Annotated in this window: 30 protein-coding genes (1 of these 30 cut by a window edge); 17 read left to right on the top strand and 13 right to left on the bottom strand. The window is 42.4% G+C overall.

The features are described from left to right. Window positions 1-954: 954 nt before the first annotated feature. Window positions 955-1752, top strand: a complete 798-nt coding sequence (locus V7K35_RS21710; RefSeq protein WP_335081497.1) for a sulfite exporter TauE/SafE family protein — start codon at window positions 955-957, stop codon at window positions 1750-1752. Between the two features lie 43 nt (window positions 1753-1795). Here the strand turns inward: V7K35_RS21710 and V7K35_RS21705 are convergent, their stop codons facing one another. Then, window positions 1796-2458, bottom strand: a complete 663-nt coding sequence (locus V7K35_RS21705; RefSeq protein WP_335081494.1) for a cadmium resistance transporter — start codon at window positions 2456-2458, stop codon at window positions 1796-1798. A gap of 741 nt (window positions 2459-3199) precedes the next feature. Here V7K35_RS21705 and V7K35_RS21700 point away from each other — a divergent pair. From V7K35_RS21700 to V7K35_RS21675, 6 genes are all read left to right on the top strand, one after another. After that, window positions 3200-4513 carry an ABC transporter substrate-binding protein gene (locus tag V7K35_RS21700; protein WP_335081490.1) on the top strand — a complete coding sequence of 438 codons (1314 nt, stop codon included), beginning with the start codon at window positions 3200-3202 and terminating at the stop codon, window positions 4511-4513. 82 nt (window positions 4514-4595) lie between these two features. Then, entirely contained in the window at window positions 4596-5507 is a 912-nt protein-coding gene (locus V7K35_RS21695) for a carbohydrate ABC transporter permease (protein ID WP_335081488.1), read from the top strand. A gap of 3 nt (window positions 5508-5510) precedes the next feature. After that, window positions 5511-6374: a carbohydrate ABC transporter permease gene (locus V7K35_RS21690; RefSeq protein WP_335081486.1), complete on the top strand. Its 864-nt coding sequence runs from the start codon at window positions 5511-5513 to the stop codon at window positions 6372-6374. 8 nt (window positions 6375-6382) lie between these two features. Next, entirely contained in the window at window positions 6383-7462 is a 1080-nt protein-coding gene (locus V7K35_RS21685) for an ABC transporter ATP-binding protein (protein ID WP_335081484.1), read from the top strand. 102 nt (window positions 7463-7564) lie between these two features. Then, window positions 7565-8275: a cadmium resistance transporter gene (locus tag V7K35_RS21680; RefSeq protein WP_335081482.1), complete on the top strand. Its 711-nt coding sequence runs from the start codon at window positions 7565-7567 to the stop codon at window positions 8273-8275. A gap of 66 nt (window positions 8276-8341) precedes the next feature. Next, the gene (locus V7K35_RS21675; protein ID WP_335081479.1) at window positions 8342-8752 is read left to right on the top strand and encodes a hypothetical protein; all 411 of its coding nucleotides are present in this window, start codon (window positions 8342-8344) and stop codon (window positions 8750-8752) included. Here the strand turns inward: V7K35_RS21675 and cysK are convergent. Both cysK and V7K35_RS21665 read right to left on the bottom strand, forming a co-directional pair. Further along, window positions 8705-9667 (bottom strand): cysteine synthase A, encoded by a 963-nt coding sequence (cysK, locus tag V7K35_RS21670; protein WP_335081477.1) that lies wholly within the window; start codon window positions 9665-9667, stop codon window positions 8705-8707. The two genes, V7K35_RS21675 and cysK, sit on opposite strands and share 48 nt — an antisense overlap. Before the next feature lie 18 nt (window positions 9668-9685). Beyond that, complete coding sequence (locus V7K35_RS21665) at window positions 9686-10141, bottom strand: RrF2 family transcriptional regulator (protein ID WP_334796789.1); 456 nt, start codon at window positions 10139-10141, stop codon at window positions 9686-9688. Between the two features lie 241 nt (window positions 10142-10382). Between V7K35_RS21665 and cysE the strand changes: the two genes are divergently transcribed. After that, a complete protein-coding gene (cysE, locus tag V7K35_RS21660; RefSeq protein ID WP_442939751.1) occupies window positions 10383-11111 on the top strand; it encodes a serine O-acetyltransferase in 729 nt (242 codons plus the stop codon). A gap of 146 nt (window positions 11112-11257) precedes the next feature. Further along, on the top strand, window positions 11258-11848 hold the full coding sequence (locus V7K35_RS21655; protein ID WP_334796790.1) for a Crp/Fnr family transcriptional regulator: 591 nt from the start codon (window positions 11258-11260) through the stop codon (window positions 11846-11848). Between the two features lie 355 nt (window positions 11849-12203). Here the strand turns inward: V7K35_RS21655 and V7K35_RS21650 are convergent, their stop codons facing one another. The 10 genes from V7K35_RS21650 to V7K35_RS21605 form a co-directional block, all read right to left on the bottom strand. Then, a complete protein-coding gene (locus V7K35_RS21650; protein WP_335081475.1) occupies window positions 12204-12851 on the bottom strand; it encodes an NIL domain-containing protein in 648 nt (215 codons plus the stop codon). Between the two features lie 407 nt (window positions 12852-13258). Further along, window positions 13259-13486 (bottom strand): MbtH family protein, encoded by a 228-nt coding sequence (locus V7K35_RS21645; RefSeq protein WP_334796793.1) that lies wholly within the window; start codon window positions 13484-13486, stop codon window positions 13259-13261. A gap of 316 nt (window positions 13487-13802) precedes the next feature. After that, entirely contained in the window at window positions 13803-14129 is a 327-nt protein-coding gene (locus tag V7K35_RS21640) for a hypothetical protein (RefSeq protein ID WP_335081473.1), read from the bottom strand. A gap of 51 nt (window positions 14130-14180) precedes the next feature. Next, window positions 14181-14546, bottom strand: coding sequence for a hypothetical protein (locus V7K35_RS21635; protein WP_335081470.1), 366 nt, complete (start codon window positions 14544-14546; stop codon window positions 14181-14183). A gap of 118 nt (window positions 14547-14664) precedes the next feature. Further along, the gene (locus V7K35_RS21630) at window positions 14665-15672 is read right to left on the bottom strand and encodes a sucrase ferredoxin (protein WP_335081467.1); all 1008 of its coding nucleotides are present in this window, start codon (window positions 15670-15672) and stop codon (window positions 14665-14667) included. Window positions 15673-15694: 22 nt separating this feature from the next. Further along, window positions 15695-15934 carry a hypothetical protein gene (locus V7K35_RS21625; protein ID WP_335081465.1) on the bottom strand — a complete coding sequence of 80 codons (240 nt, stop codon included), beginning with the start codon at window positions 15932-15934 and terminating at the stop codon, window positions 15695-15697. An 88-nt stretch (window positions 15935-16022) separates the two neighbouring features. Further along, window positions 16023-18032: a carbamoyltransferase family protein gene (locus V7K35_RS21620; protein WP_335081463.1), complete on the bottom strand. Its 2010-nt coding sequence runs from the start codon at window positions 18030-18032 to the stop codon at window positions 16023-16025. A 182-nt stretch (window positions 18033-18214) separates the two neighbouring features. Continuing rightward, the gene (locus V7K35_RS21615) at window positions 18215-19513 is read right to left on the bottom strand and encodes an MFS transporter (RefSeq protein WP_335081461.1); all 1299 of its coding nucleotides are present in this window, start codon (window positions 19511-19513) and stop codon (window positions 18215-18217) included. Between the two features lie 50 nt (window positions 19514-19563). Further along, window positions 19564-20703 (bottom strand): PepSY-associated TM helix domain-containing protein, encoded by a 1140-nt coding sequence (locus tag V7K35_RS21610; RefSeq protein ID WP_335081458.1) that lies wholly within the window; start codon window positions 20701-20703, stop codon window positions 19564-19566. Between the two features lie 424 nt (window positions 20704-21127). Beyond that, complete coding sequence (locus V7K35_RS21605; protein WP_335081456.1) at window positions 21128-23833, bottom strand: TonB-dependent siderophore receptor; 2706 nt, start codon at window positions 23831-23833, stop codon at window positions 21128-21130. Between the two features lie 1114 nt (window positions 23834-24947). Between V7K35_RS21605 and V7K35_RS21600 the strand changes: the two genes are divergently transcribed. The 8 genes from V7K35_RS21600 to V7K35_RS21565 form a co-directional block, all read left to right on the top strand. Further along, a complete protein-coding gene (locus V7K35_RS21600; RefSeq protein ID WP_335081453.1) occupies window positions 24948-28445 on the top strand; it encodes a condensation domain-containing protein in 3498 nt (1165 codons plus the stop codon). A gap of 61 nt (window positions 28446-28506) precedes the next feature. Further along, window positions 28507-29427, top strand: coding sequence for a hypothetical protein (locus V7K35_RS21595; protein ID WP_335081452.1), 921 nt, complete (start codon window positions 28507-28509; stop codon window positions 29425-29427). Window positions 29428-29500: 73 nt separating this feature from the next. Beyond that, window positions 29501-30550 (top strand): TauD/TfdA family dioxygenase, encoded by a 1050-nt coding sequence (locus V7K35_RS21590; protein ID WP_335081451.1) that lies wholly within the window; start codon window positions 29501-29503, stop codon window positions 30548-30550. Window positions 30551-30571: 21 nt separating this feature from the next. Continuing rightward, entirely contained in the window at window positions 30572-39532 is an 8961-nt protein-coding gene (locus V7K35_RS21585; protein WP_335081450.1) for a non-ribosomal peptide synthetase, read from the top strand. Further along, the gene (locus V7K35_RS21580; protein WP_335081449.1) at window positions 39529-42768 is read left to right on the top strand and encodes a non-ribosomal peptide synthetase; all 3240 of its coding nucleotides are present in this window, start codon (window positions 39529-39531) and stop codon (window positions 42766-42768) included. The genes V7K35_RS21585 and V7K35_RS21580 overlap by 4 nt, the downstream gene beginning before the upstream one ends. Window positions 42769-42791: 23 nt before the next feature. After that, window positions 42792-47528, top strand: coding sequence for an amino acid adenylation domain-containing protein (locus tag V7K35_RS21575; RefSeq protein ID WP_335081447.1), 4737 nt, complete (start codon window positions 42792-42794; stop codon window positions 47526-47528). Further along, window positions 47497-54057, top strand: coding sequence for an amino acid adenylation domain-containing protein (locus V7K35_RS21570; RefSeq protein WP_442939753.1), 6561 nt, complete (start codon window positions 47497-47499; stop codon window positions 54055-54057). The genes V7K35_RS21575 and V7K35_RS21570 overlap by 32 nt, the downstream gene beginning before the upstream one ends. Next, a protein-coding gene (locus V7K35_RS21565; protein WP_335081445.1) for a beta-ketoacyl synthase N-terminal-like domain-containing protein crosses the window boundary here: on the top strand, window positions 54054-57671 show its 5' portion. Its footprint extends 2226 nt past the window's final position; only the first 3618 of its 5844 coding nucleotides appear in the window; its start codon is at window positions 54054-54056; its stop codon lies beyond the right edge, outside the window. Before V7K35_RS21570 ends, V7K35_RS21565 begins: the two co-directional genes overlap by 4 nt.

Raw genomic sequence — 57671 nt, 5'->3', positions numbered from 1 at the left:
TTCACAAATCAAAATCCATCATAACTTACCATCCTTTGTGTTTATCGTGGTCTTTGCTGTCAACACGGTAGACTGTCCAGTTCTATTCATTATGAGTGAATTTAGCGATCGCATATCCATTAACCTGTGAATCGAATAAATATAACTATGTCATTGCGAGTGCAACAAACGTGAGTACGTCTCGTACAGTTCTAATTCACTTGTGGTTCGGAGATTGAAACTCTACAAGACGCTACCGCGAACACTTCGTACCCTTCTCCTGGCAAAGACCAAGGCGAACGGGTTATCCTTTGGAGTATGCAATAACAACTAATCAGTCGGACATCATATAAGTCGTCTTATCCCTATCTTTATTAACTTGTAGGTATTTTTTTTAACAACCAGTCCTCAGAAGTTTAATCAGCTGCTGTGTATAATCCAGAGAATCTAGCGATATACAACGCGAATACGCTGGACGTTTGATCATGTTTACAAGTAAAATACGGTAAGTGCATCGTCTTACGGGCTTTTACATGTAAAACCGCAAAAAATCAATTAGAAGTTGAGTTTAGCAGAGCAACTGACCCCTAAGCAGTTATCAAAGTCTGTTTCGGTTAAATGCCAGTTGTCATGCTTCCATAAACTTTCAGACAGGTTTTAAGTTGTCCAGGAATCCTCTCTCTGTCCTAACTTTTAGTTGGATAACCTTTGTGTCACTCATCCTTTGAGAAACAGAATAGCTTGCCATCACTAGCTCTATCTACCACTGGGCTTTAGTTTGGCACAGTTGCTGCTCTCTAGCAGTGAAGCTTTAGCTGACTTTCAGTTCTAGCTGCTTGTAGTTAAGTCAGTGAACAGTTATCAAGGCTTCGTTTGGGGATTTAAACCCATAACCTACGCTGCTCACTTTATAGAAGTAGGAGACTCAACAGGACTCTGATAACTGATAACTGATTGTTGAAACCTCAGAAGAGTATGCACTATTTATTACTACCGTTCTTAAGCTTTTTTGTTGGCATCATCGTTGGTTTGACGGGAATTGGCGGAGCCTCTCTCATCACCCCAATGTTGATTTTTGTTTTTCAGGTTCCGCCTTCCATCGCTGTGAGTTCTGATGTTGTGGCTGCTACATTGATGAAGATTGTTGGTAGCGTCAAACATTGGGAACAGAAAACCCTTGACACAGAAGTTGTCAAATGGCTGGCATTTGGGAGTGTTCCAGGCTCACTGTTCGGGGTGGGGATTTTGCACTTCATTAAACGTACAGGTGAGTATAACCTAGATAACATCTTGTTCCGTTTGCTTGGCGCGATGATTTTGCTAGTCACAGTATTAGCACTAATGCAATTGTTGTTATTGACTTTTTTCCCCAAATTTAATTTACCCGAACTGCCAAAGTTAGACTTAGAAACTAATTTGGGTCGTATCCTGACAATCAGTTTAGGAGCCATTTTAGGCTGTTTGGTTGGTCTTACTAGTGTCTCCTCAGGTTCAATGTTTGCCCTAGTGCTGATTGGGTTTTTCCGCCTCGATGCACGGAAGTTAGTGGGTACAGATATTTCACACGCAGCAATTTTACTGCTGTTTACAGCCCTCGGTCATCTCAGTCTGGGAACAGTTGATTGGAGTTTGGTACTGCCTATATGGTTAGGCTCTGTGCCAGGAGTGTTACTAGGTGCTAAAATTTGCCAGGTAGCTCCACAACGCCCACTACGGTTTATTATTTATGCCATTTTGATGATGGTGAGTTGGAAATTAGTTCATCAGGTGTGACCAATTTGAGATTTTCAATTCCAAATCCAGCATTCAACATTGATTAACTTCTCACCCAAGGTAGTAGAGTAAATGTACCTCGTTCATACATAATGAACAGACCTAAGCCAATCAACACAAAAGGTACAACAGCTTTACCATAGCGACTTAAAATATAAGCAATGGTAGGTTGACGGCTTAAAAAATAAGTGATCGCACACCAAACCCCTACCATGACAAAAAATATACTTAGAATTACTCCCAAGCTGGCAAGATCATGACCAGCGAATAGAGGTATATATATACTAATATTGTCACCACCATTAGCAACAGTTACTCCTGCCACTTTATAGGTTTGGGGATGCAAAACACTCAAAATAAAAGACAATACCGGGTTAGTAGGTGTGGACTGCCTAAAATCACTGCTGACTGTCTGAACTGTTATAGTTTCTTCTTTTCTATATACTAATTGTTGAATCCCAATTGCTATTGGTAGCAGTCCTAGCAATCCTATCCATTCTCGCTGTACGACCAAGCCACCAAAAAATCCTGGTAAGCTAGCGATGATAATGGCTGTAAAACCCAGATATTGACCGAGTAAGATATGCCGTCGTCGAAAATTAACATCTACCTGTGAAAAAAATATTAACAATATAATGATGTCATCTATGTTAGTGGCTATAAAGGCAATTATCGCTTCACTGAAGGTTGTCCCTAGCTTACTCATGCTGGATTTTTAGAACCTACGATTTATCACCATACCAAATTAACTAATTCGTAATTATTAGATTTAAGTCCCCACAAAATTATATTTCTTGGTGGTCTAGAAAAGAGTTAAGGTCTAAATTACTAACTAATTCAATTACGAATTATTTTAACCTTCTGGTATAACTAAACTTTAAAATGACAAAGTAATTATCCTCACAAGTAAGTCGGCAGGGAAATTTACAAGTATGTAACGAAAAGTTAATCATAACTATTGCAGTTAAATTTTACACGGTTATTGATCTAAGCAGGGCAAACGCATCTAAAATTGCTCTTGATTGCAACCAACCTTAAGAACCAACGAAAAAATCAGCATTTATCGTTTGATTTAGTTTAAGAGACTCAAAGCGATGCCTGCGGCGGACTACGCCTACGCCTAAATATCTGTCAATAAGCAGCGATTAATGCGACTATTTTTCAGCTTATTGAGAACTTAGGGGTCTTGCTACCTTATCCCTTTTTGCTACTACCAGGAGAGTATAATCTAAGAAGAAAAGCAGAAACAAGAAGTAGTAGGAATAGTTGCGCCTCGCAAACAGGCTATACAGTTGCCTTAAAAGATAACTATAGCAGTCCTAAATGATTTATGAAATTCTCTGTTTCTTCTCTTGGCGCTCTTGGCGGCTTGGCGGTTCGATAGTTTTCACAACTGATTTAGGATTGCTATATAGAATTATTGTCACTAGCGATCGCTATATTGATCATGTTATATCAAAACCCAAAAAACAAGTTGCAAAAATTTATCCAAAAACAAAGTTTTTTACGTATAGGAATTTTTTTGGCAATTCTGTTGGGGATCATATTGTTCAATTGGGTAGCACTCTCGCAACGAGCAGTTACCCTTAATATGTTAATTACTGCCCCTGATGCCCAACCTTGGAAGCAGGGTTTGATTAGAGACTTTGAGGCTGAGAACCCAGGCATTCGCATTAACTTAGTTGAGGGGCCAAATGCCACAAATTTGCTCGAAGACCTGTACACCTCATCTTTTATCTTAGGTGAATCCCCTTATGATTTGGTAAATATGGACGTGATCTGGACGCCCAAGTTTGCTGCTGCTGGATGGTTGCTACCCCTAGACGATCGCATTTCCAAGCAGGAATTGGCAGCATTTTCACCCAAGGATGTAGAAGGCGGACGTTACCAGAACAAGTTGTACCGCATTCCTGTACGTTCCGACGTGGGAATGCTCTACTACCGCGAAGATTTAATCAAAGAAGCAGGATTGAAACCGCCAGAAACCTTTGAGGATTTGATCCGAATATCCCAAACCTTGCAGAAGAAAGACCAAGTGAATTGGGGCTATGTTTGGCAGGGACGGCAATATGAAGGACTCGTGGCAATGTTTGTGGAAGTCCTTAATGGCTTTGGTGGCTTCTGGGTTAATCCCGAAACCTTCGAGGTAGGACTCGATCGACCAGAAACATTACAGGCTGTTGAGTTTTTGCGTAGTACCGTCAAGCAGGGCGTTTCTCCTCCTGGAGTCACAACCTACCAGGAAGAAGACACCCGGCGCTTGTTCCAAAGTGGTCAAGTAGCGTTTTTACGTAGCTGGCCCTATGTATGGCCTTTAGCCCAAGCAAAGAATTCGCCGATTCAAGGCAAAATTGCAATTAAACCGATGGTTCATGCTTCTGGTAAGACTGGTGCAGCTTGTTTAGGAGGCTGGGGTATAGGGATTGCTAAATCTTCTAAACATCCCGAAGAAGCTTGGAAAGCAATTCAGTACTTTACCAGTCGGGAGGCACAGCGCCGATTCATATTGAGTGCAGGCTATGTGCCAAGTCGCCGGGATTTATTTACAGACCCAGAGATTGTTGCCAAATACCCTTACTATCCGCAGTTACTAGAGGTTGTGGACAATGCAGTTTTACGTTCGCCGATCGCGCAATATGACCAAACATCGGATATATTGCAGCGTTATCTCAGCGCTGCGTTATCCGGTCGGATAAATCCAGAACGAGCAATGCAAGCTGCTGCTAATGAAACACGCCGATTGCTAGGGACTAGGGACTAGGGACTGGGGACTGGGGACTGGGAACTGGGAACTGGGGACTAGGGACTGGGAACATGGAAGAATTATTAATGACTATTGACAAATGACTAATCTGCATCCACTCCGAAGCCGGGAACAACGGACTGCTTGGATCTTATTAACACCAGCATTATTGCTGTTGTTGTTTGTATTTGCCTACCCGATTATCCGAGCATTCTGGTTAAGTGTATTTACTAGGAATTTGGGAACGGAACTACAACCCGTATTCTCTGGTTTGGACAATTATATGCGGATGGCTGGGGATGGTCGTTTCTGGCAGAGTTTGTGGGCGACGACCGTGTTCACAACAGCATCCGTGCTTTCAGAATTACTGCTAGGATTGGGGATTGCTCTAGTTCTCAATCAGACGTTTTTTGGCCGGGGCGTAGTGCGGACAACTGCCATTCTACCTTGGGCTTTGCCTACCGCTCTGATTGGTCTGGCATGGGCTTGGATTTTTAACGACCAGTTTGGGATTGTAAACGACATTCTGCGGCGGTTAGGGCTGATTAAAACTGGAATTAACTGGTTAGGAGATCCAACTCTGGCGATGAGCGCAGCGATCTTTGCTGATGTTTGGAAAACTACACCCTTTATTAGTATTCTACTGTTGGCTGGCTTGCAGTCGATACCAAAAGACCTTTACGAAGCCTACTCTGTCGATGGGGCAAATGCTTGGCAAAGCTTCCGCAATATTACCCTGCCACTGCTGCTGCCACAAATCTTAATTGCAGTTTTATTTCGATTTGCTCAAGCTTTCGGGATTTTCGACTTGATTGCTGTGATGACCGGGGGTGGTCCTGGTGGTGCAACTGAAGTGGTGTCGCTATACATCTATTCCACAGTGATGCGCTACTTAGATTTTGGTTATGGAGCAGCCCTGGTAGTAGTAACATTTCTAATATTAATTGCTGCGGTAGCGATCGCTAGTTTCTTGCTTAATAAATACCGTGCCAAAACATCAGGAGTTATTTAACTTATGAGTTCAACTCCACAACCAACAGCAAAAACCAGATTTTCTCTGAAAAAAATCTTGCTGCTAATAGCAGTTGCATTCGTAATGTTATTTAGCCTCGCGCCAGCCCTATGGCAATTACTAACCTCGTTTAAAGTTAACGAAGATATTGCCGCCGTTCCCACTGTTTATTTCCCCACGCGATTCACTTTTAGTCATTACATTGAGTTATTCACTCGCCGTCCATTTTGGCGCTATATCTTCAACAGTGCCTTTGTATCGATTATTTCTACAGCTTTAGCTTTAGCGATCGGCGCACCTGCGGCTTATGCCCTAGCACGGTTACGCCCTTGGGGTGAAAAAGCTATTCTCGCCAGCGTTCTGATGGTGACTTTATTTCCTGGAATTCTGTTGTTTCTGGGACTGTTAGAAATTATTCAAGCGCTCAGACTGGGCAACAACTATTTAGCGTTGATTATACCATACACTGCGATCAATTTGCCCCTGACAATTTTAGTACTCAGAAGCTTTTTCCAACAATTACCTAAAGATTTAGAAGATTCTGCTAGGGTCGATGGCTACAACACCTTTCAACTACTGTCGCAAATCGTGCTGCCTATGACCCTTCCCGCCTTAGTGACTACTGGAATTCTCACCTTTATTTTTGCCTGGAACGAGTTTATTTTCGCTCTAACGTTTATGACTCGTGAAGAGATGAAGACGATTCCGGTTGCTGCTGCTCAGTTGGGTGGTGCGACAGTATTTGAAATTCCCTACGGTGCGATCGCTGCTGCTACTGTAGTAGGGACGTTGCCTTTGGTTTTACTAGTTTTGTTTTTCCAGCGCCGGATTGTCCAAGGTCTGACTGCTGGTGCTGTCAAAGGATAAAAATAAAAATGGCTAAACTCGAACTCAAAAACTTGAATAAAACTTATACGTCCAAAGTCGTCCCTGTCAAAGACGTTAGCTTAATAGTAGATAACGATGAGTTTCTCACTTTACTTGGGCCTTCTGGCTGTGGCAAATCCACTGTTCTACGCATGATTGCAGGTCTTGAAGAACCTACTCGTGGTCAGATTAAAATCAACGAGGTGGATGTCACCTATAAGTCAGCAGGCGATCGCAACATCGCAATGGTATTTCAAAGCTATGCACTCTATCCGCACATGACAGTGTACCAAAACCTCGCTTCTGGACTCAAGCTAAAAAAAGTACCACCTGTAGAAATTAAACAGCGAGTAGCAGAAGTGGTAAAAATTTTAGGACTAGAAGAGTTAATGAACCGCAAGCCTGGTCAAATGTCTGGAGGTCAGCGACAGCGTGTCGCGGTTGGTCGGGCCTTAGTGCGTAATGCCGATGTGTATCTGCTAGATGAACCGTTAAGTAATTTGGATGCACTGTTGCGGGAACGAGTCCGAGCCGACCTCAAGCAAATTTTTGCAGTTCAGAAAGTCCCTGTGGTCTATGTTACCCATGACCAAACAGAAGCGATGACACTCTCCACGAAAGTAGCTTTACTCAACGATGGCTATGTTCAGCAACTTGACCCACCCGAACTCATCTATAACCATCCAGCTAATTTATTTGTGGCTGGATTTGTTGGTAGTCCTCAGATGAATTTGCTGACTCTATCTTGTAAGGAACGATACGCCATGTTAGGGAACTTCCAAGTACCTCTGCCAGATATACCAACTGTACCACCCCAAATTGTGCTAGGTATCCGCCCAGAAAACGTTCGCATTGCCCAACTAGGTGATACTCAAACTATCCAAGGACAAGTGTATCTAGTAGAAAACTTAGGTATGCACTATTTAGTGAGTGTCAGGGTTGAAGGTTCACAAACTGAAGCCATTACAGTCCGTGCTTTGGTGCCAACAGACCAAAATTGGAGTAACGAGGATATTACACTGACATTACCCCCTGAAGATATTCACTGGTTTGATATTCAATCTGGCCACGCTCTTGTCAGGAGGTAAATGTTAAGTGTGAGGGGCTAAGTAGGTGGTTACAATTAAATATAAGATCAAAGGTGAGATGCTCCTTGCAAGATAAAAGCATGTCTATGTTTCTCTTAAAATATGAACGAGTTAGTTACTGCAATTACTACAGGGGCAATTGCATTCATTGCCACTAATATTGATGATATTGTCATTCTATTGTTGTTTTTTTCTCAAATAAATGCTAACTTTGGCCCCCGGCATATAGTTGCTGGTCAATTTCTAGGTTTTACAGTTCTATTAATCCTTAGTCTTCCTGGTTTATTTGGTGGGTTAGTTTTATCAAAAAGCTGGATTGGATTACTTGGTTTACTACCAATATCCATAGGTATCAGTAGCTTAGTGAATCGGGAAGAAGATTCATCAAAAGAAGTTGTAGCTGCAACAGAAGAAACGGAAGCATCAACAATTACTAGTTTTTTTTCTCCCCAAGCTTATAGTGTGGCAGCCGTTACGATTGCCAATGGTAGCGATAATATTAGTGTTTACGTGCCTTTATTTGCTAGTAGTAACTTAGAGAGTTTTGTGGTAATTCTCGGATTATTTTTTCTATTGTTAGGAGTTTGGTGCTACGCTGCATACAAATTGACTAACAACAGAGTCATAGCTGATGTATTGACTCGCTACGTTAATAATCTTGTGCCTTTTGTTCTTATAGGGTTAGGCACTTTTATTGTATTAAAAAGTGGAGCTTTGAGCTTAATAAAGCTAGCTGCTAGTTGTTTCTGTTTGATAATTTTAGTGAAAAATAATGAAAGTACCGATGAAATTGGCAAAAATTCTAGTATATAACTAACCCTATTTGAGAAGTTTACCCTTGGTGTTTGAAACTAGTTCGCTGCAAAAAAGAGGTAATATATGACTGAAAACAATGAAGAAGTGCGCGGGCTATTTAATGGAAAATTTGGTGATAGCTTGTTCAGGAAACCTTTTTATGATCTCTTGCGTAAGAACGAACTATCTGAACTATTTAAGAAGATAGAAGGTATGAACGATCACCGCCTTCTTGCGATTATCACAGCGTTGCTAATTGAAACTCCAGTAGATAACCTACTTGGTCTTTTCTTACCTCGCTATTCTAAGCTGTTGAAGGCAAGTAATTTTACCTTTTCAATGAAAATAAATTTACTGGAAGCATTAAATTTTGTTCCACCGTCCATCACTACGTCTGCTCATTTTTGTCAGTCCCTAAAATCTGAAATCTCAAATTGGTATATGGAATCAAACTTTACTCAACCACTCATTCTCCTCTGGATCTTTGAACAGTGAGGTACTGAGGTAGCGTTCGCCAAAGCTAGGCTGGATCATGACAATTAGGCGACCTGCATTTTCTGGTCGCTGTGCCACTTTAATAGCCGCGTATAAAGCAGCGCCAGTAGAAATCCCTGATAGCAATCCTTCTTCTTTTGCTAGACGACGGCTGTAAGCGATCGCCTCCTCATCCGCTACCTGAATCACTTCATCCACCACTTCTGAACGGTAAATTGCTGGGACAAATCCCGCGCCGATCCCCTGAATTTTGTGAGGCCCCGATTTACCACCTGCTAATACTGGGCTGTTACTTGGCTCAACTGCGATCGCTTGAAAACTCGGCTTCCGCCCTTTAATAACTTCTGCAACTCCCGTAATCGTTCCACCGGTACCTACTCCAGCCACGAGAATATCCACCTGTCCATCGGTATCATCCCAAATTTCTTCTGCTGTAGTTTGGGCGTGAACTTTCGGGTTAGCGGGGTTACGGAACTGCTGCAACATATAAGCATTGGGCGTTTGAGCTAAAATCTGCTCTGCACGACCGATCGCTCCTCGCATCCCTTCTACCCCTGGCGTTAACTCTAGTTGAGCGCCATAAGCTTTGAGCATGGATCGTCTTTCCTGGCTCATTGTGTCAGGCATCGTTAGAATAAGATGGTAACCCTTAGCGGCCGCCACCATCGCCAGCGCAATTCCTGTATTCCCAGAAGTCGGCTCTACTAAAACGGTTTTTCCGGGGTGAATCAAGCCAGCTTCTTCGGCAGCTTCCACCATGCTCCCACCAATCCGGTCTTTCACAGAAGACGCTGGGTTCATGCTTTCTAGCTTCACCACAATCTGAGCAACCGCTCCCGAAGCTTGGGGAATCTTGTTTAATTGAACTAAAGGAGTTCGTCCGATTAACTCTGTGATATCTTTCGCTATCTGCATGTGAGTACTCCGTCGTGTCTAAATATAATACATCGGACTTTGCTGGGCGCGAGTTTCTCTTTCCTGGCACAAGTCTTGGAGTGTATAGCGCCCCAAAACTTCTATTGAGGCAGCGTTAGCTTGCTCCCAAACTTCATAAACTAGAGTCTTTTCCAGAGTGGAAGAGTCAGAGGTATCTTTCTCTTTCCGCTCACCTTCGACCAAAGTGACAATTTCAAGTATTGTGATCTGCCAAGGTTCACGAACCAAAACGAAACCTCCTTTGGAACCGCGTTGACTCTGCACCACACCAGCACGCCGGAGGTTCGTCAAAATTTGTTCCAAATAGCGTTCAGGTATGGGTTGCTTGGCAGTTATTTCGCTCATGGTTAGAGGAAGTTTTTTTCCGTGGTGGCTTGCCAGTTCTAAGAGTGCCAGCAGCGCGTATTCCACTTTGGAAGACAGATCCAAGAGAGCGTAGTTTTGGCTATTCAAGACTGTACTCTACATACTACGGTGATTTGAGGGACTTATCGCAGTTTATGCAAAATTAATTTTTCTCAAAGTGTGGAATGTGATAGCATCCCACTTATTACCCACAAAAACACTGTACCCTATCGACTTACCGTAGATTATTATCTCACACAATTCTCATGAATGACTTGATCTTTTAGTGAGAATTATCCTGAGTTTCTGTTTTCAGAGCCTCACTTACCAACGAAAATCTCAACTGAGTATGCTACTAACTGATTTGCGAACCATTTTTGAGCGTGATCCAGCAGCCCGTAACTGGCTAGAAGTATTGTTCTGTTATCCTGGACTTCATGCCCTAGTGTTTCATCGATTGGCACACTGGCTGCATAAACTTGGAATTCCCTTCATCCCTCGGTTTATCTCTCATATTAGTCGGTTTTTAACCGGAATTGAAATCCATCCTGGCGCATTAATTGGTCAGGGAGTGTTTATTGACCACGGTATGGGAGTAGTGATTGGTGAGACAGCGATCGTCGGCGACTATGCCCTAATTTATCAAGGCGTCACCCTTGGCGGGACGGGGAAAGAAAGCGGCAAACGCCATCCAACTTTAGGCTCTCATGTAGTTGTGGGAACGGGTGCGAAGGTTTTAGGAAATATTCAAATTGGCGATCGCGTCCGGATTGGAGCCGGTTCTGTGGTGCTGAGAGATGTGCCTAGTAACACTACTGTAGTTGGAATTCCAGGGCGTGTGACTCGTCAGAACAACTTACCTACCAATGTTCTGGATCATGATAAAGTCCGTGACGTAGAAGCTGAAGTAATCCGCGCTCTATTTGAACGCGTCAAGGCTTTAGAGAAAGAGTTCGAGCAGTTAGAAGATAAATCAAGTTTCTCCCCAACTGAGCTTGGCGACCAACAAATTGACAACCCTAAGAGCAAAAATTCTGATGGGATAATTGAAGATTTTCTTGATGGTGCGGGAATTTAATTTAAAGCAGGGGGCATTATTTAGTTATTCTTTCTGCCCCTGTGCCCTTCATTTCCCTACTCCCCTCTTTAAAATACTCATAAGCTCTTAGAACCTGATATAAATATATAATACTACGGTTAATTTATCGGAAAATAGTGTTATATATGGTGTCTTTGTACACAAGCTTATCTAGCTTAAACAGTAATAATACTAAGCAAGTTTTTGCCCGTCGGTCATTCCTGCCAGAGCATCAAAACGGACTTTGGAAGATTGAAACGGGTTTTGTCAGGACTTTTACCTATCTGGAAGATGGTACAACTGTCGCTCTGGGATTGTGGGGGCCTGGAGATATCGTCGGTAAAGCTTTGTCAAAATTAGAACCTTATCAGATGGAATGCTTAACTAAAGTGGAAGCGACGGTTTTACATTTAGAGGAATGGACTCAACTAACAGAAACTCTACTTGCTCATATCCAACAAGCTCAAGAATTGATGGTTATTCGTAGCCATAAAAAAGTAGATAATATGCTTATCAAGCTGTTGGCATGGTTATCCAAAAAGTTTGGTTCGGAAGTTGAGAAAGGACGTTTAATAGATATGCGTCTGACTCATGAAGACCTGGCGGAAATGCTCGGTTCAACTCGTGTGACCATCACTCGTGTTCTTGGGCAGTTTGAGCAAGAAGGCTTGATTGATCGTCTTTCCCTACATCGAATTGTGGTGCGAGAAGAAGAAATTTGGTACTACGAAATTTAGATTATTTCAGCAAAACAAGCCATCGCCGTCAGCATAATTCATAATTACTTTAGTAATAAATTTGATGGTTACAAAAAATATTGATGCTAAGTTTTTTGTTTTCCATGAATTAATTCAGGAATCATTCGTCAGAGGTCATTTATAAAGTAAAAATAAAATTACTGTAGGGGAGTAGTAGGGGCGCAAGGCCTTGCGCCTCTACAAATAATTTTGGCTAATTTATTTTTTGTCAGTCCCTAAAGCTGTAACACAGCCTAACTTTTGATTTACTTTATAAATGGTTTCTGAAAAACGAGATCCTCAACTTATCTAACAAGTCATGGATCTAAGGATTACGATAATTTTAATTATTCAGTTAGCGATCGCTATAAACGCTAGACAAATCCAGCCAAATTGGTAGCCCCAGTTTTTCCAAATAACTCAGGCTAGAGTAAAGTTGCTTTGTTCTCCCCCACAAATCCAAGTCAAACCAGCCGTCATCTTGCGTATCGGGTTGAAGTCTAGCGCTGGTGATGTTGACTGTTAGTCCATAACGAGAAACTAACTCGGAAATCACAGGTTCCTCATAGTAAGATTTTAAGACGCACAGTTGCAGGCGCAATCGATTGGTTTGACCTGTAGAAATCCATTGCTGGAATTGTTCTTGCCATTGATTTGTCAGCCATGCAGAGTCTTTGAGACTCAGTTTGCTAGCTGGATTTGGGAAAGGTAGAGAGTGCTGGTTGGGTTGAATGTTGTTAGCGATCGCTAGTTGCAGCAAATTCACTCCCAATCCTTGCAAGTAAGATAGGCTATTTGTCAGTTTTTGAGGATTTCCTGAAAGTTCCAAATCAAACCAGCCATCGCTGTCACTATCTTCTGATGTCAGGGATGCAGCTTTGATATTGACGGTTAAACCATAACGAGACACCAGTCGAGAAATTACAGGTTGCCTATGATATCGCTGAGGCACGAGAATTCGGCTGTGGACTGAAGCGGGTTCTACAGATTTTGTGAGAGACATCAGATTAATTCCCAATAGCGATGTCTACGGTGGGCTGCGTCTACGCAATTTTTCGATTCAGCAAAACCAAAGATTTACAATAAACTGACCCATATAACCAGTAATTACCCACAGTCGGTAGCAGCGATTGCTGGCAAACTTGGTCAGTCAAATGAGCTTGTGTTAGTGTTAGAGTCACCCAACATAACAATCTAGGATTCACTTAGATAATAATTAAGGTTTAAATGATTTTTTTGAGAGAAATTAATCCGCTTTCTTTGAAACTACTGGAGCGCATCTATAAGGTATATATAATTTTCGCTTTCTTCTGCTCCGCAGGAGACGTTTCAGTTGTTTCGGTCAAGAGTCCAGAGTTTTTTGACCCTTGACTCTTGACCTTGGACAACCTTTACGAAAAATCAAACGTGTTATGATTTACCCCTAGCAGCTTCTTCCATTTTCTTGCGAAGACTAAGTGGTCTCATATCAGTCCAAACTTCTTTGATGTAATCTAGACATTCTTGTTTTAAACCACTTTTACCAGCATCCTTCCAGCCGAGTGCGTTTTCTCTGTCAGCAGGCCAAATGGAATACTGTTCTTCATGATTGACTACAACTTTATAAATTGTTGTGTCTTCTTTGTCGTCTTGATGCATAATTTGTATCCTGCTATTTAATTGGCTATGCTTTCTAAGATTTGATAATCCAGTACTTCACTACAATAAGTTAGTAGTTGGTGTCTCTAGCTGTCATTTAAGCAATAAGGTGCTTATTGTTAACTCGTTTAACTAGTCATAATCACACTTGGCAGACTACTAATACCAACTGCCTGTAATTCATAATACTCGCTTAAAGGCGAAAAAGAAACTACGTAATTAATTTTGAGCAAGGGTTTCAGGCATTTCAAATGGGTGGCTTATTTATCCCAATATCTACTAATCCATGAACCTTAATAATTTGCACGGGGAAATCTTACGATTCCACTGGTTCAAGGTGTCCCTTACCTTTTAAACTTGCCAGTTCAATATCTGTAACACATTGAACTTTCACGTAATTCAGTGTCAAGTTCCAAACCAGATGAACCCTCCCTGTTTGATGCTCAAAGTCAGCTTCTTGCAAATTAGATGCTTCTGGGTCGAGTCTAATACCTAAATCAGTACCTCCGTTAGTATTTGCGAATTTTATATGTACGTATAATGAGGGATCAAGCCAAGCTGTCAGAGCAATACTGTCAGGAATCATAAAGCAAAAAGGTTCTTCCTGATTCACAAGATTTTCTGCTGCAAAACTAATAGACATCTGCAATCGCTCCTGAGTCAATCCATAACAAAGTTAGCCAATAGGTAGATTCTAAGATGATTTTAGAGGATTGTATTCCCCATCCCAAATAAAGGCCTGGTAAGACCTTTGGAAAACTTTCTGATCTAAGGAAGAAATCAAATAATTATAAAGTTTTATTTCTCTTTTTTTCTTTAGTAACAACCTTAATCCACTTAAGTTTAAGTAATTATCGTCTTGCTGTTGAAAAAATGCCTTATTAAACCATTTTCCTAGAATTGGCAGAAATGAAAATCCGTGCTCACAAACTTTTTCTTCAGAATCTAAGTAACTTAAATGAAATACTTTGTGACCAAGTAATTTGAGTATTTTTACTAACTTGAGAGAGCTATTGAATTCCAATTGTAAAGTATAAACAAAAAATGCAATATTTGCCATGTTATAAACTCCGGTAAAACTGTTTTTATAACCCTTGAAGCTGGTACTTATCTAAAGTTACTAATGCAACTCAAAGTAGACAAAAACCTAACATTTAATATGCCTAACAATTATATTTCTACGCTAGTTTTACTAGATGGCTAACGTGATATTGCTTAACTTCCTCTAAAGGTAGCTGATTACCTGAGTCCCAAGCGGTCATTACAGAACCGTTTACCTCCACTCTCGCTTCATAAGCACCCTTAATACTTCCATCTTCTGCTGAGAAATTAATGCGTACTTCAGCCCACTCTTCATCGGTTTCATCCATTGCTATTACTTGACCTATTTTGTAATAATTGAGCCACTCCCAACCCTCTTGCATCCAAATTTCTCGCTCCGCGATTTGCTCAAACTTGGAAAAACCAGCCCAACCTCGATAGAACGGGTATAGCCCTGTGACAGAACTATTCCGCCAAACCAGGAGTTCCAATATTTCTGGCTGCAAATGACCCCAGTAGTGACCATAAGGCAAGTCAATGACGGTAGGTGCGAACTGGTGTCCCCCGAAATGGCTACATCGCCACACGCGCAGTTGTCCATTAGAAGCAACAGCATATTCAGAGCGCAAGTTGCGATAGATGGGATAACCAAACCGAGCACAGGCAACATCAACATTACCATCAGTACACACCATTAACTCACGAATATGATTAGATTGTTGCCGATACTGCTCCCAATCAGGCATAACAGTTGGCGACTGAAGCAATGTTTCCAATAACGCCATCACGAAAGAGCCAACTCCAAAATCGGGAACGATAAACTCATGCTTTTCAAACTTCGCAAAAAGCTTTGTCGGTCGGCGGTAATAGAGTATGCGAGTATAATCAGGACGAGAGTATTCGCTATCTGGAGCGAGCAACTGACCCTTAATGTTGATCCCATGCTCAAAAATCAGCTTTTGTATCAGAGTCATCGCCGACTGGAGCACAGGATTTTCCTGCCAACGTTTTTCAGTCCAAGGAAGTTGCATCTCAATAGCTATACAGTGTTCGTAAGTGGGTGCCGAGCCAATAGGATCTTCACCATTAGCTTTAGAGACAACACAGCAGAAACGGCAATTGTTTAGGGAATTTTGGATCACCATGTTCACTTCCGAATGAAAGGATTCAAAGTTCGTAGTTGAAGATTAAGGTCGTTGCATCCCCGATTTTGTAGGTTAAAGCAGGTGAGATAAAAAACGACTTCTGATTGATAAAATCGACAAAGCTATCAGAATACTGGTATGCCGCATTGAAGCGATAGAGCAGTCGTTTGTCTTCAGTGAGTAGACCCGAAATATCAATCGACGGGTTATAGAAGTCATAATTTCGGATCACAAATTCGCCAGAATAATCGGGTTCGCTCAAAGGCTGGTTGGTGACATAGTTAACGATACCACCTTAATTATGAAGATACTTTTGAGAGCTGATCCGAAAACTCAACGAGTCAGTTTATTCACGGTCGTAATAAAATCAAACGCCGCGACCATAATTCCATAAGCTCCTGAACGATTCCTTGAGTTTTTGCTTTTTCAGTTTCGCCATCCTCCTCAAGGATGCTTGCTATAGTCTTTTCACTGTCTGCTAAAGTCAAAACCCAAAAGATTTCATCTGACACCTCAACCTGAAACTCTGCATCGTAACTATTTCCTATATAGGAGAAATTGCTAAACTTACCGTCTGAATTAGACTTCTTAACCTGATGCAACGAAATGTGTGGGGGGACTGAAAGCCTAACAGAAAGAAAATTTCGCCAAGATGTTTCCTTTTTTTTAATTAAATATTCTCCCACAACAAGATAGTCTAGTCCTGTAGTTAAAAAACAAACCACTGCATCTTCAACAGAATCTATAATTGGTTCAACGTTGTTATTAAACGATGTGTTAAGCAAAACTGGAACACCTGTCAACTTTTTAAACGAGTGAATTAAGTCCCAATATATTTTGTTTGTTTTCCGCGATACAGTTTGTATTCTTGCTGTTCCATCGACATGGGTCACTGCCCCCAGAATTTTCCGTTTTTCTTTTCTAACATTAACCACAAATATCATGAATGGGAGTTGTTTTTGATGAGGCGGAACTTCAAATAATTCATCTACCTCCTCTTCTAAAACAGATGGAGCGAAAGGTCTGTAGCCTTCCCGCATTTTAATCATTTTGTTGATACGCTCTTTATTTTCTTCCGGGCGAGGATCTGCAAGAATACTTCTGTTCCCTAAAGCCCTAGGTCCAAACTCTGAGCGACCTTGAACCCATCCCACAACATAACCATTAGCCAGCAACTCTGCAGTCTGTCCACTTACATCCATCAATTGCTCGAAAGCAATAAAATCTTGCCATTGTCTCAATTGGCTCAATATTGAGAACGTGCTCCCGATATCTGTTCCCCAATATACATGCTCTAGTTTGAAAAGTTTGTTAGCCATTGGATTAGCCTTATGGTACGCATATAAAGCTGCTCCTAAGGCGCATCCCGCATCATGAGCTGCTGGCTGAACAAATACATTTTCAAACATTCCGGAGCGCAATATTTTTCCGTTAAGAGTACAATTATGCGCCACTCCCCCAGCCATACATAGATTTTTCTGTTTGGTTTCTTGTTGGTAAAATCGAATAACATGAAAAGCTATTTCCTCCAAGGCTTCCTGGAGAGAGGCGGCTATATCCTTATGCGTTTGCGTAAAGGGTTCCCCTTTTCGACGTGGTACCCCCAAATCAAATAGTGAGATTATCTTGTCTTCGTGAATCACGTAATCTCCGTTGGGAAGTAGTGTGTATAGTGTTTGAAATAAACTTCTATACCTTTCTGGATTACCATAAGGAGCTAGCCCCATTACTTTATATTCATCAAAGAAGCTATACCCCAAAAAAGCTATTATTTCATGATAGAAACCGCCAATAGATTTTGAGACTGGAGTATCGATGATTAGCTTAAGCATCCCTCCTTCCCCCTCGAAAACCATACCAGAACTATTGTCCCCCGATCCGTCGAATGTGGTTACAAGGCTGCTTTCATAACCAGAAAGTGCCAGTGCGCTCATTGCATGTGCATGATGATGATGAACAAAACGGAGCTTATCTGGATCTATTTCAGAGTTTAATCCCTTGCGGAAGAGGTGCTGAAAAAAAGTTACGGTGTCAATTGCTGACGCATAACCATATTTTAAAAAAAATCTCTTAAGATCTCGATCCAAGTTATCTCTTGAGCTGTAAAAGGCAATCAAGTCTATATCCTGCAGTTTTACACCGTGGCTTTTCAAGCATAAATGCAATGATTGAGTGGGAAACTTGTTCGTATGTTTTATTCTATTGAGTCTTTCTTCTTCTATTGCAAAAACGACTTTTCCATCTTCAATTAAAACAGCTGCCGAGTCATGACAATATAAGTTTGGAAATCCGTGTATTTTCTCGTGAATAAGTTCCGCTCCTCCAGAAAAACCTAATACCAGCATTTTTGGCTCCTTCATATTTTACAGTTACTAAAATAAGCATCTCAAATGCTATTGACAAGTGGGTGTCGAGCCAATGGGATCTTCACCATTAGCTTTAGAAACAAAACAGTAGAAACGACAATCACTTAGAGAATCTTGCATAATCATGCTCACTTCCTTGGAAACGATTCAAAGCTACTGTTAAATTCCGCCACCGACTACTCTGCACTGGCGTCATGATCGGGCAGGATGATTTCTACGTCACGTAACACACGAAACGCATATCCACCTAAGCCAATAAGTAACATGCTTAGTGAAGAGATTACATACAACAGTGCCATGCCCGCGCCTCTTCCTGTGCCAAATATCCAGCCTAATATGGGTGCGAGACTCCCCCCTGACATCATTGCTGGTTCAAAAACGTAGTCGGCTAGTGGTCCAGCTATCAAGTATGCTAAGGCCGAAGTGACCAGCAACATCATAGAGCGCACGGCAAAAACACGCCCCTGCAACTCAGGTTTTACCTTGCTCATCCAGATAATATCAATAGCATTGCCAAGTATTGGTAAATTTAGAGATGTACAGAATTTAGCTGGAATCCAAATCAACGGCATTATCGCCAGACCAAACACTGTTTGGCTCATGCCAGCACCCATCATACCCAGCAAGACTCCATGTATTCGGCGCTTGGGATTACCCCAAACGCTTATGAGCAACACCCCAATAAAGCCGCCCAACCCTGTTGCCGAAAATACAGTACCTAATACCTTAGTATCATTGTCAGTACGTGTCATAATTAGGGAAGTAATAAGTGAATTGCCAAAGTAAAAGGCAAACCAAAACAGCGACACCAATATTAGCATGGCAACCAGGCTGGGGCGTGCGGCAACATAGCGCCAGCCAAAGTAAAGCTCCTCCTTCAAATTTGTGCGACTTTGTATGCCTACTTCCGTCATGGATGGTTGCGGAATATCTGCTCGAAGCACTGTGCTGACAGCAATCACAAAAGTAATGATATCGATAATTAAAATACCTGCAATACCAATGACTACGTAGAGGGTACTTGCTAGCGCTGGTGCGATGATAACAGAACTGAAAGTTACCAGAAAGCTCATACTGTTAGCGCGACTATACTGCTGCTTAGGCACCATCATTGATACTGATACTGAGTATGCCAGTCCTTGAAACTCTTCAAAAGTGCCCTTGACAGCCACAGCCACGTAGAGATGCCATAATTGCAAATTATGAGTTACGTAAAGCAGTAAGACAGTAATGGTCAACAGCCCGCTCACTGTGTCGCCAACTATCATTAGGTATTTACGGTTCCAGCGATCCACAATCACCCCAGCTATGGGAGTAATTAAAACTTGTGGCACTTGTGCAAAGAAACCAAATAATGCTAATGCTGTAGCTTGATTCGTGAGTTCCCACACCCAGATACTGAAACTAAATGCGGTCATACTGCTGCCAATGATAGAAACAGTTTGACCGAGCCAAACGATAATGAAAGTACGCACTTATATCAATTTTGGATTATGGATTTGCATTGGTCAGTTATCAGTTAAGTTCAAAGCTTCTGTGATAGTTCTATGACACGATCGCTTATACTACGTTTAGCCCGATAGCGATACCACCACATCACCAAACCAGTAACAAAAAGAATCAGTGGTGCAAGTCCAACGAACACATAGAGAATGCGGGTCGGTAAGCCACCAAAAGTACCGTAGTGCAGGGGTACAAAAAAATTGAGGAAGCGATCGCCCACTAGCATCTTTAAAGCATTATCAACTCGCAAAACCTTGCCACTGTACTGGTCGAGATAAACATTACTATTAGCGTCATATGAACTTTCCTGCGGTAGCTTCATGTTAATTCGTAGAGCCTCTTCTGGTTTACTGGGAAAATAAATGCTTTTGGTAGCAGCACCAGGTAAGGCAGCATCGGCAATTTTCAGTTGTTCTGTCAATTTTAAGGTTGATTTACTAGGAATTGGCTTGGATACTGGCTCAGATGGTTTTGAGGTGAATGTAACAGCGTAAATAATCGGCTCAGTCAAATCGTAGAAGTTCCAGCAAAAGCCCGTAAAGCCAGTAAAAAATAAAAAGACGACAGTGATAATGCCAGCAACTTTGTGAATGTCAAAGTTCACCCGCTTGGGATGAGCATCAAACTTGATTTTGAAGCCTGCAATCAATTTGCGCCAACCCGGCCAGAGAACTAAACCTGTGATGCTAAGTACACACATTAAAAAGGCAGCAATGCCAACAATTGCAGTTCCGGTTTGACCTGCCATCAAGCTGTAGTGTAAATTAAGTGTTAGACCAATTAGGGTTTTATCCGTTATCCGCTCACCGATAATTTTGCCTGTATAAGGGTTGAGAAAAACCTCTTTCCTTTGCACATCAGTTGATGACAACTGCCCCACGTAGGGAGAAGAAGGAGTATCTGGCAAATAAATCCGAAAAAGATGGAAATCACCTCGCGCGGGATACTTCGCCTCAATTGTATTCACCACAGACTCTGGGGATAACTGCACCTGTTGGGGAGTAATGTGTCCATACTGTTGACTAATCATAAAGTGGTCAAAATCTTGCTCGAACACTAACAGGCTACCTGTTAACCCAACGACAATTAGCAATAGTCCAACAAAAAAACCGATATATCTGTGCAGGTAAAAAACGATAGAGCGTAGTTTTTTCTGATTCATAATCGCCACGAAAGTAAGTTGGATTTTTTACCCCCCTCAATCCCCCCGATATATTGGGGGGAAGAAAAATCATGTTCCCTCCCCTTTATAACTATCCATTAGACATCTCCAGAAATTAAATATGCGTAACCTGAAACCCTTGTAGAGAGGCGAAATTTAGTGTCTCTACATTCATTTTCGGAGATGTCTATTAGTCACATCTTTATTAACAATCTTGAAACCATTGTTTTATAACGCTCACAATGCTTGGGTTTTCTTACTGGCTTGAAAAATTAGCACTTCTTGTTCTCGATAAAAACTCAATTTTATTGAGAATAGACAACGTAGCTTTAAGGCTTTAAGATTTGGAGAGCGATCGCTCTCGCAAATGTTAATAAAGATCCGGGTAACGCATAGCCTTTACAAGGGGAGGGTTAGGGTGGGGTCAAAACTGTACAGAAATCGTCGCCAGAACAGTCAAGGGATCTCCGGGACGCAGAAAGTAACCTTGAGAATAGTAATACGTAGTGTCAAAAAGATTCTTGATGTTGAGACCCACTCGCCAATTTTCCTTTTTATAGAAAATAGAGGCATCAGTTCTGACGTAGGAAGGAATCACAACTCCATCGTTTGGTAGATTGGCTTGGCTATCGCCAACAAAAAATAGTCCTCCACCAAATCCCAATCCTTTGAAGGAACCACTTTGAATTTCATAGGTTGTCCAGAAGCTAGCAGTATTCCTGGGCACCGCAACCAATCTGTCACCCACAGGTAGGTTATTATCCTCGCTGACATACGTATCGTTATGGGCAAAGGATGCAATTACATTCCACCCAGGTAAAATTCGCCCAGAAATATCGAATTCAATACCTTGACTCTTGACTTCTCCAGCTGCAATTGAATAATCATTATTATTTGGATCAGTTGTAGCTACGTTGGTTTTGGTAATATTGTATGCTGCAAGTGTTGCTGAAAGCTTACCATCCAATAACTCGGTTTTAATTCCGCCTTCATACTGGGTTCCACGAGAAGGTTTTAATGCCACTTGGCTAGCTGATAGGGTGTTGTTGGGTACAAAAGACTCGCTATAACTGGCGTATAGGGAGATTGGTTCTATAGGTTGGTAAACCAGTCCCACACGGGGTGAAAAAGCTTCATCGTAAAAGTTATTTCTATAAGCCAGTGCACCATTGTTATTTAAGTCTGTGCCTCTATCGTTGTAGCTGACAAAATCATATCTTCCACCAACCAGTAGCTTCAAATTAGAAAGTAATGTTACCTGGTCTTGCAAGTAAATACCTACAGTATCGGTATAAGCCTCTGTTTGCTGAGCTGTATCGACGAAACTGGTTGGCAGTGGCGCACCATATACTGGATTGAAAAGATTAATCCCAGGAGCCGCAGTGCGAAGGTAATCATAAAAAACGTTTTGCCAACCTAACTCTAAACCCAGGAGCAGCTGATGATTAATGGAACCAGTTTTGAACTTGCTGATTAATTCATTTTGCAGATCAAATGTTTGATTGGAACCGGCACCTCCAGCAAGCCTTCGCGATACTGTCTGACCATCCGCTTCAAGTGAGTCTGGTCGGACAACGTTATTATTATCAGAAGTAGTAAAGTATGCTGAAAAGGCAGTACGCAGCCGTAAATTTTCACTGAAGGTGTGATCCAAAGTCAAGTAAAATGCATTAGAGTCAACATTGTACTTATCGGCACTTGGTTCTCCTAAAAAACGACTGATGGGAACTTGAAAAGATTCACGAACAGGTAGCAACCCATCATAAAATGTTCGATTTTGAGCAGTATGCTCATATTCCAAAGTCAAATTTGTATTATCGCTAATCTTATAGGACAATACCGGCGATATTGAGAAATATTGCCCGTGAACAAAATCTATAAAACTCCCAAAATTTTCATAGCTAGCATTCAAGCGATACAACAACTTTTGGTCAGGGGTAAGTGGTCCAGAAATATCGATTGAGGATTTGTAATCACTGTAACTTCCCACTGTAAATTCACTTGCATAATAGGGAGTTGCAAGCGGTTGTTTGGTGACATAATTGACCACACCACCCGGTTCAAATTGACCATATAGCACTGAAGCCGGACCTTTGAGAACTTCGACTCGTTCAACGCTGTTAGGATCGATGTAGTTATCTCCAGCTTGGAAACCATTTCTCAGGCTATTGTACTGTAGAAATCCCCGGATGATATAAGCATCTGTGTTAGCACCGTAACTACCTTGTAGTGAGACACCACTAACATTGCGTGCAGCATCGGTAATCCGGGTGATTTGCTGATCTTTGATAACTTGTTGGGGAATAACTTGAATTGACTGAGGGATATCGCGTAATGGTGTGTCGGTTTTGGTAGCAGTTGTTGCATTTGGTAGACTATATCCGTCTTGTTCACCCGTGACTACCAACTCAATCGGTTGATCACCCGAAGCTGATGGTTGAGTTGATTGTGTTTGATTTCCTGGCTTTTGTTGTTCAGGAGTTGGTTGGGTTTGCGGTTGTTGCGCGGACGATGCTGCACCAGCCACAGAGAAGATAAGACCCTCATTCGGACTATCAAACAACTCGACTGTTGGTACACTCCCCTCACCAATCACTGTGACTCGGATAGTATTGGCATTAAAGTTAGTAACTGTTATTTCAGTTACACCCGCAATTGGTTTTTCAGAGCGGAATGTGAATGCGTCGCCACTCGGTAAGCGCAGTTGAGCATTAGGAATGTCAGTGATGAAATTGCTACCAGCACTGCGATTGACTAGTTGCAACTGTTCCCCTTTGCTAGTCTGTAAAATAATCTCCAGACCTTTGGCAGTGGGATTTGCCTTAACTGAGGTAACTTGCACAACTGAAGTTGGTGGCGTGTTTGGTGGGGTTGGCAACTGCACTAATATTCTGGCGTTCTTGGCTGAATGCGCTATCTGACTTACTAGCCGAATTTGTCGGATTGGTTCAACAGTCTCTCCTTTGGTAATCAGAGGTGTTGATTGAGTAGAACTCGCGCCAGTGTCACCAGATGTCGTATTCTTGTAAACTCTAATTGGTGATATTTCCTCGCTTCTAGTAGGACTTGTGACCAACATGATAATAAGACCTGTGAGCAATAGACTAGGAACAACCTGTTTAGACTTCATTAGACATATCCAGAAATTAATTATTCGTTGCCCAAAATTCTTGGTAGGTACAATTCATGAATTGTACCTACGTCATTTTCACTCCTATGTCTATTGTTTTTCTCTCATCAGAACCTCCATACCTTGGAGAAGCAACACATTCATGTATGGGGGTAAGGAAAAGAGCGAATTTTACGAGGTTCGCTTGTGGGGTAGAGAGCAATACGATTTTATGAGATTGGGAAGGAGGGGAGGTAGAGGAAGTTAGAGAAAAAACCCCTTGTCCACACGATTTAAAGAAGAGTGAATTCATTTGTTCCCTTGATTGCTTGCAACAGCGATCGCTACGTTATTGTTTCAGAGCCAATAGATTTATTTATCTATTGGGCTTTTACCCTTATCCCCCCATCCCCTTGTTCCCCTGTTCTTTTCGCTGACGCTACCTTAGAAATATTATTAAAAGTTATTTGCATTAAGAAAGCAAGCTTAATAAAAAAACAAAAAACAAAAATTTACATATAGTCGGAAAATCTGCATAATTACTAGTATAAATTAGCATCAATTAATTAATAATATTTTATTATCTAAAGTTTAGATGGAGAGAATACTCATCGTATTTGTTTATTTATATACTATATATTCTCTGTATTGTCAGAGATAGTATTGACCAGCAAAGCTTTTTGCGTGAATAAGTATCAGTAAATTACGCTACATGTGATTATGAAGCCAGATAAATTAAAGATAATTTGTTTGGTACGCATATAGGTATAGAATATTCTTAGCATCTATCAAAAGTAAGAAAAATACTCTCCTAGATACAATTAATCTTAAAAAGATTATTGATAAGTATTCTCTATTGATTTATAGTTGCTAAAGACAATACATTTCTTCTAAAGTAAAAAAGCTAATTAAAAATAATTTTCAATATAGCTGAGCAAAAATTTGTGTGACTGACCGAGCAAGTGTGCGGTCTGTTTCACAATACAATATTCCCTTGAGGTTTATTCAAGAATAATTCTCAATGAATAACGTTCAGGGGTAAAGGCAGCACTCTGACTTCACATAGAGTAAAATGTGACATTCAGCTTGCATGATTCCACGATTGTTTGGGTGTATCTGATAGCTTAAGGCCGGAATGACTTTAATTTTTAATAGATTTCCAAAAATTCCGCATCAGTGTGCGACAGTTGTTGATATTCTGCGTCATCGCAGTTCAACACAGTCGCACGCACAAGCATTCACCTTCCTCGAAGATGGAGAAACTCAAGAATCAACGTTAACTTACTATGAGTTGGATCGACGCAGTCGGGCTATAGCTTCTCAACTCCAAAGCTTAAGTTTAAGAGGGCAACGTGCTATATTGCTTTATCCGCCAGGGTTAGATTACTTGAGTGCTTTTTTTGGTTGTCTCTACGCTGGAGTTGTGGCGGTTCCAGCTTATCCACCTCACAATCAGCGCAAAACACCGAGAATACAGGCTATTAGTATAAATGCACAGGCAAGCATCGCTCTGACGACAACAGCGATGCTCCCCACATTACAATCGATACTGACACAACAAGCAAATATAGGAAATTTTCGTTGGCTCATTACTGACAACCTGGCACAGGGTATAGAAGATTCTTGGCAACAACCTGAAATCAATGCGGATACCCTAGCTTTTTTGCAATATACATCGGGTTCTACAGGCACACCAAAGGGAGTTATGCTCAGTCATGGCAATTTGTTGCACAATGCTGCCGTGACTTACCAACTCATGGAACATTCTCCCAGCAGCAAATTTGTCTCCTGGCTACCTGTTTACCATGATATGGGGTTGATTGGTGGTATTTTGCAACCATTGTATGGCGGGTTTGGTTGCATCTTAATGTCTCCAGCATCTTTTCTGCAACGACCATTGCGCTGGTTACAGGCGATTTCCCACTACAAAGGCACTACGAGTGGTGCTCCCAACTTTGCTTATGACCAGTGTATTCAAAGGATTACCCAACAACAAAAAGAAACTCTGGACTTAAGTAGTTGGAGTGTCGCTTTTAATGGTGCTGAACCAGTCAGAGGGGAGATTTTAGAGCGATTTGCTGCATCCTTTGCTGAATGTGGCTTTCGTCCGGAAGCATTCTACCCTTGTTACGGCATGGCGGAAGCAACATTGATGGTTTCCGGTGGGATTAAGACAGCCTTAGCCCAAGTCAGAACTGTAGATAAATCTGCACTTTCCCAGAATCAGATAGTCTCAGCAACAGCCCAGAGCAAAGATATCCAAACCTTTGTCAGTTGCGGCAAAACTATTCCTCAACAACAGATAGTTATTGTCAATCCTGAAACATTAACTCGCTGTTCATCAGATGAAGTTGGAGAAATCTGGGTATCTGGTCCGAGTGTAGGTCAGGGCTATTGGAATCGTCCTCTTGAAACAGAGCAAACATTCCACGCCTCCCTGAAAGATGTAGGGGAGAGGCCATTTTTACGCACTGGTGACTTGGGCTTTCTGCACAACGGAGAACTCTTTATTACAGGTCGAGCCAAAGATTTAATCATTATTCGAGGTCGCAACCTCTACCCACAAGATATAGAGTTAACTGTAGAACGTAGCCATTTATCATTACGTTCAGGTAGTGGTGCAGCTTTCTCGGTTGAGGTAGAGAAGGAAGAGCGATTAGTTGTGGTGCAGGAATTGGAGTTTCGTGCCAAACCAAATCTTGAGGAAGTTATTGCTGCAATTCGTCAGGTGGTTGCAGAAGAACATGAAGTGCAAGTCTATGCAGTAGTGCTAATTAAACCAGGTACTATTCCCAAAACCTCCAGCGGTAAGATTCAACGCCGTGCAACTCGCGCAGAGTTTCTCGCATGCGAATTGGAGATCATAGGCAGCAGTATCTTCGATAGTAGAGATGACTGGGGGAACGAAGTCAGTGTCAGCCGCGAGGTAATTCTTGCAACTCCACGAGAAAAACGTCCCCTATTGCTAGTACCTTATCTTCAAACACAGATTGCTCGCGTACTAAAAGTTGCACCATTTCAAGTAAACGAAGAGGTATCATTAACTACTTTAGGACTCGATTCCTTAATGGTCTTTGAACTCAAAAATCAGATTCAAGTAGACCTTGGAGTCACAATATCTATCGAGGATTTCTTTAAAGATGCTAGTGTTGTCCTGCTAGCAACGCAAATACTAACTCAACTAACAACAAAAACAGCATTAGAGCCAAAGCTGGAGCCGATTTCTCGAAGTCAAGAACTACCCCTATGTCTTGCTCAAGAACGCTTGTGGTTCCTCGACCAATTAGAACCTGGAAACCCCTTTTACAATGTTCCTATTGCTGTGCATTTAATTGGGGAGCTAAATACAGCGATCTTAGAACAAAGTCTTAACGAAGTGGTGGCACGTCATGAACCATTGCGAACAAGCTTTTCGACAGTAGAAGGACGACCAATCCAAGCGATCACTCCTACCTTAAAAATAACTTTGGCAGTTGTAGATTTACCGGGAGGAAATATAGAGTCAGCTTTAGGCATTGCTACTGAGTTTGCCCAACAGCCTTTCAACTTATCCCAAGCAGCACTGCTGCGAGCTAAACTCCTACATCTGACACAACAGGAGCATATGCTGCTGTTAGTCATGCACCACATTATTTCGGATGGTTGGTCTATTGGCATTTTGATCCGAGAACTGGCAGAGATTTACGAGGCTTTCTCTTATGGCTTACCTTCACCACTTCCTGAACTTTCTATTCAGTATGCAGATTTTGCTTATTGGCAAAAACAATGGTTGCAAAAAGAAGTGCTTGAAAGTCAGGTAAATTACTGGAAGCAGCAATTAAGCGGTAGTTTAGCTGTACTGCAACTTCCTAGTGATCGACCACGACCAGCTATACAAACCTTCACTGGCACAAAACGATTTTTTACGTTTCCTAAGGCTGTAAGCGAAGCAGTTAACAACTTGAATCGGCAAGAAGGTGTGACTCAGTTTATGACCCTTCTGGCAGTGTTCAAGACTTTGTTATACTGCTATTCAAATCAAGAGCAAATAATAGTAGGTTCGCCCGTTGTTGGTCGCACCAGAAGAGAAACAGAAAAACTCATTGGCTTTTTTCTCAACACATTGGTATTGCGTACAAGCTTATCAGGTGATCTGACTTTTCGCGAATTATTAAGTCGGGTGCGCGAAGTAGCTTTAGGAGCCTATGCTCATCAAGACTTACCTTTTGAGAAGTTGGTGGAAGAATTGCAGCCAGAACGAAATTTAAGTCATAACCCGCTATTTCAGGTGATGTTTATTCTTCAAAATGCCCCAATACCAACTATAGAACTTCCAGGGCTGACTCTGCGACCATTGGAAGCCGATAGCGGTACTTCAAAGTTTGATTTGAAATTCAGCATCTGGGAAAGTTCAGAAGGTTTTAATGGCTCATTGGAGTATAAAACAGACTTGTTTGATACCACTACTATTGCTCGGATGATAAGTAATTTTGAAATCCTTCTATGGTATATTGTTAAACAGCCTGATATTAGAGTTAACGAGTTAGCTAAAATACTCGCTAAAGCTGACAAAAAACAACAACTAATAAAAGAACAAGAACTAGAACAAACTTCTGTGCAAAAACTCAAGCTGATAAAGCGTAAGACAATTTAGGGAATCTGAAAATTTATCCAACTTAATTTTTGAAAACTTAGTGAGATTAGGAGTACTATAAATGAACTTAATAGAGTCATCAAAAAAAACCTTCAACAACTTTCAGCGTAAATTTACAGCATTTATCGCTCCTTATAACTTAAGTAAAGCAGCAGCTATTTATTCCCATGATGAATGGCCAAGACTTAGGTTTGCTCATCGCTATCAAAGTCATTTTGCTCCCTTAAAGTGGAAAAAACTAAAAATTCTTGCAATTGGTATAGGAGGTTATGAGGATCACACAATAGGAGGAGAATCGTTAAAAACGTGGAAAACTTATTTTCCAAACAGTACGATTTATGGTCTTGATATAATAGACAAAAGGTATTTAGAAGAAGACCGTATTAAAATTTTTAATTGTGATCAAAATGATGAATATTTGATCAAAGAAGTTTTAGCCGAAACTGGCGAACTAGATATTATCATTGAAGATGGTAGTTCTGCAAATGAACATCATATCAAAGCGTTCCACACTTTTTTCCCAGCACTTAAAGATGGTGGCATTTATGCAGCAGAGAATATCCATCACTCATACTGGCCAAGTCTTAAAGATAAAAAGTGGTCAAACTTAGCCAAAGACAGTTTTGAGTTACAAAACTGGATAAATATTGGTGGTAGCCTCGACCTAAACGATCCAAAAACCGTGATGAATATGTTTAAAAGACTGGTTGATGGATTAAACTATGAGGAATTTTTAAATCCAGGATATACTCCTTCATACTTTGATGAAAACATTCTTTCCATACAGTTTTATCATAATTTAGTCATCGTCTATAAAGGAAAGAATGATGAAAAAAGCAATTTTATTGAAAGCAACACATTGCAACCATTTGTTTTGGAAACGCTAGGTGTAAAGTCATTAGAGGAATTAGATTTAGATTTTTGTAAAGCTAATAATTCAATAAATGAATACACCACCCTTGAAGCAAGAAAGTTACAGTAATAAATCAAGATTTTTGCCTTAAATAAAAAACGGAAGAAAATTCTGGAAGCGTAAAAATTGTAAGAAATAAATAATGAAGATTCCAGACTATCCAAAAATCAGCCTCAACCAAATAAGGTCAAAAAGACGGCAAGGTGTTAATCTCTCGAATGCAGAATTGATCAAAGTAATACCTTTGTTGCGTGAGAAATCCTTACCTTTGCTGTTACAACCTATAGTAGAAGGAATTAATTTAGTAACTTGGACAGCAAGTAATCAAGAATTAATTGCAAAAAATCTACTGAAGCATGGTGGTATCCTGTTTCGTAATTTCCAAGTTAGAGATGTGGCAGAGTTTGAAAAATTTATCCAAACAGTTTCTGGAAATTTGCTGGAATATCGCGATCGCTCTTCACCCCGCAGTCTAATTCAAGGTAATATTTATACTTCAACTGACTATCCTGCCAACCAAACTATCTTTCTTCATAGCGAGAATTCCTACGCTGCCACATGGCCTCTAAAAATCTTCTTTTACTGCGTGACACCAGCACAGCATGGAGGAGAAACCCCCATTGCTGACACTCGGAAATTATATCAACGGATTGATTCCAAGATTTGCGATCGCTTCATCGAAAAAGGAGTGATGTATGTCCGCAACTTTGGCGATGGCTTTGGCTTGCCTTGGCAGACAGTGTTTCAAACAACCAATCCAGCCGAAGTAGAAACCTTCTGCCGTCACAATGGCATAGAATTCGAGTGGAAAGAGGGCAATCGCTTAAGAACCCGCCAAATTAGACAGGTCGTTGCCACCCATCCCCAAACAGGTGAACAAGTTTGGTTCAATCATGCTGTATTTTTTCATGTATCAACTTTAGAACCAAATATCCGCAAGTCATTGTTAGCTGAGTTTCAAGAAGAAGACTTGCCACACAATACTTATTATGGTGATGGATCGCCAATTGAAAAAACCGTGTTAGATGAAATTCGTGCTGTATACCAACAAGAAACTATAATTTTCCCTTGGCAAGCTGGAGATATTTTAATGCTCGATAATATGCTAGCAGCACACGGACGGATGCCATTTGTAGGACACCGAAAGGTCGTAGTAGGAATGGCAGAACAATTCAGTAGTAAAGATATTTAGTGCCAAGTACGGAGAATTATAATGATAGACGAAATGCAGGGTTTTCGACTCTCACCCCAACAAAAACATCTCTGGCATTTACAGGAAAGTGACAACTTCCCTTATTCTTCACAGTGTGCTGTCTTGATAGAAGGGAATCTTGATATCGACACCTTGAGAGTAGCTTTAGAACTAGTTGTCAGTCGGCATGAAATTCTCCGTACTAATTTTCATTGTTTGCCTGGGATGACTATACCTTTGCAAGTCATTAGAAATAACAGTATTGTCTGGGACGAAAACCACAACTTGAGAGGTTGCACACCTCAAGAACAAGAGGAATTTTTATCAGCCTTCTTTAATCAAGTAAACAAACAGCAGTTTGATTTGGTAGAAGGTTCCCCATTACGCCTATCTTTAGTAACTCTGTCGTCATCTAAGTATGCTTTGGTTATTAGCTTACCTGCACTTTGTGGAGATGCAGCAACACTCAAAATTTTAGTGCAAGAAATTAGCCAGTCTTATGCAGCTTGCTTGCAAGGTAAAGAACTAGATGATGAACCACTACAATACGCAGATTTGGCTGAATGGCAAAACGAATTGTTAGAAGGGGTAGATACAGAAGTAGGCAGAGACTATTGGCGAAAACAGGATTTTTCAGCGCTGACAAAACTAAAGCTGCCTTTTGAAAAACAGTCTATAGAGCAACTAGAATTTCACCCTCGAACCCAAAGTTTCACAATTTCCCCTGCTTTGTTAGAACAAATTTACACTCTGACTCAGCAGTATAATATTTCAGTGGCTGAATTTTTCTTAGCTTCCTGGCAGATTTTACTTGTGCGTCTTACCAAACAGGAAAATTTGAGTATCGGTGTGGCTTATGAGGGACGCAAATATCAGGAACTAGAGAAAAGTGTAGGATTATTTACTAAACACTTACCGTTAATTTCCAATATAGAACTAGAATCAAATTCTATTGATGTTTTTCATAAAAATAATGAATGTACAGAGAATATTTATAACCTACAGGATTACTTTAATTGGGAACTAATAGCAGAATTGTATCCGAATACCTTACGTTTTTTCCCAGTTTGTTTCGAGTTTCAAGAACTGCCAAAAAATTATATGGCGGCTGATGTATGTTTTTCAATTGACCAACTATATACTTGCATTGACAGATTCAAAGTAAAGCTTTATTGTATTCGTCAGAATGATATGCTAAATGTAGCATTTCACTATGACTCAAACTTATTTAATGTAGAAGATATTAAACGCTTAGTCGGGCAATTTCAGACATTGTTAGCTAGCGCGATCGCTCATCCCGAGACAGCAATTAGTCAGTTAGATATTCTTAGTCAAATCGAGAGACAACAACTGCTTGACCAGGTAAACACGAAGCGCGATTATCCTCACAACAAGTGCATTCACCAGCTGTTTGAGCAACAGGTAGGAAAAACCCCGAATAAAATTGCTGTTATCTTTGAAGATCAACAACTAACTTACCACGACCTGAATCAACGGGCTAACAAAATAGCTCACTACCTGCAAAAGCAGGGGGTTGTACCAGAGGTTTTAGTGGGGCTGTGTGTCGAGCGTTCGTCGAAGACGTCGCCGAAGGCATCGCTTGACATGATAGTTGGACTTTTAGCCATCCTCAAAGCTGGTGGGGCATATGTGCCATTAGATCCCGCATTGCCGAAAGAAGGTTTGGCATTACGATTGCAGGGTGCCCAGGTGTCATTAATCATTAGTCATTCGTCATTGGCAAATAACTTTGAACCAATGACGAATAACAAAGAGCAAACAACAGTAATCTACCTGGATAGTGACTGGGAAACTATTGCTCAGGAAAATGATCTTAATCCCAATAGCAAGGTAACAAATGAAAATCTAGTATATGTACTGTTTACCTCTGGTTCTACAGGCACAGCTAAGGGGGTTGCAATTGAACACCGACAATTGCTCAATTACACATATGCGATCGTCGATCAGTTAAACCTGCCAGCAGGTGCTAATTTTGCACTGGTTTCTACATTCGCCGCAGACTTAGGCAACACAGCTATCTTTCCTTGTCTGTCTATGGGAGGTTGTCTGCATCTAATCTCATACGAACGTGCTACTGACCCAGCAGCTTTGGCAGAATATTGCCGTAGACATCCTATTGACTGTCTCAAGATTGTTCCCTCTCACCTTGCTTCACTCTTAACATCTTCTTCACCTGGGTCTATCCTGCCTAGAGAACGACTTATACTAGGTGGTGAGGCTACCAGTTGGGAACTGATCGAGCAGATTCAAAAGTATGCACAAGATTGCCTGATCTTCAATCACTACGGCCCGACAGAAGCCACTGTCGGTGTACTTACTTATCTAGTAGAACTTAATCACGACCTTTCATGCTATCCAAAATCCCAAACAGTTCCCCTGAGTCGCTCAATTCCTAACACGCAGGTATATATTCTGGAAGAGAACTTGCAGCCTGTTCCCATAGGAGTAAATGGGGAAATATACATTGGTGGGACAACTCTAGCTAGATGCTATCTGAATCAGCCCGAACAGACAGCTGTTAAATTTATTCCCAATCCATTCAGTCAGGAAGAAGGAACGCGGCTTTACAAAACCGGCGATCGGGCACGCTATTTACCAGACGGCACAATTGAGTTTTTAGGTCGTACCGACCACCAAGTTAAAATTCGTGGCTTCCGTATAGAACTAGGAGAAATTGAGGCAGTACTCAGTCTCCACCCAAATGTGCGGGAAGTTGTCGTCTTAGCAAGAGATTCAGAGTCTGGTCAGAAGTATCTGACAGCCTACGTCGTACCTGCTCAAGAATCGCCCATCATTAATAATGAACTGCGTAACTATATGCAGGCGAGGTTGCCTGAATATATGGTGCCTTCAAGCTTTGTCATGCTCAAGGCGTTACCGCTTACTCCCAACGGCAAAGTAGACCGTCAGGCACTGCCAGAACCTAACTCAGTACGTCCTCAGTTAGAAAAAAGCTTTGCAACTCCCCGCACACCAGTTGAGGAGGTGCTTGCTGGAATTTGGGCTAGAGTTCTTGGTACTGAGTACGTAGGCATTCACGATAACTTTTTTGACTTGGGTGGACACTCGTTGCTAGCCACGCAAGTTGTTTCGCAAGTGCGCGAAGCATTTCAAGTAGAGTTGCGGCTGCGTAGTTTATTTGAAACACCGACAGTGGCGGGAATAGCTGAACTGATTGAAGCAGCAATGAGGAGTGGACAGAACTCAGCAACTATGCCTATTGAGCAGGTGAAACGGGAGGGCGAATTGCCACTGTCGTTTGCTCAACAGAGGCTGTGGTTTCTTGACCAGATGGAACCAGGGAATTCTTTTTACAACATTTCCCGAACTGTACTATTAAAAGGTTCGCTCAATGTAGCAGCATTGGAGCAAAGCATCAATGAAATTGTGCGACGCCATGAGGTCTTGCGAACGAGCTTCACGGACGTAGATGGGCAACCTGTCCAGAAAATTGCTTCGGCGCTGAATATAACGCTGCCGATTATAGATTTGGGGAAATTATCACAAGAAGAACGAGAAGTTGAGGTTCGGCGACTGGCTAGCTTACAAGCACGACAGTCTTTTAACTTGACTGAAGATGCATTGCTACGAACTTCTCTGTTACGGTTGGAGGAGGAAGAACATGTGTTGGTGTTCACAATACATCATATTGTCGCTGATGGCTGGTCGGCAGGCGTGATTGTTCGCGAAGTGGCTGCACTTTACGAATCATTCTCTAGCGGCAAACCATCATCACTTCTCGATTTGAGTATTCAATATGCAGACTTTGCTATTTGGCGACGACAGTGGCTACAAACAGAAGTACAGTTATCCCAAATTGCTTACTGGAAACAGCAGTTAGGCGGAAAATTGCCCGTACTGCAACTTCCTACCGACCGACCTCGACCAGCCATTCAAAGCTTCAGGGGCAGAAAACAATCGTGGCAAATTCCCAAAATTCTGACTGAGGCACTCAAGTCTCTTTCACGGCAGGAAGCCGTTACTCTGTTTATGACTCTGCTAGCAGCGTTCAAAACATTGCTGTATCGCTACACAAATCAAGCAGATATTTTGATTGGCTCTCCCATTGCTAACCGCAATCGCACTGAAATAGAACCATTAATCGGCTTTTTTGTCAATACTCTTGTACTGCGTACCGACCTGTCGTTAAATCCGAGTTTTAAAGAATTACTGCGGCGGGTTCGCGAGGTGACATTAGATGCTTACGCTCATCAAGATTTGCCCTTCGAGCAGCTTGTAGAAGAGCTACAGCCAGAGCGGAATTTAAGCCACACTCCAATGTTTCAGGTGATGTTAATTTTACAAAATGCCCCAATGGAGGTTTTGAAGCTTCCAGGAGTGATCCTGAGTCCGATGGAAGTAGAAACCGAAACAGCCATGTTTGATATAACCCTGTTTTTAACGGAAACTGAACAAGGGTTGATGGGCGTGTTTGAGTACAACAGCGATTTGTTTGATGCTGCCACAATTAACCGGATGCAGGGACATTTCCAGATACTACTAGAAGGGATTGTGGCTAATCCCGATCACCATTTATCTGACTTGCCAATCTTGACTGCAACAGAACAACAGCAACTGCTAGTAGATTGGAATCAAACATCGGCTGATTATCCCTCTAGCTGTATTCATCAATTATTTGAGGCTCAGGTAGAACAAACACCAGATGCTGTAGCAGTCGTTTTTGAAGATCAACAACTTACCTATCAGGAATTGAATATTCGTGCCAATCAGCTAGCACAGTATTTACAAGAGTTGGGTGTATTACCAGAAATATTGGTAGGCATTTGCGTGGAGCGATCGCTCGATATGGTGGTTGGATTGTTAGGCATCCTGAAAGCAGGTGGTGCTTATGTCCCTCTCGATCCAGCCTATCCGCACGAGCGTTTAGCATTCATGCTAGAAGATGCTCAAGTCTCGGTGCTGCTCACTCAACAGAAGTTGATGGCAATCTTACCGAAATATCAAGGAAAAGTCGTATACCTTGATACAGACTGGCAGAAGATTGGCCAACAAAGCAATTGTCATCCCATTAGCCAGGTAACTACTAAAGATTTAGCCTATGTGATTTACACCTCCGGCTCAACTGGCAAGCCCAAAGGAGTGCAAATTCTACACCAAGCGTTGGTTAACTTCTTAAGTGCCATGCGCCTCAACATCAGGCTGACTCAGGAAGATATTCTCCTATCAGTCACAACATTATCGTTTGATATTGCAGCACTAGAAATTTACCTGCCACTGATTGTAGGCGCTCGTTTAATAGTGGTCAGCCGTGAAGTCGCTGTTGACGGAACTCAATTATTAGAAAGGCTAATATCTTCTGATACCACCGTCATACAAGCCACGCCAGCTACTTGGCGACTGCTTCTAACATCTGGGTGGCAGGGTCGTTGGTCACTAAAAATCCTCTGCGGTGGTGAAGCCCTCGACCGTGAACTAGCCAATCAATTGCTCGAACGAAGTACTGAACTCTGGAATTTATACGGGCCAACAGAAACTACTATCTGGTCAGCTGCGCATCAGGTAGAGACTACAAATAACGTAGAGGGTCGAGATGGCATCATTTCCATTGGTCGTCCGATTGCCAACACAGAATTTTATATTTTAGATGAAAACCTGCAACCGGTTCCCGTAGGGGTTCCGGGTGAACTACACATCGGTGGTTTAGGACTGGCTCTTGGTTATCTCAATCAACCAGAACTCACATTACAGAAATTTATCCCTAACCCCTTTAACAACACTTCAACTTCCCGGTTATACAAAACTGGGGACTTAGTTCGCTATCGACTAGACGGGACTATTGAATACTTAGGGCGGATCGATCATCAAGTCAAGGTTCGGGGTTTCCGCATTGAACTCGGAGAAATTGAAACGTTATTGAGCCAAAACCCAGAAGTGCAACAAGCTGTAGTTTTGGTGCAAGAAAGCCAACCAGACAACAAGCGCTTGATGGCATATATCGTTCCAAATTTACAATCCCAGAACCTAGACGAGTTGGGATCAGGAACACCGAGTTATGACGAGCAGATTTCCCAGTGGAAAAGCGTTTGGGATTTTTATGCAAATAATCCTCTAAAGGCAAAATTGACTCGTGATCTGGTGCCACAGCTACGCCGTTTTCTACAGGAGAAACTGCCTGAGTATATGGTTCCCTCGGCTTTTGTGATGCTAGAGGCACTGCCACTGACACCTAATGGTAAAGTGGATAGGCGATCGCTGGTAGCATCTGGTCTAACACAGGTTGAGTTAGAAGAAATCTTTGTAGCTCCTTCTACCCCTGTTGAGGAGATACTAGCCGGAATCTGGGCAGATGTTCTCGATCTTGCTCAAGTAGGCATTCACGATAACTTCTTTGAATTGGGCGGGCACTCTCTTGTAGCTACTCGTGTCATTTCCCAGATACAAAAGGTTTTTCAAGTAAAGCTTCCTTTGCATCGCTTGTTTGACAAGCCTACAGTAGCCAAGTTAGCTACAGAAATTGAGAAAGCCAGCAAAGCAGACTCAGGACTTGAAGCAACAACTATTGAGCGCATTTCACGATCGCACGAGTTACCCCTATCTTTTGCACAGCAGCGACTGTGGTTCTTACACCAGTTAGAGCCAAACAGCCCCTTTTACAATATTGCTGCTGCTATTCGCCTACAGGGAGAATTAAATCTAAGGGCACTACAACAAAGTTTCAACGAAATTTTACGGCGCCACGAAGCGTTGCGAACCAATTTCCAGACAATAGAGGGGCAACCCGTAGCAATTATCTCATCAGTCACATCGCTACCGTTACCCATATTTGACATCAGTGAGTTACCTTCAAACCAACAACAAGCTGAAGTCAGAAAACTGGCAGATAAAGAAGCTCAACGACTTTTTGACTTCAACGGCGACCTTTTGTTGCGGGTAAGATTACTGCGCCTTAGTGAACAAGAGCATATAATGTTATTGACCATGCACCACATTGCCTCTGACGGCTGGTCAATTGGTGTCTTAGTGCGTGAGGTGAGGGCACTTTACCAAGCCTTCTGTAGTGGGCAACCCTCACCACTTCCCGAACTGCCAATTCAGTATGCCGATTTTGCTGTATGGCAACGACAATGGCTACAAGGTGAGGTATTGAAAGCTCAACTTGCTTACTGGAAGCAGCAATTAGGAAGCAACCTCCCTGTAATGCAATTACCCACAACTCGTCCGCGAATAGAAGTTAAAACCAATAGGGGCGCTACTCAATCTTTCCTCATTCCCTCTAACATATCTCAACAACTGCAAGCACTGTCACGTCAACAGGGTGTCACCTTATTCATGACCTTGCTGGCAGGTTTTCAGATATTGCTACAACGCTACACCAGTCAAGATGACATCGTTGTTGGCACTGATGTCGCTAATCGTAATCAAGCAGAAATTGAATCATTAATTGGCTTTTTTATCAATCTGCTTGTCTTACGCACTGACCTGAGCGGAAACCCCACCTTTGAGGAATTGCTGAAACGAGTACGCTCTGTAACATTAGGAGCTTATGCTCATCAAGATTTGCCCTTTGATCAATTAGTCAAAGCTTTGCAACCAGAGCGGAATTTGAGCAACACGCCGCCACTATTTCAGGTATTGTTTGTCTTCCAGAATGCCCCCATGCCACCTTTAGAATTGCCAGGACTAACCTTAAGTCTGCTAGAAGTTGAAAACAAAATAGCCAGGTTTGATTTAGCACTATTTATCACCGAAACAGAGCAGGGCATCTTGGGCAAGTGGCAGTACAACTCTGATCTTGTTGATGCCACCACAATCACTCGCATGACAGACAACTTCCAGACGCTGCTCAACAGCATTGTGTCCCAACCTGATGCACGAATCGGCAATTTAGAAATGCTAACTTACAATGAAAGAAAACAACAAACCACGCAAAAAATAGAGCGCAAAGCGTTCAAGCGAGAAAAGTTTATTAGCGTTGCTCCCAAAGCGTTAAGTTTATCACAAGAAAGATTAATCAAGACTACTTATCTTCAACCAGGGCAAACATTTCCTCTTGTAATTCAGCCAGATGCTGACGAGATTGATTTTGTGGCTTGGGCTAAAACTAACCAAAAATTTCTAGAAACAGAATTGTTGAAACATGGAGCAATTCTATTTCGAGATTTCAATCTAGATTCTCTCTCAGAATTTGAAAGTGTTGCCCAGGCAATTTGTCCAGACTTATTCGGTGAATATGGCGACTTACCTCGTGCTGGAGAAAGCGGTAAAGTTTATGGTTCTACTCCTTACCCACCCGATACAGCTATTCTTTTCCATAATGAAGGCTCTCACTTACATCAGTTTCCTTTAAAAATTTGGTTTTTCTGCGTAGAACCTGCTAAACAAGGTGGAGAAACGCCAATTGTAGACTGTCGAAAAGCTTATAAACTCCTCAATCCCAAACTACGAGAAGTATTAACTGAAAAACAATTCATGTACGTTCGTAATTATACGAATGGTTTAGATGTAAGCTGGCAAGATTTCTTTCGTACCAATGACAAATCTTTAGTAGAAAATTACTGTCTTCAGGCTGAAATCGATTTTGAATGGTATGATAATAATAGTCTAGTGACTCGTCAGGTTCGTCCAGTAGTAGCAGTACACCCTAAAACTGATGACAAAGTATTTTTCAATCAAATACAGTTACACCATATAGCATATTTAGATGCAGAACTCCGAGAATCTCTGTTGTCTTTGTTTGGAGATAAAAAGCTCCCACGTAATGTTTATTATGGGGACGCTACTCCCATAGAAGACGAAGTAATTGCAGAAATTAATCAAGTTTATCAGCAGTCGAAGACAAGTTTCCCTTGGCAGAAAGGAGACATTTTGATGCTAGATAATATGCTTGTTGCACACGGACGCTACCCCTATGAGGGGAAACGCAAAATTGTGGTAGCAATGGGAGAAATCATTCAAAGCCAAGATATTACACTTCATAGCAGGCAAGGAGGAGGTAAATGATAACTGACGCTACTATTAACGGTTTTAGGCTGTCTCCTCATCAGAAACGCCTTTGGTTATTGCAGCAAGATAGTTCTGCTTACTTAACTCAAAGTACTGTTCTGATACAAGGGAATATTCAACCAGAAATTTTAAAAGCAGCATTACAGCAAGTCGTCAATCGGCATGAAATTCTTCGGACAAATTTGTGTCGCTTGCCTAGTATAAAAACTCCTGTGATGGTTGTTGCCGAGCGCAGTTCTCCTTTCTGGCAAGATATTGATTTAAGCGATTGTTCTGAGCCGGAACAGTTATCTAAAATAGAAGAGCTTTTTCAGGAGGTTAGACATCAAGGTTTTGACTTCGAGTCAGCTTCCTTATTGCGTTTATTTTTACTGAAACTGTCGCCAAATACACATATTCTCTTGGTCTCCTTGCCTGCACTTTGTGCAGATGTCCAGACAATCAAGAATCTAGTTAATGAAATTAGTAACTCATATTCTAATTGCTTAGAAGGAAAAGAATTGTGCGATGAAGTAGTGCAATACTTACAATTCTCAGAATGGCAACATCAATTACTAAGAGATGAGGACGCAACGACTGCTAATGAATACTGGTGTCAGCAAAAATTATCTTCCTTAGCTACGTTAAAGTTACCTTTTGAGAATAAAACTTTAAAAAAATCAGGATTTAAGATAGACTGTACCCAATTGGTAATAGCTGCGGAACTGACAGCCAAGATTGAAACTTTAGCGCAAAAGTATAATACTTCCGCTGCTGTCGTCTTATTAGCTTGCTGGCAAACACTGATTTGGCGACTTACAGGACAGCCAGATATCGTCATTGGCATGGGTTGCGATCGCAGAGATTATGAAGAACTTCAAGACGTACTAGGACTTGTTGCCACCTGGATACCAATTAAAAATCATTTGACACCATACTTGCGCTTTCAAGAAGTCTTGAAACTCGCTGAAAAAACTCTAGCTGATGCCACAGAATGGCAGGATTATTTCGTTCCTGAACCTATAGAAAATGACAATTACCTAGCTTTTTCCATTGGTTTCGAGTTTGACCAATTACCGGAAAAACGCTTTGTCGGTGGCGTCTCATTTTATCTTGATAAATATTACAGCTGTATAGAGCCATTCAAAATTAAACTTACTTGTACTCGGCGCGATAACTCTTTAATTGCAGAATTTTACTACGATGTCAATTACTTCAGGGCAGATACTATTGGGCGTTTAGCTGGACAATTTCAAACTTTATTAACTAGTACGACTGCAAATCCAGAGGAGAAAATCAGTCAATTAGAGATACTCAGCAAAAGCGATCGCCAACAGCTACTAGTCGAGTTTAACCAAACGCAGATTAATTATCCACAAGATAAATGTATACATAAGCTTTTTGAAGAACAAGTAGAAAAAACACCTAACAACATTGCCGTTGTATTTGAAGATCAACAACTGACCTATGCAGAACTTAACCGCAAAGCTAATCAACTAGCTCATTACTTGCAAACATTGGGAGTCAAGCCGGAAGTTTTAGTTGGGCTTTGTGTAGAGCGATCGCTTGATATGATAATTGGACTACTGGGTATCCTCAAAGCAGGTGGAGCTTACGTACCACTAGACCCCGCATTACCAAATGAGGGTCTTGCTTCCCGGTTGCAGGATGCCCAAGTACCCGTGCTACTGACTCAACAGCAGCTAGTCAATGATCTACCGATCAATGCAGCACAGGTAATCTGCTTGGATAAGGACTGGGATGCGATCGCTCAACACAATAATGGAAATCCCAATAGTGAGACAACAGTTGAGAATTTGGTCTACGTACTATACACTTCAGGCTCTACAGGCAAACCCAAAGGAGTTGCCATCGAACATCAACAACTTCTCAATTATATCAATGCGATTTTAGACAAACTCGATCTGCCGCCTAGTGCCAGCTTTGCAACAGTTTCCTCCTTTGCAGCAGACTTAGGCAACACAGCAATTTTTCCAGCTTTGTGTAATGGGGGTTGTCTCCATGTGGTGTCCCAAGAGCGAGCTTCCGATCCAGCAGCCTTAATAGCTTACTTTGAGCTTTATCCTATTGACTGTCTCAAAATTGTCCCTTCCCACTTAGCAGTTCTCCTGACATCTTCTCACTCAGAGAAAATCCTGCCCCGCAAGCGTCTGATTCTTGGTGGTGAAATTGCTAGTTGGTACTTAATTGAACAGCTTCAGCAGTACTTGCCAGCTTGTGAAATTTTCAACCACTATGGTCCAACAGAAACCACTGTGGGTGTGCTAACCTATTTAGTGGAAAAACAGCAAACAAATCATTATTCTGAAACTGTCCCCATAGGAAAACCCCTAGCCAATATAGAGGTTTATGTGCTGGATCAGCAGCTGCAACCAGTTCCCATTGGCGTGTCAGGTGAGTTATACGTTGGTGGTGCAGGACTAGCGCGAGGCTATCTAAACCATCCTGAACTAAACGCCACTAAGTTCATACCTAACCCCTTTAGTGACACACTGAAAGCAAAGCTGTACAAGACAGGAGACAGGGTTCGCTACTTGAGTGATGGGAATCTGGAGTTTCTTGGACGGATTGACAACCAAGTTAAGGTTCGGGGCTTCCGCATCGAGCCAGAAGAAATTGAGTTGGCACTCAGACAACATCCCCACGTGCGAGAAGTTGTAGTTATAGATCGGGAAGATAAACTCGGTGACAAACGCCTAGTCGCCTATGTTGTTCCCAGACAAGGTAAAGGCTCTAGCACTAGCGAACTGCGTTTTTTCCTGAGAAACAAGCTACCTGAATATATGGTGCCATCTGCCTTTATACTGTTAAAGAACTTGCCCCTGACCCCCAACGGGAAAGTAGATCGCCTTGCACTACCTTCACCGGACACAGCTAGACCTAATGTAGAAGATACTTTTGTAGCACCTCGAACCCCTGTTGAAAAACATCTGGCAGAAATCTGGTCTGAATTGTTGCGGCTTGAGTGCATCGGTGTTCATGACAATTTCTTCGATTCAGGTGGGCACTCTTTGCTAGCCACTCAAGTTGTGTCTCGTTTACGCGACACCTTCGAGGTAGATTTAGCCCTGCGTGACCTTTTTGAGAAACCTACCATAGCTGATTTAGCCGTGACTATTGCACAACGGCTGGCTCAAGCGGGAGATAGTGAAATACTGGCTCAGACCTTTGCAGAACTAGAGCAACTTTCGCAAGAGGAAGTTCAAGCAATACTTGCTGGCGAACAACAGTGAATCAATTGGAAGGAGAGCAGGAAATGAGTGATCTAGTTAAAGATATTGCTAATCTTTCTGTGGAGAAACGTGAGCTTCTTGTGCAACGACTCAGGCAGAAAAAAGAAAACGCTTCTCGAACAAAAATCACGTCTCAAAGTCGAGATTCCAACATTTTCCCGTTGTCTTTCGCCCAACAACGACTGTGGTTCCTTGAACAGTTGGAGCCAGGAAACCCCTTTTACAATCAACCCGCGGCCGTGCGTCTGACAGGAGCGCTGAATTTAGCCGTACTGGAGCAAAGTTTTAATGAAATTCTACACCGCCACGAAGTCCTACGCACTACCTTTAGTACCGTCGAGGGGCAACCAGTCCAAGTCATCGCTCCGACTCTAGCATTAAAGCTGCCAGTAGTGGATCTACAAAAACTTCCTGACGCAGATCGTGAGAAAGAGGTTCTGCGCCTCGCTACAAAGGAAGCTCAAATGCCATTCAATCTAGTAGAAGGTTCCCTACTGCGATGTACTCTCCTACGACTGGACGAGGCAGAATACGTGTTGCTGTTTACAATGCATCATATTATCTCTGATGGCTGGTCAAAAGGGATACTTATTCGTGAAATAGCAACGCTTTATAAAGCCTTTTCTACTGGAGAATTCTCACCGTTAGCTGAACTGGCAATCCAATATGCAGACTTCGCAGCTTGGCAGCGAAAATGGCTACAAGGAGATGTACTACAATCCCAAATATCTTACTGGAAAAAGCAGTTAGAAGGTGCACCATCAGTACTGGAGTTACCAACTGACCATCCGCGATCTGCCGTTCAGACATTTCAGGGTGCCAGTTACTCATTTGAGCTATCTGTCGAGCTATCACAAGCCCTGAAGAAATTGAGCCAGCAGCAAGGAACTACGTTGTTTATGACTCTGCTGGCAGCTTTCCAGACTTTGTTATGGCGATACACAGGGCAAGAAGATATTGTGGTCGGTTCACCCATCGCCAACCGCAATCGAGCGGAAATAGAAGGGCTAATTGGGTTTTTTGTCAATACCCTAGTACTGCGAACTAACTTAGCAAGTAATCCCACTTTTGGGGAGCTACTGACTCGTGTGCGGGAAGTGGCATTAGGAGCTTATACTCACCAAGATTTACCTTTTGAGAAGCTTGTAGACGAACTGCAACCACAGCGTTCTTTGAGTTACACGCCACTGTTCCAGGTGATGTTTGCGCTTAAGAATGCACCGATGTCGGCTTTAGAGTTGCCAGGTTTGAGTTTAAATCTTCTAGCAAGTGAGAGTGGTAGTACTAAATTTGATTTGACTCTGTTGATGACAGAAACAGCACAGGGATTAATTGGCAGTTTAGAGTATAATACTGATTTATTCGAGTCAAGCACCATCAGCCGGATGGCTGAGCATTTACAAACGTTGGTCTCTGAGATAGTTGCTAATCCACAGCAGCGTCTGTCTGAGTTACCACTGTTAACTCAAGCCGAGAAGGCACTGCTAGTAAAGTGGAATGATACTTCGCTTGAGTATCCCCAACACCAGTGCATCCATCAGTTGTTTGAGGCTCAAGTAGAACGCACCTCCGATACTGTAGCAGTGGTGTTTGATGACCAGCAGTTGACCTACTGTGAACTAAATGCAAGAGCCAATCAACTGGCGCACTATCTGCAAAAACTAGGAGTAGAACCAGAGGTACTCGTGGGAATTTGTGTGGAGCGATCGCTGGAAATGGTGATCGGACTTTTGGGCATACTTAAAGCTGGTGGTGCTTATGTACCACTAGATCCAGCATATCCCGCAGAAAGATTAGCTTTCATATTGCAGGACGCACAGATACCAGTACTGCTGACCCAACAGCGTCTAATAGAGAAGTTGCCAGAATCTCAAACAAGGACTGTTTGCCTAGACACAGATTGGGGAAGTATCGCCCAACAAAGCCAACAGAACTTAATCAGTAACTGCACAACTGATAACCTAGCTTATATTATCTATACTTCCGGCTCAACAGGTCAACCCAAAGGCGTCTTGGTAAATCACGCCAATGTTGTGCGTTTATTCGTAGCAACTGAGTCTTGGTATAACTTCAACCAAAAGGATGTCTTTTCACTGTTCCATTCTTATGCCTTTGATTTTTCGGTTTGGGAACTCTGGGGTGCCCTGCTATATGGTGGAAAGTTAGTGTTAGTACCATACTGGTTGAGTCGTTCACCGCAAGATTTCTACAAATTGTTGTCAACACAGCAAGTAACAGTACTCAACCAGACCCCTTCTGCTTTCCGCCAACTTATACAAGCAGAGGAATCGTTGGGAGATGCCAACAAGTTGAGCCTGCGACTAGTAATTTTCGGTGGAGAGGCTTTGGAACTTCAGAGTTTAAAACCTTGGTTTGAGCGCCACGGTGACCAGTTTCCCCAGTTAGTCAATATGTACGGCATTACGGAAACAACCGTGCATGTGACATATCGTCCACTGACGAGCGCAGACTTAGAAGCTGCTTGTGGGAATTTCATTGGTCGTCCAATTCCTGACTTGCAAGTTTACTTGTTAGACCAATATCAACAACTAGTACCGATTGGAGTCAGGGGTGAGATTTACGTTGGTGGTGCTGGTGTAGCACGAGGTTATCTGAATCGACCAGAACTCACTGTCGAGAGATTTATTCCCAATTCCTTCAGTGATAAACCAAACGCACGCCTTTATAAATCCGGCGATCAGGGACGCTACTTACCCAATGGAGACATTGAATACTTAGGACGTACTGACTACCAAGTTAAAGTTCGTGGTTTCCGCATTGAACTGTTTGAAATTGAAGCACACCTGAGCCAACACCCAGCAGTCCGAGAAACTGTAGTTATCGTTCGTTCTGATTCAGCTTCTTCTCAACGAATAGTCGCTTATGTCGTTCCTCAAAAAGAGCAAACATTAACAATTTGTGAACTGCGCGGTTTCTTAGAGTTGAAGTTGGCAAACTACATGATGCCAGCAGCTTTTGTCATCCTAGAAGCACTACCGCTCACTCCTAACGGTAAGGTGGATCGCAAAGCCCTACCAGTGCCTGACCAAATACGCCCAGAATTAGAAGAAGCCTTTATTGCACCTCAGACAAGCGTTGAAAAACAATTGGCTGTTATCTGGACGCAGGTACTCAGTTTAGAAAGTATAGGTATAAACGACAACTTTTTTGAGTTGGGTGGGGATTCAATCCTCAGCCTTCAAATCATATCCAAAGCAAACCTTGCAGGGTTGTACTTAACTCCTAAGCAACTATTTCAATACCAGACGATCGCTCAACTGGCAGCCGTAGCTGGCACAAATGAGAAAATTCCAGCCGAACAGAGTGCAGTAACTGGATTATTACCACTAACACCTATTCAGCAATGGTTTTTTGAACAAGAACAACCAGAACCAGATCACTGGAATCAGGCGGTGCTGCTGGAACTCAAGCAGAGCATTGACCCTGTACTTGTAGAGCAAGTGATGCAGTCTTTACAAAGACATCACGATGTCCTACGTTTGCGATTTATACAAGAAGAATTTGGTACTCAGGCGGTTATTGCTAGTCCTGATCATTTAGTGCCACTAACACACTTAGATTTGTCAGCACTGCCAAAAGAGGAACAAGCGGCTGCTATGGAAGCAATAGCTGCTAAACTTCAAGGTAGCTTGAATCTCTCAGTTGGACTATTATTTCAGGTTGCCCTTTTTGACCTGGGTGGCGAGAAACCTTGTCGCTTGCTTTGGATTATCCACCACTTAGCTGTTGATGGGGTTTCTTGGCGAATCTTAATTGAAGATTTTCAAACAGCTTACCATCAACTCTCTGAGGGCAAGGTGATACAGTTGCCACCCAAAACAACTTCATTCAAGCAGTGGTCTAACCGTTTGCAAGAATATGCACGTTCTTCAGCGCTACGTTCAGAGTTAGATTATTGGCTGACAATTCTTGATCAACCCGTTGAGCCTATACCCGTAGATTATTTAGGCGGAAACAACAGAGAAGAAACAGCCTGTAAGGTGTCGGTATCACTTTCTGTTAAGGAAACTCAAGCCTTGCTGCAAAAGGTGCCAGCAGCTTATCAGACGCAAATTAACGATGTATTACTGACAGCACTGGTACAAGCATTTGCCCAGTGGACAGGAAAAAGTTCTCTACTAGTTGACTTGGAAGGACATGGGCGAGAAGAACTATTTGAGAATGTAGATGTATCACGGACTGTGGGCTGGTTCACATCTATCTTTTCGGTACACCTGAGTCTAGAAAACGCTTCCCAGCCAGGAAAATCCTTGATGGCAATTAAAGAGCAACTACGAGCTATTCCAAATCGAGGTATTAGTTATGGACTGCTGCACTACCTTACTAGGGATCAGGAAATTACTGAGCAGCTAAGTTTATTGCCAAAAGCTGAAGTGATTTTTAACTATTTGGGACAGTTTGACCAAGTTTTACCGGAATCCTCTTTATTTAGTTTAGCTCAGGAGTCCATCGGCCCCAGTCACAGTTTACGAAGCAAGCGAACTCATTTGCTGGAAATTAACGGCGGCATTTCTCAGGGACGGCTGCAAATGAGCTGGACTTATAGCCAGAAGCTGCATCGCCAAACCACAGTTGAAGTACTTGCTCAAGGGTTTATTGAGGCACTACGATCGCTCATCACCCACTGCCAATCACCTGATGCAGGCGGTTTCACCCCTTCTGACTTTGCAAAGTTTGAACAAAGCCAATGGAGTCAAGCTGACCTTGATGCCATTACAGGAGCAATTGGAGATATGTGACATGAGTGTGAAAAATAAAAACATCGAAGATTTTTATCCGCTATCGCCCATGCAGCAGGGCATTTTGTTCCATAGTATTGCTGCTCCTGAATCCGGAGTTTATTTTGAGCAATTGAGTTGGACTCTGGAAGGAAACTTCAACATTGCGGCATTTCAGCAAGCTTGGCAGCAGATTGTAGAACGGCATTCAATTCTACGAACCGGCTTTATTTGGGAAGGTTTAAAAGAACCAGTGCAAGTTGTGCATCGGCAAGTGACGCTACCGTCGGTGCTGCTAGACTTGCGGCATCTCTCTTCAGTCGAACAGCAACAACAGCTGGAAGCTTTTTTGAAAAGCGATCGCTCTGTTGGCTTTGAACTGACTCGCCCACCGTTGATACGTCTGACACTTCACCATCTGGCAAAAAACTATTATCACTTTACTTGGAGCCATCATCATCTGCTGATCGATGGGTGGTCTAATGCCACAATCTTTAAAGAAGTTTTTGACTGTTATAAAGCCTTCAGTAAAGATCAAGACGTATACCTGGAGCCGATTCGTTGTTATCGGGATTACATCGTCTGGCTACAGCAGCAAAATCTATCCCAGGCTGAAGCATTCTGGCGGCAACTGCTCAAGGGTTTTACAACTCCAACACGGCTATGGGTAGACAAAGGTTTTGGGCAATTGCTCAGTTCAAAAGATGACAATAATCAGCAAGAAATTAAGCTTTCAGTCGAAAAAACAGCAGCATTGCAATTTTTAGGACAGCAGCAGCAGCTAACGCTCAATACACTGGTACAGGGAGCTTGGGCTTTGCTATTAAGCCGTTATAGTGGTGAGGAAGATGTAGTTTTTGGGGCTACTACTTCCGGTCGTCCCTCCACCTTAGCCAAAGCAGAGTCTATGGTAGGACTGTTTATCAATACGCTACCAGTAAGAGTAAAAGTATCACCAAAAGAGTTTCTTCTACCTTGGCTCAAACAGATCCAAACTCAACAAATTGAAACACGTCAATATGAATATAGTCCATTGCTAAAAGTCCAGGGATGGAGTGAAGTTCCTAGAAGTCTGCCTCTGTTCGAGAGTATCGTGGTTTTTGAGAATTACCCTGTAGATGCTTCCTTACGGAAACTGGATCTAAACTTAGAGATTAAAAGTTTTAGCGCTTTTGAAAGGACGAACTATCCCCTTACCCTAAGCGTAAACCCAGGTAAAGAGTTGTTGCTTCAAATTACTTCCGATGGTAATGAACGCTTTGATGCCAACACGATCAACCGGATGTTAGGGCATCTAAAAACATTATTAGAGGGGATGGTCGCAAATTTACAACAACGCCTGTCCGAATTACCACTGTTGACTGAAGCTGAACGACATCAATTGTTGGTATGGAATAACACTCAAGTTGACTATCCTCAAAACCAATGCATTCATGAGTTGTTTGAGGCTCAGGTAGAACGCACGCCTGATGCAATTGCTATTGTCTTTGAAGACCAACAGTTGACCTATCGAGAACTGAACGCCAAAGCGAATCAACTAGCGCACTATCTGCGTTCTCTGGGAGTGGAACCAGAGGTACTAGTGGGAATTTGTGTGGAGCGATCGCTTGATATGGTTATCGGGCTATTGGGTATCCTCAAGGCAGATGGCGCTTATGTGCCGCTAGACTTCACTTATCCCCAAGAGCGATTAGCTTTTACACTAGAAGATGCCCAAGTGTCGGTGCTGCTGACTCAAAGGCGGCTCATGAAGGGAATGCCTGAACACAAAGCCAAAGTCGTTTGTTTAGATGCTGATTGGCAGGCTATTGCCCAGGAAAGTAAGGAAAATTCAATTAATCAGGTAACTACTGACAACTTGGCTTATATCATCTATACCTCTGGCTCAACTGGCAAACCCAAGGGTGTAATGATCAAACACCATAGCACGGTTGCTATGTTAGATTGGGCAAAAAAAATCTTTGCGGCTGAAGCTTTGCTTGGAGTTTTGGCGTCAACCTCAATTTGCTTCGACCTTTCAGTTTTTGAGATATTTGTTCCTCTCAACTGCGGTGGCAAGGTTATCTTGGTCGAGAATGCATTACATTTACCCACTTTAAGAACAGACAATAATGTAACTCTAATCAATACGGTTCCCAGTGTAATTGCAGAGTTACTGAAGACTGAGGGCATTATAACTTCAGTACATACAATTAATATAGCTGGTGAACCACTCCAAAACAAACTTGTACAGCAACTTTATCAGTGGGATAATATACAGCAGGTTTTCAATCTGTACGGTCCTTCCGAAGATACGACTTATTCGACATTTGCTTGGATACAGAAGGGAACCAGCAACATCCCGCCTATTGGTTGCCCTGTTAACAATACACAAGTTTATTTGTTAGATCAAAAGTTACAACTCGTTCCTATTGGTATACCAGGCGAACTATACATAGGTGGGGAAGGACTAGCACGTGGCTATTTAAACCGCCCTGAACTGACAGCAGAAAAGTTTATTCCCAACCCTTTTAGTGACAAATTAGCGACGTGTTTATACAAAACAGGAGATATAGCATGTTATCTGCCAAATGGAGAGATTGAATACTTAGGGCGTATCGATCATCAGGTAAAAGTTCGTGGTTTCCGCATTGAACTGTCTGAGATTGAAGCACACCTGAGCCAATACCTCAAAGTTCGAGAAACTGTAGTTGTCGTTAGTTCTGATGAAACTTATTCTCAACAAATAGTAGCTTATGTTGTTCCTCAGTCACAGCAAACACTGACAATTACTGAACTGCGTGACTTTCTGGAGTTGAAGTTGCCAAACTACATGATGCCAGCAGCTTTTGTCATGCTGGAGGTACTACCACTCACACCTAATGGTAAAGTGGATCGTAAAGCATTGCCTGCACCTAAAGTCACACAGTTATTATCTGAATCCGATTTTATCGCTCCTTCCACACCAATTGAGGAGATGCTAGCCTTAATCTGGGCAGAGGTGCTTGGTATTGAGAAAGTAGGCATTCACAATAACTTCTTTACCTTGGGAGGGCACTCGCTCCTTGCAACTCGCGTGATTTCCCAAGTACGGCAAGTTTTTCAGCAAGAGCTTCCTTTACGTCGTTTATTTGAACAACCAACAATAGCTGGGCTAGCCAAAGACATTGAAAAAGCGACCAAGGCAGGTTTAGGACTCGAAGCAGCTAACATTGAGCGGATTTCACGCTCACAAAATTTACCTCTATCATTTGCTCAACAGAGACTATGGTTCCTTGCCCAGTTAGAACCAAACAGCCCCTTTTACAATATCCCTGCTGCTGTTCGCCTACAGGGACAATTGAACCAAGAAGCACTACAACAGAGTTTCAACGAAATTCTACGCCGCCACGAAGGCTTACGAACGAATTTCCACACAATAGAAGGGCAACCTGTAGCAGTTATTTCATCAGCAATACCATTACCGTTGCCTCTGGTTGATATCAGTGAGTTACCTTCAAGTCAACAACAAGCCTCAGTCAGACAATTAGCATATTTTGAAGCACAACAACCCTTTGACCTCAACAGCGATTTCCTGTTGCGAGTGAAATTACTGCGCCTTGGGGAACAAGAGTATATAGTACTACTGACGATGCACCACATTGCCTCTGACGGTTGGTCAATAGGCGTACTGGTGCGTGAGATAGCAAAACTTTATCAAGCCTTCTGTGATGAACAACCCTCAGCCTTAGCGGAACTGCCAATCCAATATGTAGACTTCGCAGCTTGGCAGCGGCAATGGTTGCAAGGAAAGGTACTACAATCGCAGATATCTTACTGGCTGAAGCACTTAGAGGGTGCACCAACATTACTGGAGTTACCTACTGACCATCCGCGACCCGCCACTCAGACTTTTCAAGGTGCTACGTATTCATTCGAGCTATCTGTTGAGCTATCTGTTGCCCTGAAGAAATTGAGCCAGCACGAAGGAGTTACCTTATTTATGACCCTGTTGGCAGCTTTTCAGACCCTGCTATGGCGTTACACAGGACAAGAAGATATTGTGGTGGGTTCGCCTATAGCTAACCGCAACCGTGCAGATATAGAAGGGTTGATTGGCTTTTTTGTCAATACATTGGTACTGCGAACTAAAATGGGAGGTAATCCCACCTTTAGGGAGCTATTAACTCGTGTGCGGGAATTGGCACTAGGAGCCTATGCTCACCAAGATTTGCCTTTTGAGCAGCTGGTAGAGGAACTGCAACCACCGCGAGACTTGAGTTACACACCACTGTTTCAAGTAATGTTTGTGCTCCAGAATGCACCGATGTCAGCATTAGAGTTGCCTGGTTTGACTTTCAGTCCTTTGGCAAGTAAGAGTAGCACTGCCAAGTTTGATTTGACTCTGGATATGACAGAAAGGGTACAGGGGCTAGTTGGAACTCTGGAGTACAATACTGATTTATTCGAGTCAAGTACCATTTGCCGGATGGTAGGGCATTTGCAAATGTTGCTCTCTGGGATTGTCGCCAATCCACAGCAGCGCCTGTCAGAGTTATCAATGTTAACTCAACCTGAGAAGACATTGCTTGTGAAGTGGAATGATACCTCGGTTGAGTATCCTCAACATCAGTGCATTCATCAGTTGTTTGAGGCTCAGGTAGAACGCACGCCTGATAGTATAGCAGTAGTCTTTGAAGACCAACAGTTGACCTACCAAGAACTGAACCAGCGAGCGAATCAACTAGCATACTACTTGCGATCGCTTGGCGTCAGTCCAGAGGTACTAGTGGGAATTTGTGTGGAGCGATCGCTTGATATGGCGATCGCAATCCTAGCGACCCTGAAAGGTGGTGGAGTATATGTACCATTAGACCCATCCTACCCACAGGAACGCTTGGCTTTAATACTAGAAGATGCAAAACCTCTGATATTGCTTACTCAAAAGCAGCTAGTTGCACAACTCCCTAAACATGGGGCTAAAGTTGTGTGCATGGATGCAGACTGGGAGATAAATGACTTTAGCTATGCTCAGGAGAACCACAGTAGTAGTGTCACAGCCAAAAACCTGGCTTATGTGATTTACACCTCCGGGTCTACGGGAACACCTAAAGGCGTTCTGATAACGCATCAAGCTTTGGTGAACCACAGTATCGCCGCAGCAAAAGCCTATGAACTTCAACCAGAAGATCGCATTCTCCAATTTGCTTCTATTAGCTTTGATGTTGCAGTAGAAGAACTGTTTCCATCATGGTTAAGCGGGTCAACTGTTGTGATTCGACCTAATCGGGTACTAGCTTTTGCACACTTCCTCCAATTCTTGAAACAGGAAAAACTCACTGTCCTTAATTTACCAACAGCATACTGGCATGAGTGGGTATCTAACCTCGCTCAAACAGAAGCACCATTACCTGTTACACTTCGCTTAGTGATTGTCGGAACTGAGCAAACTTTACCAGAAAAACTTGCGCTTTGGGAGAAACTGGTAGGCGATGGGCAAAACCCCGCCGGAAGCGATCTATACGAGAAGCTGCCCTCCGGGCATCTACGCATTCGTTGGCTTAATGCTTACGGCCCGACTGAGGCAACGATTGGTGTGACAATTTATGAACCAGCTAGCTGCCAAGAAAACCAATCAGTTTATTCTGTACCTATTGGTCGTCCGATTGCTAATACTCAAGTCTATTTACTAGACAAACATTTGAACCCTACACCATCCGGTGTACCGGGTGAATTGTATATCGGTGGTGTTGGGATTGCTAGGGGCTACCTCAATCGTCCTGAACTCACTGCTGAGAAATTTATTCCCAATCCTTTTAGCGAGAAATCAGGGACGCACCTGTATAAAACGGGCGACTTAGGCCGCTACCTCAGTGATGGCAACATTGAACTTCTTGGACGCATAGATGATCAAGTTAAAATCCGGGGCTTCCGTATCGAACCAGGCGAGGTTGAATCGAAATTAAGCCAACACGCTAAAGTTCGAGAAGCGTTAGTAGTAGCTTGGGAAGACGAGCAGAGTGATAAGCATTTAGTAGCCTATGTTACCGCTCATCCAGAGCAGACACTTACAGCCACTGAACTGCGTGGCTTTCTTCAGGAGAAGCTACCACAATACATGGTGCCCTCGGCTTTCATTGTACTCTCAGCCTTGCCACTTCTGCCCAACGGAAAGCTTGATCGACGCTCACTACCTGCACCAGAAACTCTGCGCCCAAAGTTAGAAGTTGCTTATGTGATGCCACAAACGGAGATAGAACAGGCGATTGCCACTGTTTGGCAAATATCTCTCAATGTTGAGAAGATAGGCATTCACGATAACTTCTTTGAACTCGGTGGTCATTCATTACTTATGGTTAGGGTTCATACTCAATTACATGAAATATTCAAAATCGATTTATCATTGCTCGATTTGTTTAGATACCCAACCGTAAGCTCTCTCGCAGAATTCTTCAATCAAGCGAAAAATCAAACATCATCTTTAAATGAAACTCATATTCAAATAGAAAAAATATCTGCTGGCAAATCTCAACAACAAAAACGCCTTAATAAAATGAAGTCAATGAATAATAAAGGAGTTAAAGAAGAATGAGTACTCCGATAGAATCTACTTCGAGAAATGGTTCAGAGATAGCGGTCATTAGCATAGCAGGACGTTTTCCTGGAGCAAAAAATGTTGATAAGTTTTGGGAAAATCTCCAAAATGGTATAGAGTCAATTTCTTTTTTTACTGATGAAGAACTGTTATCTTCAGGGGTAGATCCAGCCATACTCAAAGACCCAAAGTTTGTCAAAGCACGCGCTGTATTAGAAGATGTAGAACTTTTTGATGCTTCATTTTTCGGCTTCAATCCCAAAGAAGCCGAAATCACCGATCCGCAACACCGGATTTTTTTGGAATGTGCGTGTGTTGCCCTTGAAGATGCCGGTTATGACTCAGAAACCTACAAAGGTTCGATTGGAGTTTATGCCGGATCTAGCTTAAGTAGCTATTTACTTAATGTTTATTTAAACCCAAATATTATCAGTTCTATAGATTCTCACCAACTTGCGATCGCAGGTGACAAAGATTATCTCACAACACGCGTTTCTTACAAACTTAACCTAACCGGGCCAAGTTATACAGTTCAAACCGCCTGCTCAACTTCATTAGTTGCTGTTCACTTAGCCTGCCAAAGCTTGCTTAATGGTGAATGTGATATGGCTTTAGCAGGTGGTGTTTCCATAAGTTCTTCCAGAAAAAGTGGCTATTTTTATAAAGAGGGAGGAATTGGATCTCCTGACGGACACTGCCGCGCTTTTGATGCAAAGGCACAGGGAACTGTTAGCGGCGAAGGTGTAGGTATTGTGGTTTTGAAGAGATTAGAAGATGCTCTAGCAGATGGAGATTCTATCCATGCAGTCATCAAAGGTTCCGCTATCAATAACGATGGATCTTTTAAGGTTAGCTACACCGCACCTCGTATAGATAGTCAAGCCAAGGTAATTAGAACAGCTCAAGTTGTTGCCGAGGTTGAACCCGAAACGATTACCTATATTGAGGCTCATGGGACAGGAACATCACTAGGAGACCCGATTGAAATCGCCGCTCTCACACAAGCTTTTCGCACCAATACTGAGAAAAAGGGCTTCTGTGCAATTAGTTCGATAAAAACAAACATCGGACATTTAGATGCCGCCTCTGGGGTAACAGGTTTGATTAAAACCGTTCTAGCTCTCAAGCATAAACAGATACCACCAAGCTTGCACTTTCAGGAACCCAATCCCCAGATTGATTTTGCTAACAGTCCTTTTTATGTCAATACTTCCCTTTCTGAGTGGAAGACCAATGGCACTCCTCGCCGTGCTGGTGTCAGTTGCTTTGGAATTGGCGGGACGAATGCCCATCTGATTATTGAAGAAGCTCCTGTCGTAAAAGCCTCTAGCCCTTCTCGAGGCTGGCAATTGTTGTTACTTTCTACCAAGACGAGTACAGCATTGGAAACCGCCACGGCAAATTTGGCAGATTACTTGCAGCAACATTCTGAATTGAATATCGCTGATGTCGCTCACACTCTTGGTGTTGGTCGTAAAGCTTTCGATCATCGCCGAATTTTGGTGTGCCAGAATCTTGAGGATGCCGTAAAGGCGTTGAAATCTTCAGAGCATCAACGAGTTTTGACACATTACCAAAAACCTTGTCATCGCCCTGTAGTATTTATGTTTTCCCCACAGGGCGCTCAGTACGTGAACATGGCTTTGGAACTTTATCAGAATGAGCCTACCTTCACTTCACAAGTCGATAACTGTGCAGAATTACTCAAACCGCATCTGGGTCTTGATTTGCGTTCTGTGCTGTATCCAAGTGAAGCACAAGCTCAAGAAACAGCACAGCAATTGACACAGACTCATATTACCCAGCCTGCGCTGTTTGTGATTGAGTATGCTCTGGCGCAATTGTGGATGGCTTGGGGTGTGCGTCCCGAAGCAATGATTGGTCACAGTATTGGGGAATATGTGGCAGCAACTCTTGCTGGAGTTTTCTCTTTGGAAGATGCCTTAGCGCTAGTAGCGAAGCGAGGACAATTGATGCAGCAACTTCCTCCTGGCGCTATGCTCTCCGTGCAACTTAGTGAGTCGGAGGTTCGACTCTTTTTGGATGTAAAGACGTTCTCTGGAACATCTTTACAAATAGCAGGAAGCAATGCACCATCTTCATGTGTGGTTTCGGGTCTGACTGAAGCAGTAGATGAATTGCAACAAAAATTACAGGAAAAAGGAGTCATTTGTCGGCGACTGCATACATCCCATGCCTTTCATTCCCAGATGATGGACTCGATCATTGAGCCATATACACAGCAATTAAAAAAAGTCAAGCTCAATCTTCCCCAAATCCCATTTATTTCCAACGTTAGTGGCACTTGGATTACTGTAGCAGAAGCAACAGACCCCAACTATTGGGCAAAGCATATACGGCAAACTGTGCGCTTTAGCGAAGGAATTACTGAGTTGGTCAAAACACCTGAGCGCATCTTGCTGGAAGTCGGCCCAGGGCGGACTTTAAGTACTTTCGCACTTGCACATCAAAAAGATGAACTCGTGGTAATAACCTCAATACGCCATTCACAAGAGCAACAGTCCGATGCAGCATTTTTACTCAACACTTTAGGTCGGCTCTGGCTTTTAGGAGTCAAAGTAGATTGGTCTGGTTTTTATACAAATGAACAACGCCATCATATCCCTTTGCCGACCTATCCATTTGAGCGCCAACGCTATTGGATTGAAGAACAAAAACAGCTACTTCCAAAAAAACAGTTGCAACCAACAGAGCTTTGGGAATTTCTGATAAAAGCAAGTCAGAACCAAGCTAGTGCCGGAATAGCTGAGTTTGACGCTCAAACCTACCAGGAAAACAAACGGTGGTTGAATAGTTTATGTACAGCCTACATCAACCTTGCTCTGAGACGTTTAGGTGCTTTTGGTAACTCTGATGACAAGTATTCTTTTGAAGAGTTATTTGAGCAATGCCATATTATTCCTCGCTATCAACAATTGTTATGTCGCTTTTTGGATGTGTTGATAGAGCAAGGCTACTTACAGCAAGATCAGAAACTGTTTACTAAGTTTGTACCATTTTCTACGGAGTATTTAAATACTCTGCTAGAAGAAATTAACCACAGATGGGCAGACACACCCCAAATGGTAGATTTAATTAAGCAGTCTGGCGAAAATCTGCCAGCCCTGCTGATGGGGGAAAAAGAACCGTTAGAGTTGTACTTTGCTACAGCAGATCAAAAGGCAAAAACATCAGAATCTGAATTCTCTGTAAATACCTACTTGAAAGGAATTCTCCGGGCAAGTCTGGAACAAGTGGTGAAGTCCTTACCGGAAGACGTGAACTTAAGAATCTTGGAAATCGGTGGTGGACAGGGTATTGCCACGACAGAATTATTGCCTGTGTTGCCTCCAAAACAAACAAACTACATTTTTACGGATGTGGGTGGTTTGCTCTTGAACCGAGCCAAAGAAAAATTTGCTGATTATCCTTTCGTCGATTATCGTTTCCTGGACATTCAAAAATCTCCCAGTGAGCAAGGTTACTCCAGTCACGGCTTTGATGTTGTCATCGCTGTAAATGTATTACATGTCACCCGTAACATTGCAGAAACTCTAGAGCACCTACGCTCTTTGTTAGCTCCTGGAGGATTTTTGATGCTCTGGGAGATA

The sequence above is a fragment of the Nostoc sp. genome (genome assembly GCF_036917275.1).
In the GTDB taxonomy this organism is placed as follows: domain Bacteria; phylum Cyanobacteriota; class Cyanobacteriia; order Cyanobacteriales; family Nostocaceae; genus Nostoc.
The sequence above is the reverse complement of the archived record's forward strand: the minus strand, read 5'-3'. Positions and strand labels throughout refer to the sequence as shown.

What these genes read in the sequence shown, in the direction of transcription:
- V7K35_RS21705 (WP_335081494.1), bottom strand. Translation starts at nt 2,458, where the DNA reads ATGAGTAAGCTAGGGACAACCTTCAGTGAAGCGATAATTGCCTTTATA.
- V7K35_RS21640 (WP_335081473.1), bottom strand. Translation starts at nt 14,129, where the DNA reads ATGTCTATTAGTTTTGCAGCAGAAAATCTTGTGAATCAGGAAGAACCT.
- V7K35_RS21590 (WP_335081451.1), top strand. Translation starts at nt 29,501, where the DNA reads ATGAAGATTCCAGACTATCCAAAAATCAGCCTCAACCAAATAAGGTCA.
- V7K35_RS21620 (WP_335081463.1), bottom strand. Translation starts at nt 18,032, where the DNA reads ATGAAGGAGCCAAAAATGCTGGTATTAGGTTTTTCTGGAGGAGCGGAA.
- V7K35_RS21710 (WP_335081497.1), top strand. Translation starts at nt 955, where the DNA reads ATGCACTATTTATTACTACCGTTCTTAAGCTTTTTTGTTGGCATCATC.
- V7K35_RS21595 (WP_335081452.1), top strand. Translation starts at nt 28,507, where the DNA reads ATGAACTTAATAGAGTCATCAAAAAAAACCTTCAACAACTTTCAGCGT.
- V7K35_RS21600 (WP_335081453.1), top strand. Translation starts at nt 24,948, where the DNA reads ATGACTTTAATTTTTAATAGATTTCCAAAAATTCCGCATCAGTGTGCG.
- V7K35_RS21580 (WP_335081449.1), top strand. Translation starts at nt 39,529, where the DNA reads ATGATAACTGACGCTACTATTAACGGTTTTAGGCTGTCTCCTCATCAG.
- V7K35_RS21695 (WP_335081488.1), top strand. Translation starts at nt 4,596, where the DNA reads ATGACTAATCTGCATCCACTCCGAAGCCGGGAACAACGGACTGCTTGG.
- V7K35_RS21585 (WP_335081450.1), top strand. Translation starts at nt 30,572, where the DNA reads ATGATAGACGAAATGCAGGGTTTTCGACTCTCACCCCAACAAAAACAT.
- V7K35_RS21645 (WP_334796793.1), bottom strand. Translation starts at nt 13,486, where the DNA reads ATGCATCAAGACGACAAAGAAGACACAACAATTTATAAAGTTGTAGTC.
- V7K35_RS21575 (WP_335081447.1), top strand. Translation starts at nt 42,792, where the DNA reads ATGAGTGATCTAGTTAAAGATATTGCTAATCTTTCTGTGGAGAAACGT.
- V7K35_RS21690 (WP_335081486.1), top strand. Translation starts at nt 5,511, where the DNA reads ATGAGTTCAACTCCACAACCAACAGCAAAAACCAGATTTTCTCTGAAA.
- V7K35_RS21650 (WP_335081475.1), bottom strand. Translation starts at nt 12,851, where the DNA reads ATGTCTCTCACAAAATCTGTAGAACCCGCTTCAGTCCACAGCCGAATT.
- cysE (WP_442939751.1), top strand. Translation starts at nt 10,383, where the DNA reads ATGCTACTAACTGATTTGCGAACCATTTTTGAGCGTGATCCAGCAGCC.
- V7K35_RS21680 (WP_335081482.1), top strand. Translation starts at nt 7,565, where the DNA reads ATGAACGAGTTAGTTACTGCAATTACTACAGGGGCAATTGCATTCATT.
- V7K35_RS21655 (WP_334796790.1), top strand. Translation starts at nt 11,258, where the DNA reads ATGGTGTCTTTGTACACAAGCTTATCTAGCTTAAACAGTAATAATACT.
- V7K35_RS21630 (WP_335081467.1), bottom strand. Translation starts at nt 15,672, where the DNA reads ATGGTGATCCAAAATTCCCTAAACAATTGCCGTTTCTGCTGTGTTGTC.
- V7K35_RS21685 (WP_335081484.1), top strand. Translation starts at nt 6,383, where the DNA reads ATGGCTAAACTCGAACTCAAAAACTTGAATAAAACTTATACGTCCAAA.
- V7K35_RS21610 (WP_335081458.1), bottom strand. Translation starts at nt 20,703, where the DNA reads ATGAATCAGAAAAAACTACGCTCTATCGTTTTTTACCTGCACAGATAT.
- V7K35_RS21605 (WP_335081456.1), bottom strand. Translation starts at nt 23,833, where the DNA reads ATGAAGTCTAAACAGGTTGTTCCTAGTCTATTGCTCACAGGTCTTATT.
- cysK (WP_335081477.1), bottom strand. Translation starts at nt 9,667, where the DNA reads ATGCAGATAGCGAAAGATATCACAGAGTTAATCGGACGAACTCCTTTA.
- V7K35_RS21700 (WP_335081490.1), top strand. Translation starts at nt 3,200, where the DNA reads ATGTTATATCAAAACCCAAAAAACAAGTTGCAAAAATTTATCCAAAAA.
- V7K35_RS21675 (WP_335081479.1), top strand. Translation starts at nt 8,342, where the DNA reads ATGACTGAAAACAATGAAGAAGTGCGCGGGCTATTTAATGGAAAATTT.
- V7K35_RS21570 (WP_442939753.1), top strand. Translation starts at nt 47,497, where the DNA reads ATGCCATTACAGGAGCAATTGGAGATATGTGACATGAGTGTGAAAAAT.
- V7K35_RS21635 (WP_335081470.1), bottom strand. Translation starts at nt 14,546, where the DNA reads ATGGCAAATATTGCATTTTTTGTTTATACTTTACAATTGGAATTCAAT.